Source organism: Rhodohalobacter sulfatireducens, assembly GCF_022012475.1.
Taxonomy (GTDB): domain Bacteria; phylum Bacteroidota; class Rhodothermia; order Balneolales; family Balneolaceae; genus Rhodohalobacter; species Rhodohalobacter sulfatireducens.
The window spans coordinates 1-57671 of record NZ_JAKLWS010000018.1; the positions used below are offsets into that span (position 1 = coordinate 1).

The following is a 57671-nucleotide window of genomic DNA, read 5'->3' on the forward strand; positions in this document are numbered from 1 at the left end:
TGGGACTCTAATTGCTCTGACGGGTCCAGGTTTCAAATTTGAACCAGTACGAGATCTACCCATAACTCGCGCAAGTTTGCAACTTGTGCGTTAAAGATCCAAGTGACAAACTTGAACTAATTTGGGAATTGTCCAGGTCATAAATGGTCCAAGTTACAAACTTGAACCAGTCTGGGGTTCACTCAAGAGATGGTGGTGGATTACCCATAACTCGCGCAAGTTTGCAACTTGTGCGTTAAAGATCCACACTGCAAACTGAACGAGCCTGAGACTCAGTCCATCCGTTAAAATGCTCAGAAAAAAATACTGCTTGTTTTGTAATATTTTATTGGTTAATTTTTTGACTGAACGTTAAGTCAATTGAAAATGAGTCCCAGAACAGCAGAACAGAACGAAGAGATCCGGCAGCAAACACAAAAGCAAATTGTGGATGCAGCTTTTGAGCTTTTTGCCAACGAAGGCTATTCAAAAACAAGTATCGCTGCAGTGGCAAAAAAAGCCGGAATATCAAAGGGATTGATCTATCACTATTTTGAAAGTAAAGAGGCAATACTCGAAGCAATTTTTGATCAATTAGTGGAAATTGGTGAACATGTAACGGATTTCCCCGAGGATTTTGGTCCGGCTGAAAAGATCAAGCAGACGCTGGAACAAACATTCGAATTTATCGAAAAAGAAACGGGCATGGGACGTTTGATGGTCTCTCTTGCCCTTCAACCGGGAGTGTTCGACAGCCTGAAGCCAAAACTGGATAAAGTGCAAGAGAGGCAGAGATTGATGTTCAAAGAGATTATGTGGGATTTGGGGTACTCTAAACCCGAACTGGAGGCATATCAATTGGGAGCTTTAATGGATGGTGTTTTGATGGGTTATATAACCATGGGTGAAGATTATCCTCTCGCAGAATTAAAAAAGAAAATAATGGAGGAATATGTACCTGATTAAAAGAGTAATATTTACTATTGGTTTTATTGGGTTGATGGCAATTTCAGCATCTGCCCAATCTGCTGAAGAGATTGTACGGCAGGCGTATGAAAAGATGGAAGGAGAAAGTTCCAGGGCCGAGATTACAATGAAAATTGTACGACCAAACTGGGATCGAAGTGTATCTATGAAAAGCTGGAGTTTGGGCGAGGATTATAGCCTGATTCTTATTACGGCACCGGCACGCGATGAGGGAACATCATTCCTTATGAGAAATAACGAGATCTGGAACTGGCTGCCGGATGTAAACCGGACAATCAAAATGCCGCCTTCGATGATGAGCCAATCCTGGATGGGTTCGGATTTTTCAAACAACGATTTGGTTCGGGAGTCCTCAGTCATCACAGATTATACATACAGCTTACTGGAAGATGAAACTGTGGATGGTTACGATTGCTACAAAATTGAGATGATTCCCAAACCGGATGCACCAATTGTTTGGGATAGGGTTGTAAGTTTTATCTCAAAAGACGAGTACCTGAACCTTCGGGTGGAATATTACGATGAGGATGATGAGATGGTGAGAGTAATGACGGGATCAGAAGTGGAGCAATTAGGCGGTCGATTACTCCCAACCAGGATGGAGATGATTCCTGTTGAAGATGAAGGAAACAGAACGATCATCACTTACCAGGATATTGAATTTGACATTGATATATCTGAACGGTTTTTCAGCATTCAAAATATGAAGAGGGTGCAGTAAGCATAGAAAATCAGCCGTCTGCCGCTCCAAGTGGTCTGTCGGCTTACATACTTTAACTTTAGCATCATAACTGTTAACTGAACCACTGAAATGCTTTACTTCAACTTAGCATGGCGAAATATCTGGAGAAATAAGCGTCGGACGATTATTACGATTCTCTCCATTGTTGTGGCGGTTTTCCTGGCCTCTGTTATGCGTTCTATGCAGGAGGGTCAATACACCGATATGATTGAAAACACTGTGGGGACATTCTCCGGCTACATCCAGATTCATGCTGATGATTACTGGGATGATAAAACACTCGACAACACGCTCGTTGCAACAGATTCCGTGTATTCAAAAATTCAAGCAGAGGAATCGGTCCGTGCAGTTGTTCCCCGGCTGGAGTCGTTTGCTTTGGCTGCGGGGCAAAACCAAAGCAGGCCTGCCATGGTGATGGGAGTTGATATTGAGGCTGAACGAAATCTAAGTGATCCCGAAAAACGGATTCAATCCGGATCATACTTTGGAAAAAATGACGAACGCTCCGTTATTATCGGAACAGAGTTGATGCAGCGGCTGGATGTTCAGCTTGGAGACAGCCTGGTGTTAATCGGGCAGGGATTCAGAGGAATGAGCGCGACGGGTCTGTATGAAGTCAAAGGAACTATTGCTTTCCCCAATCCACAACTCAATCGCAACCTGGTGATGATGCCAATCGAAACAGCTCAATATTTTCTTGCTGCAGAGGACCGGTTGACTGCCCTGTCAATCATCTTAGATGATACCGAGCAGGTGGATCGTACCGTAAGTAATCTTCAGTCAAAATTTTCTGATGACTATGAAGTGATGAGCTGGGAAACGATGATGCCAGAACTGACGCAAACAATTGAAGCAGATCGCGGCAGCGGGTTGATTATGATATTCATTCTCTACATAGTGGTTGGATTTGGAATCTTAGGAACCGTTTTAATGATGATTACCGAACGCACGTACGAGTTTGGCGTGATGATTTCGGTGGGTACGCCAAGACTTGCCATTACACTGATGCTTGGAATAGAGATTCTTTTGATGGCTTTGGTGGGTACGGCAGCCGGAATTGTGGTATCTATTCCCATCGCCTGGTATTTCAATGTTAACCCGATTCAATTTTCGGGAGATATTGCGGCAGTCTATCAATCCTATGGATTGGAAGCCGTATTACAGTTTTCAATGGAACCTGTTGTTTTTTATTCACAAGCTATAACAGTGTTTATCATCACTCTTGTGTTTAGTCTTTTACCACTCATCAAAGCAAGCAGGTTGAACCCGGTAGAGGCAATGAGGTCTTAATATGTTTGTAAATATTCTTAAACTCGGTTGGAAAAATGTCTGGAGAAACCCGGCGCGAAGCGGTGTTGTGATTATTGCCGTACTACTTGGAACGTGGGCAGGGATATTTTCAGCGGGATTTTTCAACGGTATGTTGCAAGACTACCTGCACAAACAGATCGAGCTTTCCATAGGCCATATGCAGGTAGAGCACCCTCAGTTCGGTGATCTGTACAATCCCAAATACTCTGTTTCAAATTCTAATGAGATTGTAAGCTATCTTGAAGCTCAACCCTATACGCGAGAGATCTCTGCAAAAAGTATCGCAACCGGCCTTGCTCAAAGTCCTCACAGCAGTTTCGGGGTGACCATCAACGGAATTGATGTGGAAGCCGATACATCCCTGGCTATTGAGCAATATATCACTGAGGGAGAAATGATCGATACTACATCCAGAAATCCGATCCTGATTGGGATTGAACTCGCCGAACGGCTCGACCTGGAGTTAAGATCACGAATGGTGCTGAGCTTCCAGGATGTGACAGGCGAGATTACAGGTGGTGCATTCAGAGTAGCAGGTATTTTCGACAGTTTTATAGACCAGTTTGATGAGAGCACCGTATTTGTACTTCAAAGTGACCTGAACCGATTGCTTGGTAATATGGATGCGATCCACAACATCCGGGTTGATATGGATGATTTAGCCACGGCCGAGATGCATGCCGAAGAAATAGAGCAGGCATTTCCGGGGGTATTAGTAAAAACCTGGAGGGATATTGCCCCCGACCTCCGATATACATTTGATATGATGGACCTCACGCTCTACATCGTGATGATCATTATTATCATCGGGTTAGTTTTCAGTATCATCAATACCATGTTGATGGCCGTTCTTGAGAGAACCCGTGAACTTGGAATGTTGCGGGCAATTGGTATGAACAAATCCAGAACCTTTAGTATGGTGATGATAGAAACGGTGTTTCTGACGATGGTTGGAGCACCCGGCGGATTGCTTCTGAGCTGGCTTTGTATCACCTACTTCGGAAATGTAGGAATCGATCTGAGCGCATTTGCACAGGGACTAAACCAGTACGGTATTGGAACCGTCGTATACCCAAGTCTCACGTGGTCATACTATCTGAATATCATGCTGATGATCGCCTTAGCTGCTTTGTTGTCGGCGCTTTACCCGGCTTGGAGAACACTAAAGCTGAAGCCGGTTCAAGCGATACGAAAGTTTAATTAGGTGAGGAGGAATGAGGTATGCGCATCGTGCAGAATCTAATTATGAATACTCAAATTCTACTAAAGAGTCATCGGATGAGTGTTATGCAGCAGAAAGTATGATTCCGGGTGTAAATACTCATCCGATGACTCAGATTGAACCTGAAACCAGTAACCTGAAGAAAATGTCAATTATAACAACAACCGGATTAACCAAAGTTTATAATGCAGACCAGGTTCCCGTTCATGCACTTCGGGGCGTAGACCTGACCATTGATAAGGGAGAATTTACATCCATCGTGGGGCCATCCGGTTCAGGTAAAACCACTCTGCTGAATATCATTGGCGGATTGGATGAACCGACAGAGGGAAAAGCACTGATTGATAATACAGATCTGACGACGTTATCAGACCGAAAACTGATAAACTTCCGGCTCCATCATATCGGGTTTGTGTTCCAGGCATACAACCTGATTCCAGTCCTGACCGCTCTCGAAAATGTCTCTTTTATTATGCAGATGCAGGGCCGGTCATCCAGGGAGTGCAGGGAGAAAAGTATTGATCTGTTGAAAGAAGTTGGGCTGGAGGATAAAATCAACAAACGTCCATCCGAGCTTTCAGGCGGACAGCAGCAGCGAGTTGCCGTGGCACGGGCATTGGCATCGAAACCGGCATTTGTTTTAGCCGATGAGCCCACAGCCAATCTTGACTCAGTCTCAACTGCCGAACTTCTGGATATGATGCTGGAACTGAATGAACGCGAAGAGATGACGTTTGTATTTTCCACTCACGATCAACGTGTAATCGACCGCGCGAGACGTGTGGTAACTCTCGTGGACGGTAAAATTGATACAGATGAAAAGAGATGATTTCTACTCAAAAAAGAGAGAATATTGCAAGATGTACTAAGCAACCTCTCAGAGTCCGCAGGACCTGGAAGAGTTGTTTTTTTATATTCATGATCCTGAGTGTTCCATTTTCATCCCATGCTCAATTCAATGATATTCTGGAAATCAGCGGGTATGTAAAAGAGCTCGGTCAACTTTCCATCGATAATGGTTTTTCCACATTTCGGTACGATAACATTTTGCATCACAGGCTTGAAACGGAGTGGAGTTTTACATCAAACTTTGAACTTAATGCAGACATCCGAACGAGACTACTGACCGGATATACAGTTCGAAATTCACCCGGGCTGGATGGTTTATATGAAAACGATCCCGACCTTGTCGATCTTTGGTGGGTTTGGGCTGATTCGGATGAACTGCTGCTTCATTCCCAGATCGATCGAATGCATCTCAGTTACTTTAACGGGCCGTTGGAGATCTATGCCGGGCGACAGCGAATAAACTGGGGAAAAACCTATGTATGGAATCCCAACGACCTGTTCAATAATTATGCCTTCCTGGATTTCGATTACGAGGAGCGTCCCGGCGTGGATGCAGTGTCTATGATCTATAACCTGGATTTTGCTTCCAGTATTGAAACGGCCGTAAAACTGGGTGATTCCTTTGAAGAGATGGTTATTGCAGGAATGTATCGAACCAACTGGAAGCAATACGACCTTCAATTCATTGGCGGTCACTATTTTGATAAGCTGACTGTTGGGATTGGCTGGGCCGGTTACATTAAGGATGCCGGTTTCAAAGGTGAGGTCTCCTATTTTCACCCGGAGGATAATGGGTCGGAATCAAAAGGAAATATTACAACAACGGTAGGGTTGGATTACATGTTTTCGAATTCGCTCTATGCACAGGCTGAGTTGTTGTATAACGGTGGCAACAGGGGGAGAGGCAGCCCGGTTTTTGAACTATTGCAACCGCCAAGTGCAGATAATCTGTTTATCACAGAAACCGGGTATTTTTTGAATGCTTCCTATCCACTAACACCACTCACAAGTATCACAGGAGGAGTATTGGGCAGTTTTGATGAAGAATTTGTGATACTGATACCCCAAATCTCTCATTCACTCACCAATAACATCGACTTTTTAGTTCTGGCTCAACTTCTGAAAGGCTCATTTCTCACGGAATTTATCGATACACCGAATGTATTCTATTTTCGGCTGAAATGGAGTTACTAAGAACTTCTTCTGCCAATTGGCTTTAACGGCTGAAGAATAACACGAACTTATTCCAATTGGCAAAGAGTTACCAAAGATCAAATAGTCATTGCGAAGTATATGAGCGCCTGCGGCAATCTTAAGCCCGATTACACAAATTTCCAGAAGCAATGCGATGAGAAAAGTCAGCCTATTCCAGGATAATTATCAATGATAAGGTTCAAATAAAGAGGCTACAAAATAGTAAAGTGACAAATTGATGATTACTTTAAAGTGCAAAGCAATACCACAGCTTTTTGTAGATCATGAAAGATATTTAAACAGCGCTAATAAAATAAACCAACAAAAATGACAAGCATATCCGCCAAGATCCGGTTAACGGCTACGCTAATAGTTGCCACTATTTCTTTGTTTTCGGTCCTTCCAAGCAACGCCCAAACCAAACTCGCCAATATTTTCACCGATCACATGGTGTTACAAAGGGGTACCACCGTAAATATTTGGGGTACTGATGAAGCGGGGCAGTCTATTCAATTATCCGCTTCCTGGGAGGAAGAAAGTGCTACTATATCAGATGAAAATGGTGAATGGAACTTGAAACTCAACACCCCCAAAGCCGGTGGTCCTTTCACAATTACGGTAACCGGTAGTGAAACCATTCAACTGGAGGATATACTGATCGGCGAGGTGTGGTTTTGTTCCGGACAATCCAATATGGAAATGCCGATAAAGGGCTATATCAACCAGCCTGTATTCGGCAGCAATGAGGCCAAATTAAATGCCGGAAATGATCAGATACGCTTATTTCATGTCCCTCATAAAGCCAGCGTAGAACCTATGACTGATATCGAAGGGGAATGGCTGGTCGGAAGCCCGGACACCGTTGGAGATTTCAGCGCTACTGCCTACTTTTTTGCCAGAAAGTTACAACAAGCGTTAAATGTTCCCATCGGTTTGGTACATGCTTCCTGGGGCGGTTCATCGGCAGAAGCCTGGACCGATGCAGCGACCTTACGCCGGCTGCATCCTGAATTGGAAATTCCGACGGAAGTTCCGGAGGAACGCATCAATCAAGCTCCTTCTCTTTTATATAACGCCATGCTCCATCCATTAATCGGCTACACCATCAACGGAGCAATCTGGTATCAGGGAGAAAGTAATATAGGACGTTATGAAGATTACGGTGCTCTTGTAACGGGGATGGTCAATTCCTGGCGACAAAAATGGGGGCAAGGCCAATTCCCCTTTTATTATGTACAAATTGCTCCCTACCGCTATTCCCCGGATTCACCAGTCGCTTTGCAACGAGAAGCGCAATTGGCTACCCTCGATCTCTTAGAAAATTCCGGAATGGCGGTCACACTCGATATCGGTAATTGTACAAATATCCATCCAGGAGACAAGGAAACCGTGGGAAACCGACTTGCGTATATCGCCCTGGCCAAAACTTATGGTATGGAAGGGATTGCCTACAGCGGGCCAGTTTATGATGCAATGGAAATAACCGATGATGGAAAGATCAACCTTTCTTTTCGCATGGCAGAGCGCGGACTGTCCAGTTTTGGTAAACCGTTGAGCGGTTTTAAAATTGCAGGTGAGGATAAAGTCTTTAAAACAGCCAAAGCCCAGATTAATCGAAATAGGACTCTGAGCGTGTGGTCAGAAGAGGTGCCGGATCCGGTGGCCGTTCGTTATGCATTCGATAATTGCCCGGAAGCTACGCTTTATAATACGTCCCATTTGCCTGCTTCCTCATTTCGGACGGATGATTGGTAATGAATTGGTTTAGTTTGATGAGTTTTGTCTTATAACGAAAATAACCAACTTCACTTACACAGCCGTTTCTATGGTCCTTTTTTTTACGCCTTTTTCTTTTATGTCCTCCCCGTTCTCTTCACTTCGTACCAGTGCGGCAACATGGGTATCTGGATTTTTCTTGAGAAGATGATCAATAGTCATAGATCTCAAATGTCTGTTTGCACCTGTTACTAAAATCATATTTCTAAATTTTTAATCGATTCAAAATCAACTCTTTTAAAATTGCGAAATCAATTTATTTTGGTTGAAACCAAATCAAACAATGCATCCATAACTATGAAATATTTATCTGCACTTTTTCTTCTGATTCTTTCTGTCTCCATCCAGGTAGAAGTACTGGCTCAATCTTTGGAAAGACCCATTCATGTAGTAAAGAAAACAGGTGATTTTGAACTGAATGGGGATGGCTCAGCCGAAGAATGGAATCAAACCGAGTGGATTGATCTCACCCAAAGAAATTTGATGGAAAACACCACGGAAAGAAACACTAAAATGAAACTCCTTTACTCAGAAACGGGGTTGTACGTGTTGTTTCAAAACGAAGACAGCCTGGTAACCACACCATTTACTGAGGATTTTGAGAATCTTTGGCTGGGTGATGTCGTTGAGGTTTTCCTGTGGACCAACCAGTCGGCACCGGACTATTTTGAGTACGAAGTTACACCGCTGAACTATGAGCTTCCGTTGATCGTATCGAACAAAGATGGGGAGCTTCTGAGTTGGATTCCATTTGACGATACCTACCGGGAAGGCCGAAAAGTCCGACACAAAACGAGCGTCACAGGCGGAGAAAAGGAGAACGGTGCCGCTATTGAATCATGGACAGCCGAGATGCTTATTCCGTACAAACTGCTGCACCCGTTAAAAAATATTGATCCCAAACCAGGCACCACCTGGCGGGCCAACTTCTATCGGGTTGATTATGATGATGACGGTGCCTACTGGTCATGGAGTATATTTGAGGGGAGTTTCCACGATTACCAAAACTTTGGTGTGTTGATCTTTGAGTGATGAACCCGCTGTTGTTTTTTGAATTTAGTGTGTTACAGATTTCAAAATCATCGGATGAGTTTTAAAAAGTAGAATCAGATAACGGTAAATCGACTCATCCGATGAATTATCAGAAGTTATTTAACTACACCATTCCTCGACTGCCACTGAATTAATTTCCGGAGTTGTCAGGCCGTTTCCATCGGACCGGATCTTCTGGTGTTGGAACAATCGGGTTTGGATGATTCTCCAGTAATCTCAGGGCTTCATTTACTGCAGCTTCCAGTTGCGGATCGTGTCCCTCAATTACTTCTTTTGGCGTTTGCATCACGTCGATGTCCGGCTCAATACCTTCACCTTCTACCGCCCACTCGCCGTCGAGGTTGTAAAATCCACCACGCGGGGCAACAAAGTATCCGCCGTCAATAAACGGAGGGGTATCCCAGGTTCCAACCAAACCACCCCAGGTTTTTGACCCCACCAGCGGACCGATCTCCATCTTTCGGAACAGGTATGGAAGCAGGTCGCCACCGGAACCGGCGCGTTCATTAATCACCATAACTTTGGGCCCCCAGATTCCCGCGCCCGGTGTGGTAAACGGTTTTCGGTCGCCGGCTTTACTGTTGAAGAACCCGTGGAGGTCACGTGCCATGATATCAACCATATAATCAGCAGCCGAACCACCGCCGTTATTGCGTTCGTCGATAACAGCACCGCGTTTATCCTGCTGTGCAAAATAGTAGCGATTGAAGTATTCATAGCCGCTGGTGCTTGTGTTTGGAACCCAAACGTAAGCCAGTTGCCCGTCAGACATTTCACTTACTCTTTGCCGGTTATTTTCCACCCAATCCCTCGTCCTCAAATCATACTCGCTGGAAACGGGTACAACGGTTACCAAACGGGCACCTTCTTCGCTGGGATTGTCATTCACTAAGAGCTGAACCTGGCGGTTTACAGTCCCTTCAAAGTACTTGTAGAAACTTTGTTCTGGGGAAATCTCAGTTCCGTTGACGGCTAAAATATAGTCCCCTTCATTTACATCTATTCCCGGCCCGGAAAGAGGCGCATTCAGGTCAGGGTTCCAGCTTTCGCCGGTGTAGATCTTATCAATACGATAAGCTCCATTCTCAAGTGAAATATCGGCTCCTAATAAACCGGCCTGAACATCTTCCAGGTCGGGAAAATCGCCACCGCCTACATAGGAGTGTCCCACAGCAACTTCTCCGCTCATAATATCCAATACATAATTCAGGTCCGTTCGGTGTTTGGCGTGATCAACCCATGGGGAGTACCAATCGTAGACATCCTGCCAGGGGGCTCCGTGCATATTGTCTACATATAGGAAGTCTCTCATAAATCGCCATCCGTCAGCAAAAATTTGATGAAACTCCTCCTGTGGATACACCTTCACTTGAATTCCCGAAATATCGATGCTTCCGTCGCCCGGATTTTTCTCCCCGTTTTCAGTACCTGTAATTCCCCAGGTACCACCGCTTCTGTAGAGCAGATTTTTTCGGTCATGAGATACAACGCCATCATTAAAGCTGCTCATAAAGAGGTTTCCTTCTCGATTTTCCAGGCTATATTTGTGAAGCCTTGTGCCTTCATTTTCAACGGATTCAGCATAAAAAACATCCCCGCCTGGACCGGGCAGCAAACCGGTATAATTTCTTTCGGGTATGTCAACTGCAAGTGTTCGTTCGGCAATTCTATCCAAATCGATAACAACCTCTGTTGCTGATTCATCATCAGCTGCCTCTTCGCTGTTATCTTCTGAGGACACTTCATCATCACTTTTAGGAAGCAGCGGTGAGGGATCTTCATCATTCAAAACGATCATGTAAAGCGCCCGGGTAACCGGCATATTGTATGAACTCATATCCAGCCATCCTGTATTCAGCCCAAAATCTGTACTTGCGAGAAAATAGAGATATTTCCCATCTTCACTCCAAACCGGGGTAATGGCATCAGACATACCGTCTGTAAGTTGGTGTGTTTCTCCCGATTCTACATTGTGAACATGCACGGCCTTAAACTGATTTTCGAGTATTTTCACATATGCAATCCACTTGCTGTCGGGCGACCAAACTGGGTTCATGGTTCTGTTGGGATGAGCATATCCGTCGGTATCCACTTTTTTGGCTTCACCCGATTCAACATCTACATACCATAGATTATAATCCGTATCGGTGTAAGCGATGTATTTACCATCTGGTGACCAATCGGGACGGAAATAAAATGTAGGATTCGGAAGTTCGATAATTGTTGGCTCTTCAAGTCCAAACTGATCACCAATCATTAAGGTATATTCTCCGCTTTTATCAGAAAACCAGGCAACTTTACTGCCATCCGGCGACCAAACCGGGTATCGGTCTGCATTGTCGGAGGAGTTTGTAAGGTTGCGCCATGTTCCATTTTCTTTGGGAACTGTAATAATCTCACCCCGAAACTGGAATACTGCTCTTTTACCGGTAGGCGAGATGGCGGGATTATCTAAATTGAAAGCTGTTGGTTCTTCCCAACGTGGCCGGCCCCAATTCATATCGCCTGCAACGTGAATTTCGAGCTGTTCGGTATTTCCGGTTTCCGGATCAAGAAGATGCAGATAACCGCCCTGTTCATAGACAATCATTCCAAAACCGGCGTCCAGGCTTTTTGCGTCAAAATCGGAATGGAAAGTCCACTGTTTTTCCTCCCGGGTCTCGGGATTGAATGACCAGATGTTATTAGCAAAATCTCGTTCAGATAAGTAAAACACGGTTCCGTCCAGCCACACCGGATCCGTGTGACGCTCATTGTCGGTTCTGGGAGTTTGAATCAGTTCGTGATTGTCCAGGTTTACAATCCAGATCGGCTGCGCCTGACCGCCCCGGTAGTTTCTCCATTCCGGATCCCAAAACGTGATAGGGTTATATGCCAGGTATTTGCCATCTTCAGACATTTCACCACGAGCGGCACGTTTCACTGCTAAAGGTTCAGGCATTCCACCGTCTGTATCGACTTTCCAAATTCTGTTTGTTTTTGTTGGATGAGCCGTACGTGTCGACCGAAAGAGAATTTCACCTTGAGGAGTCCAGCCGGTTACTTCATCAGTTGAGGGGTGCCAGGTTAACCGTTGAGGCGATCCGCCTTCGGCCGGAATCAGATAAACATCAGTATTTCCTTCAAATTGGCCTGTGAAAGCAATCATGCTACCATCCGGTGAAAAATGAGGATTCGATTCTCCCCCGATGTTGCTGGTTAAGCGAATGGCATCACCACCATTTCGATCCACTTTCCAAAGGTCGTTTGCGTGAACAAAAACAATATGCGACTCAGAAATGGTTGGTTCCCGAAGAAGCTGGGTTCCCTGGCCGTTGGCAAAATTACTGAAGGCTGAAATTAAAAAAATGAATAGTGCAGCGAATAAATATCTGTACATTTTCATAGTAAGTGGACTTATTTTAACAGGTGGTATTGACAAGTAATATTGAATATTGTGTATGATTGGTTACTCCCTCTGATATTTATAAAGATACGATCTTGTATGAGTATCAGTTTATCATATATCAATAGTAAAAAATAACAGAAAACTAATTTAAAAGAACACTGTTTTGTTAGAGAAGTAACTGATCACCTACCCTCCTCTTCGAATCACCCCAGCCGGACGACTCTCGTTCCTTTCACCATCTTCGATAACCGCTTGCCCATTCACAAACACCCAGTCAAACCCTTCTGCGTATTGGTGAGGATTTTCAAAATCCGAAACGTCCCGAATGTTAACCGGATCAAAAATCAAAAGATCAGCAGCAAAGCCTTCTCGAATGAGTCCTCGTGGAGTTTCAACATGATTGGAGTCGGATAAACCGAGTGTTTCAGCTGGAAGTCCGGTCATTTTGTGGATTGCCTCTTCGAGAGTCAGAATAGGTTCTTCATTCACGTAGTTGTCAATAATTTTAGCGAAACTGCCGTATCCTCGAGGGTGGCGCATGGTAGGGCTGCCGTCGGAGCTGACCATCACATGCGGATCTTGCAGAAATCGTTTCATCACCTCTTCATTCATCACAAAATAGGCGGCGCTGGCTCCGCTTGGCCCGATGTCATCAATCAAGACGTCCTCAAATGGTTTGTTGAGGGAGTCGGCAACCTCGGCCAGGGTCATGCCCGCCCATGGTGCCGTTCCGAAAAGAGTGGCTTCGGGTCCGTTTCGTTTTTCAATACGATTACGGAGATATTCTTCAAGTTCATTGCGCCGAGTTTCTTTAATCTCCTCAAAATTTCCGGGTGTGACCCAATTCGGAAAAACAATACCAATTCCTGTAAAGCTGGCCGCATAAGGATAGACATCAGCTGTAATTTGAACTCCGTTTTGCCTCGCCTCATCCATTAAAGCCAATAATTCACCAGCTCGCTCCGGGTCATTTGCATATACAATCTTGATGTGTGAAACATGGACTTTTGCCCCGGAATCTCTTCCCTGGTTGATCAGTTCCCGAACGGAATCCTCAATTTCGCTGTCATCTTCACTGCGCAGGTGACTCATCACCAGTCCATTGTGATTTGCAATGGGCTGCGCCAAAGCAACCAATTCAGGCATCGTTGCGTACCGCCCGGATTCATATTCCAGGCCGGTTGTCAATCCAAACGATCCGGCATCCATTGCATCATTCAACAGGCCAACCATCGATTCTACATTTGCATCTGCAAGCATTGGTTGTTGTGGAGTGTTGGTTAATCGGCGGAGAGTGCCATGTCCCATAAAGTGTAGGATATTCGGACCGGTGCCGACAGAATCAACCCGAGCCATCCAGCCGGAAAGGTCGGTCGTTGAGGGACTTCCTCCATCCTGACCCAGGCTAATCGTTGTTACTCCCATTGAGAGAAAGTTGTCGAATCGAGGTGTTTCAAGCGGATTGCCGTGCGAATGTGTATCAATAAAACCGGGTGAAACGGTTCGTCCTGTCGCATCAATGGTTTGAGCCACTTGAATGGTATCAGTTGCAAAATCTCCGACATTTTGAATGATTCCGTCATCAACTAAGACATGGCCTTGAAAAGCCTCAGTTCCTGTACCATCAACGATTTGGGCATTTGTGATGAGAAGATCGTATTCGGTTTGGGGTTGAGTGGAGATGTTACAGGAGATCAGAAATGCAAGAATTAGAAATAAATATGTCGAAATTAATCTCATAATCAATCAAAGTAATTACTGGTTCACGCAGAGTCGAGCTGAGTTTTCCGCAGAGTTTCGCTGATCTTCTCTGCGTAACTCGGCGGTACATCTGCGAAAATCAGCGAGAAAAAAAAGGGTAAAATTGAGTTACCGTACCGTATCCGGCACTTCCAGATCCCAGAATTCCGGGAGATGTTTAAGTATATCATCCGTCATTTTTTCGAGATTATACCCCGGTTTCCATTTCCAATCCTCGCGGGCTTTGCTATCGTCAATGCTGTCAGGCCAGGAGGCTGCGATATCCTGCCGGTGGTCGGGTTTGTACTGAATCTCAAACCGGGAAATTTTTCGCTTGATGGACTCAGCAATTTCCTCGGGCGAAAAGCTGATGGCTGAGATATTATAACTCGTACGGATCGAGATCTTATCAGGCGGAGCGTTCATAAGGGTGATCGTAGCTTTTACGGCATCTCTCATATACATCATCGGGAGTTTGGTGTCTTTTTCGAGAAAGCACTCAAAAGTTTCCTCCTTGATAGCTTTGTGATAGATATCCACAGCATAATCCGTGGTGCCGCCGCCGGGCATCGCTTTATAACCAATCAAACCGGGATATCGAAGGCTTCTCACATCCACTCCAAATTTCCGATGATAATATGCGCACCACTGCTCACCTGCCAGCTTACTGATTCCATAGACGGTTGTGGGATTGCAGGCACTGTTTTGAGGTGTATTGATTTTCTTGGCATCAGGACCAAAAACAGCAATTGAACTCGGCCAAAAAACCTTTTCAAGTGATTTCTCCTTCGCAACCTCCAACACATTCAGAAGTCCGTTTACATTCAATTTCCACCCGAGATATATATTTTTTTCCGCTTTGGCAGATAAAAGTGCGGCAAGATGGTAGATAATTTTGATATCGTATTGATCGACAATCTTTTTGATACTGGATTCATCCGTAACGTCGAGATACTCAAAGGGTCCCTCGCCAAGTCGTTCATTCGGTTCGGAGATGTCGGACGCAACGACCTGGTGATTTCCATGAATTCGCCGAAGTTCGGAGGTAAGTTCACTCCCGAGTTGTCCGCAAGCGCCGGTAATTAGGATTTTAGTCATTCGTGGTTTTTGTAAATTTATAATCGTTTTGAGTCTATTCCGTGTTCATCAGAAGTTGACAGTAGGTAATTGGCAGTTGACAAATTAAAGCTAAGAACTGGATTTTCTTCTGTACTTTTTGGGGTATTGCATCATGTGATTTAACAATCTTCCCACCTCTTCTGATTTTTCTTGAAGTTCCATATTCAATTCGGGCTCAATATATCCGCAAGATTCAGCGAAATCGAGTGATATTTGGGTTTCAGTATTTTCCATGTCAGCATCACTGATTTTATTGACAAAATATTTTGGATACTGTCTTTTTCGATATCCTTCACCAATTGCTCGGCAAACAGATCTTGAAGATCTTCGAACCTGATCAGTCAACGCGTATGTTTCTTCTTTCGGGAATGAATTTGAAACTTCGAACACTTTCATAGATAAAGAGTATGCCTTTTTATAAACCGTCAGATCTCTAAAGTTAGAAGCCATAATTATTCGGTTATCATTCGGGAATTTGTCAATTGCCTATTGTCAACTGTTAATTTACCATTCGGATCTACCCGAATATTCGATGACATAACATAATATCATTTTAAACCTTTCCTACTGCCTACTGCCTACTGCCTACTGCCTACTGTTAACTGATGACTGATAATTCCTTGCCTATTTCTGAAAACGCCTCCACAGCCTGATCCAAATGCTCTTTCTCGTGAGCCGCGGAAAGCTGAACACGAATTCTGGCTTCGCCCTTCGGAACAACGGGATAGAAAAACCCGATCACATAGATTCCTTTTTCGAGGAGTTTTTCAGCGAAATCCTGGGCCAGTTTAGCTTCGTAGAGCATCACCGGTACAATGGGGTGTGAACCCGGTTTGATGTCGAAACCGGCATCAGTCATTTGTTCCCTGAAATAAGTGGTGTTGGATTCGAGCTTGTCGCGTAACTCGGTTGTCTCACTCAAAAGATTCAACACTTCAATTGATGCCCCGGTTATGGCCGGTGCGAGTGTATTTGAAAAGAGGTACGGACGTGATCGTTGTCTCAACATCTCCACGATTTCTTTGTGTGAGGCTGTAAATCCACCTGAAGCTCCACCAAGGGCTTTACCCAGCGTGCCGGTAATGATATCGATTCGTCCCATCACATCGTGATACTCGTGAACGCCGCGTCCTGTTTTACCCACAAATCCTGTTGAGTGACATTCGTCGGACATCACCAGGGCATCATATTTATCAGCCAGGTCACAGATCTTATCAAGCTGGGCAATGGTGCCGTCCATAGAGAAAACACCATCGGTGGCAATCACTTTGGTTCGGGCATCCGAGGCTTCCTTCAGTTTCTCTTCGAGCTCGTTCATGTCATTGTGTTTATACACATATCGCTGAGCTTTACACAAGCGAACACCGTCAATGATAGAGGCGTGGTTCAACTGATCAGAAATAATCGCATCCTCTTTCCCTAAAAGCGGTTCAAAAACACCACCGTTTGCATCAAACGCGGCAGCGTACAGAATGGCATCTTCCATTCCCAGGAATTCGGCAATTTTTTCTTCGAGCTCTTTGTGGATGGTTTGTGTTCCGCAGATAAAGCGCACGGATGACATCCCATATCCATACTCATCAACTGTTTTTTTTGCTGCTTCTATGACACGGGGATGAGATGAAAGTCCGAGATAATTATTCGCACAAAAATTAATGACCTCTTTGCCCTGAGTGGTATTAATGACCGCACCCTGCGGGGTCGTAATCACTCGTTCCTCCTTATAAAGTCCGTCTTTCTTGATCTGATTCAATTCTTTGCGCAAATTGTCTTTCAGAGATGTGTACATGATGTCCGTTTATATTTTCTTATTTGATGGGAATACAGCCCTTTTTTGGTTCCACTAAAAGTAAGAAAAAAAAGTACGCCGGACAGTTTAGTCAACGAAGTTTTAACGTAGTTGAGCTTGTCCGGCTTAGAAATATTGTTCAGTTAAAGTCCAAGAGCTTAGCTATTGAACTGAAGTCAAATATCCTCTTCCAAATGAATTGTTTGTTTTGAATTGATCAGTAACGGGCAGTGCCTGTCCCGAACACTTTCGGGGCTGCCCGTTGTACGCCGGAGAAGCTTCTCTGGCCCTGAACTATTGTTCGGTTGGAACCAATGATTTAAGACTTTGAACGGCAGTCAGGTATCCTCTTTCTATACGCGTCGGTTGTTCTGAATTGATCAGTAACGGGCAAGCTGCCCGTTGTACAGTTATCCTTTTTGAAGTACCCGGCTCAGATAATCCCAGTGTTCTTGAGTCATGCTGTGATCGGGAAAAATGCAGATGCCATTTGCGCCGTTTTCCATTGCAAATTCATAAGCTTGAGATACTTCGATGGGCGTCATTTCCGGGACATAAAGTCCGCTAAACATCTCTGTGGTGGCAGGTAGTTCTCTTCTTGCTTCGGCGGCGGCCTGTCCGATCCAGCTCACCGGTTTGTGGTAAAAGTGGTTGTACTGCATCGGGAAAACGGCATCGAGATTCCAAACGGGCCAGTTTTGGCGTACGAGAGATCTCGCGATGTCCGGTGTAGGGAAAACGGCGGCGGTCAGTTTTATACCGTTATCGTGAACTTTCATCGCGACTTGATTCACCAGGTGCGTGACTTGGTTGTACCGAAACTGGCTGAACGTATCATCTTCAGTTGGATTTTCAAGATCCATCGGGTCTTTATCGTACAAATTTTCATATTTATTTCGGCACGCATCACAGAAACAGTAGTCATACTGGGGATACTCTTTATCCTGAACAATCCCATATCCCGGCTGGAGTTGAATCGGAAGAATTACATCGGGATAGCGGATATAATCCAAATGAACACTTTTGATTTCGGAGAGCTTCAGAATCTCATCTACTTTGTTGAGTATATATTCTTGAGCTTCCGGCCGGGTCGGGCAGAGCCATTTGTAGTAATCTACATAAGCAGGATCGGTTACAGATGATTCTCCATTTCGGTTCACCATAAACCACTCGGGGTGATTTTCGATCAGCCAGTCATCACCGCCCCGTTGAAGAGTAACGAACCAGGCATGGACATCGAGTTCAAATTCCTCAGCCAGCTGAATCCATTTCTCATAATTGCCGGAGGGCAGAATTCCGTCCAAACCCGCATTTTTCATCAGTTCAAGACGAGCCCGGAGTTCATCATCGGTTCCATTGTGATTGGAGATCCATGCATAATTTCGTGAATCCCATGTTCGCCCCTGGAACGCGTTTGTCACCTGAAATGGCATTGATTGTAGAGCAGTGAGCCCAACGGTTCCGGTTCCGATTTTCTTGAGAAATGATTTTCTGTTCATGGTGATTAGTTTTTGCTTCTAAATGATGTATAAGTTGATATGAAAAGTGTTAATGAATATCTGTTTTTAGCTAACGGAATGCGGGATGCGGTATGTGGATTGGGGAAGATCGGTTCAAAAAACACATTCCTCAATCCCCATTCCGCAATCCACCAACCGATTTCACCTCCTTCCAGGCCCGGCTGTCCTCGCGAATGTAAAATGTGTGATCCAACTCCTCGGTTGTGAGACTCATCAAATAAGAATCCCCTAAAACTTTAATCTGAACTTCTGGCTGTATATCATGGTCGTTAAAAAGTGTTTGGGCTTCGAGCTTATTCAAGTCATTAGAAAATCTCCCATTCTCTCGTAGATAATTTCCTTGCCGGTAGTACAGTTGCCTTAAAACCCACTCATATTTCAAGTCGTCTGAATGTGAGAAGGAAACGTCGCTTCCGGGGGCTTCAGTAGAAAATTGAATAATCCCCCATCGCTCAGGCAGGTGCATATCAATCACTCCCTGGGGCGACCATACCCAGTTGTCTTCCGGGAAAGGCCTGCCCGTTTCCGGATTTGTTTGCTTTATATATGCCCCGTTCTCTACGTCTGTTTTCCATTCAACACGAGAGAAATTAAGTTTCCATTGGGAGCCGTCTTCAGGCTGACCCCGGCCTATGGTTTGATTCAAAACATAAAAAGGGATCGCTACCTCAAGTGTCCAGCCATCGTCTACATCCGACGGATTATTCAATGTGCCTCTAAGATCAACTCCAATTTCCAACCCTTTAATATCCCAGGCGTTCAGTGGTCGGCCGCCGGTTCGATAGGGTTGGGTGAGCATCAAATCCCAAAAAGTTTTTAAGGCATTGATTTCAAGCTCATAATAGTTATGTGTGTCCCCGTCCGGATCAATAAAAATTTCAAAGTTATTTTCCTGGAAAATCACGGCATCCCTTTCTTCAATGGTCGCCCACAGATGCGGCTCTACCATCTCGGCAGCGATGTACAGAAACTGATCATCCCAAAGTATTTTAGCCCTGGTTTCAAATCGAGGGATCGGGAGGTGTTCTCCCCGGATATCTAAAAAAGAGTCCGTCCAGCGAGATTGCTGCCAGGCGGGTTCATCCAATTTTCCGTCGATGATAAGCGAATCAGAAATTTTGTGAGTGATATAAGTTTTTGGAGAAAATTGATAGGGAACCTTCGTTTTTTGAATAGCGAAAAGTTTTTCTTCACTCATTGAAAGAAAGAGAAATGCAGAAACAAGTAGTGTAACGAGGGATATTTTCTCAGTCATAGCTCAAATCAAATCGTAATGTAATGAGTTTTTACCAGGGTACTCAACATTTGTATCAGTTATCCTATATACAACCTCTGGCCGATAATTGTGAACAGTAGTGAATTTTTGGAACCGGTACCAAATTGTATCTGACCGCTAAATTGGTATAATTAGTGAACTACTAAATTGTAAGTTAACATAAAGTCAGTCAGTTCGGGTACAAGCAGGACTAAAAAGACAGGCTTTCCTTTACAATTCAAAAAGAACCTATAAGTAGCAAATACCCGCTTACAGGTATAATTAATAACAATAATTAAACGGTAAATATATGCACAGTCCGTACAATAACTTCCTTAGAAGGTTGACCAAAGCAATAGGACTGCTTAGTCTCGTGTTTTGTTTGGCTTTTAGTGTATCAAATCCCGTAATGGCTCAGGGATTTGAGGTAACCGGCCAGGTGGTGGACGGTGAAACAGATGAGCCGATACCCGGTGTCAACATCGTAGAAGTTGGTACACAAACGGGTACGGTAACAGATGTAGATGGTGAATTCACACTCACTGTTTCAGGACCCAACGTTCAGCTAACATTTAGCTTTGTTGGTTATGAAGCACAAACCATTGCCCTTAGTGGCAGAGAAGATATAACAGTTGAGTTAGGGCAATCACTCGCTCAGCTCGATGATCTCGTAGTCACGGCATTTGGGATGGAACGAGAACGAAAATCTCTTGGATATTCAGTAACACAGGTTGATGGAGCTGAACTTGCTCAAGCTCGTGAAGTAAACCTTGGAGACGCCCTTCAGGGACGCGTAGCCGGGGTAAACGTCAGTAATATTGGTTCCGGTGTAGCAGGATCCAGTCGTGTTGTAATTCGTGGTAATGTTTCTCTTAGTGGAAATAATGAACCTCTCTATGTAATTGATGGTATCCCGATGGATAACTCACAGCTTGGTTCTGCCGGTATGTGGGGTGGTTCCGACTGGGGTGATGGTCTTACAAGTATCAACCCGGATGACATTGAAGATATCAGTGTTTTGAAAGGTGCTACAGCCGCAGCATTGTGGGGCTCAAGAGCTTCTAACGGTGTTGTTATGATTACAACTAAATCCGGTGAAGGAGCCCGGGGACAGGATGGAATTGGTGTTGAACTCAATTCAAACTTTACTGCTGAACAACACATCAATACGTACGATTTTCAGAACCAATATGGTCATGGAAACCGAGGCAGAAAGCCAGAAACAGCAGCGCAAGGTGCGGAATTTGGTGCCAGTGCGTGGGGTGCAAGACTTGATGGATCCAACGTGTACCAATTTGATGGAGAACAGCGTCCTTATGTAGCTAATGAAGATAATTTATCCAATTTCTACAGAACAGGTTATACCAACACAAATACCATTGCTTTGACAGGTGGTACAACAAATCAAACATTCCGATTGTCAATGTCTGATTTGAGAAATGAATCGATTGTACCAAATTCCGGTATGAACCGGCAAACAGTTGTGTTAAGTTCAGCCGGTGAATGGGCTGACAGGCTTTCCGTGGATACAAAACTCCAGTATACACGTGAAGATGTTACAAACAGGGCTCGACTTTCTGATGCACCCGGTAATGCCAACTACACTTTATCAGTATTGCCGCCCAGTATTGATGTTCGGGACTTAAAAGGCCCAACAGATAAATTAGGTGCTCAGGCTGATGGTTCTGAATTGTTGTATTCAAACAACATTTTTAGTCAGAACCCTTATTGGGCAACCCACCAGTTTGTGAATGATAACCTCAGAGACCGTTTTATGGGTTCAGGTACATTCAGATTTGATGTCATGGAATGGCTTTATGTTCGTGGCCGGATTGGTATGGACTGGTACACAAACCGTCGAACCAACCTTGAACCATATGGAACGGGTTACAGACCTCAAGGTGCTATGAACGAAATTGAACAGCGTGTTCGGGAAACCAATCTTGAATACATGGTTGGTTTTAACCAGGATTTCAGCGATTTCGGTATTAGTGGTCTTTTTGGTGGTAACTGGATGAGAAGGAGTTTTGAAACCCTGAACGGTAGAGCAGAAAACTTCAACATCCCATTCCTTCATACTCTCGGAAATGGTGCAAACCAGAGTGTTGGTTATGGAATTAGCGAGTCAGGAATTAACTCATTGTTTGGTTCTGCTGAACTTTCATGGAGAGATCTTATCTACCTGAATGCTACAGCAAGAAATGACTGGTTCTCAACTCTTCCAACGGCTTCGAATAGTATTCTTTATCCAAGTATTGGGGGTAGTTTTGTCTTTTCCGATGCTTTTGAACTTCCTGATGTTATCACATTTGGTCGATTGAGAGCCTCTTGGGCACAAGTTGGTGGCGGTACCGATCCCTATCAGCTTGCTTTGAATTACACCATTGTTGGTCAAGGTCACATGGGTGCCGCACTGGGAAGAATTTCTCAGGGTAGTGTACCGAATAACCAATTGGAACCATTGACGCTTGAGGAGTATGAAATTGGCTTTGATCTTCGACTGTTTAATAACCGAGTTGGACTCGATTATGCCTATTACAGTAAAAAGACAACCGATGACATTCTGAGGGCGGCTATTTCTAATACATCCGGTTTTGGAAGTGCCACTGTAAATGTTGGTGAAGTTTCCAATACAGGGCATGAGTTCCTGGTGACACTTGCTCCCATGCAAAATATCAACTTTAACTGGGATGTTACTTTAAACCTGTCTTACAACGAGAACGATGTTGAGCAGTTGTACCAGGATTCAAAAGTACTGAATGTACAGGAAGCCAGAAGTAGAAATGCTTATTCTCAACACCGAATTGCCTTTACAGATGAAGATGGTGAGTTCTTCGAAGGCGGTTACAGTATGATTGTTGGACGTGAGCATATGAGAATCAACGGCCAGAAAGTGTACGATGCAGACGGACTTCCGGTTTGGGACCCTAAACAGCGTGTACTTGGCAGCGGTATTCATCCGTGGGCCGGTGGAGTTCAAAATAACTTCCAGTACAAAAATTTGAATTTTGGTTTCTTGGTTGACTTCAAATTGGGCGGTGATCTTTACACCGGTACAAATGCTTCAACCTATGGCAGTGGAATGCATAAAGCTACCCTTGAAGGCCGTGAAGATGGCTTAACCATCAACGGTGTTGATGAGGAAGGAAATCAGCAAACATGGAATATCCTCCCAAATACACCTGAAAACGAAGGTGAAGTTACTGTACAGGATTACTACGGCAGACTTGGGTCCATAACAGAATACTTTGTACAAGACGCCAGTTTTGTGAAACTGAGAAGTCTGACCGTGGGTTACCAATTGCCAGCAAGATTTACAGAAGGTTTACCATTTAGTGGTGCATCTGTTTCAGTTGTAGGGCGTAACCTCTGGTTGATCTACAGCGAAGTTGATAATGTTGATCCTGAATCAACATACAACACAAGCAACGGTCAGGGACTGGAATGGTTTGGTGTTCCCCAAACCCGAAGTTTTGGTTTGAATGTGAACCTCAAATTTTAAGAACATGAACAAGATGAAATATCTCAATTATTTAACAGCCCTTGTTGTTGCAGCTCTGCTGATACCACTCAATGGCTGTAACACAGACAGTTTAAGTGAACTGAATGAGAACCCGACGGTTGCAGAAGAGATTGATCCTGGATTTATCCTGGCTTATACACAACTGCAAACATCCGGGGAACGGTATGAAAACTGGCGTACCCAGCTGATCTATCAATCAACCATGATGCAGCAATTTGCAACTTTGCCTACATACTGGGCAGGTGACAAGTATCTGTACATTGGCAGTTATTCTGCCGCGTTGTGGGATCGAGCTTTTACCGGGTACATCAAAGACCTGACAAACCTTGTTGAGATTACTGATCCAACAGTTGATGGGCAAGAAGATCTCGTGAATTATAATTCAATTGCACGAATCTGGAAGGTCGTAGCTTTTCAGCGTATCACCGATATCTATGGTGATGTTCCCTATTTTGGTGCTGGTAAAGGATTCAGTGAACGGGATTTCTTCCCCACATATGATCCTCAGTCAGAAATCTATGCAGATATGCTCAATGAGCTTGAAGTGGCTGCAGGTCAGCTCTCTGCAAGCGCAAGCACGCCCGGGACTCAAGACCTGATTTACGGTGGCGACGTTGAGAAGTGGAGAAAATACGCATATTCAATGATGCTGCGTCTTGGACTCCGTATGGTAAAAGTTGACCAGGCTGCAGCCCAGGAATGGGTGCAGAAAGCCATTGCGGGTGGAGTGATGGATAGCAACGACGATATCAGTTACATTCAGCATACCGACGGGCCCGGTGGTATCAACCGAAACGGTATGGGCGAAGTATTTAACTGGAATGGAGAGAGATACACGACAGATGATTCTCCAAGACTCAGTACAACGTTTGTTGGATGGATGCAGGAACACAACGATCCAAGACTCGAGCGTTTAAGCTGGGTAGTAACCGGCGGACCTGCACAAGGTATGCCAAATGGTTACGATGCGAGTACAATCACACAGTATGATCCTACATATGAGGAGCATAATGGTGATGCATACAGCCGTATCAACCCAATGTTCGTACTGAAGGAATCTCCAATGGTATTCCAAACCTATGCCGAAGTTGAATTTATGATTGCAGAAGCGATCGAAAGAGGCTGGGCTACAGGAAACGCGGCCGACCATTATAATGCAGGTGTACGAGCAGCTATGCAGATGTACTCCATTTATGATGCTTCGGTAGAAGTTCCATCTGCTGAAATTGATGCTTACCTTGCTGCAAATCCATACGATTCTGCAAATTGGGCGCAACAGATTGGCGAGCAGTACTGGGCGGCAACATTCCTGAACTTCTATGAAGTTTATGCCAACTGGAGACGAACCGGGTATCCTCAATTGACACCTGTTGATTATCCCGGAAATCAATCAAATGGTACGATTCCAAGAAGATTGATCTATCCTACAAGTGAAGCAAGCAACAACCCTGAAGGATACAATTCTGCAATAAATCGTCAGGGACCTGATGAGTTTACAACACGATTCTGGTGGGATGTAGCCCAATAGAATAAACGTGTTATAACCGTAGCTTAAAAACCCGGCCTGTGTGCCGGGTTTTTTTATATCTGAAAATGACTCATATTTAATAGAAGAAGATTAAAATGGTGAATAATCATTTTCATAAATTATGAGTAGTAAACCTTAGTAAGTGATATAAGACATGCTCTATTTGTTCGCATTTCTTCTTTTTTTAACAATTCAAACATCTCAAGAAACGGACCCGTTATTCCGGGAGCTGCCTACAAATTATACGGGGATTGATTTCCAAAATACGTTGGTAGAAGGTGTTGGGAATAACATCCTTGAATCTGAATTTTTCTATAATGGAGGTGGAGTTGCGATTGGGGATCTGAATGAAGACGGACTTCCTGATATCTATTTTACAGCAAATCAGGTTGATAATGCCCTATACCTGAATGAAGGTAATTTCCAATTTCGAAATATTACAACTCGCGCCGGTGTAAATGATGCGGGTGGATGGTCGGCAGGTGTTATGATGGGAGATATCAATGCCGATGGCCTAATCGATATCTATATTTGTAAAACAGGAAAAGAACCCGAAAATGAACGTAGAAATAAACTTTTTATTAACCAGGGTACTGATGAGAATGGAATCCCCTCGTTTGAAGAGCAGTCAGAAATGTTTGGTTTGGATGATCCGGGTTATTGCACCCAATCAAACCAGTTAGATTACAATGGAGACGGGTTGTTGGACCTGTTTATTGTCAACTACAATACAAGGGAGTTCGCTCGATTCGATATGACAACCATTCGAAACCAGGGTGATAGATTTGCGGGAGATAAACTCTATCGAAATAATGGAGACGGAACTTTTACAGATGTGAGTGAAGAGGCGGGAATCTATCAAAATCCGATTGGATTTGGTTTGAGTGCCACGGTTTCTGATTTAAATAAAGATGGCTGGCCCGATATTTACGTGGCCAACGATTATATGGAGCGTGACTACATGTACATCAACCGGGGAGATGGTACCTTCTCAGACGAAGTTCTCAGCCGGACCAATGTAACCTCCTACTTCTCGATGGGCTCGGATATTTCAGACATAGACAATAATGGCTCACCCGATATTATGATCGTTGATATGCTGCCTCCGGAGTATGAACGACGAAGCGTGTTTAAAACACCCGATTACACTATTTACGACCGTCTTGTAGCGAATGGCTATCATCGGAAAAACATGCGGAATACCCTTCAGATTAACAATGGAGATGGATTTTTTACGGAGGTGGGTCAAATGGCCGGAGTTTCGGCATCTGACTGGAGCTGGGCAACGCTCTTGGCTGACTTTGATAATGACGGCCTTAAAGATCTGTACATCACGAATGGATTTCCGCGCTTCTACACCGATCTCGATTATTTAAATGAGATTCTCTGGGAGCAATTTCCGGATTCCGATCTACCGGATGACCCCGATTTGAAATATGAGCTTTCCCAACAAATGGAACCGGTAGAGATGCATAACTTTTCATTTAAAAATGAGGGGCACTATTCTTTTAAGGATGCAAGTCAGGATTGGGGATTAAATAAATATGCAGTCTCAAGTGGGGCGGCTTATGCAGATTTAGATAATGATGGGGACCTGGACCTGGTAGTTAATAACTGGAATGAATCGCCATCCATATATCAGAACAGTATATCTGATAACCGTAGTTCAAGCTACCTGAAAATCAAACTTCAGGGAGAGGGAAATAACCGAATGGGAATCGGTTCGAAAGTAAAGGTGACCGGTTCAGGTGGTGATATTTTCTATCAGGAAGCCTTTCAAACCAGGGGTTTTCAATCATCTGTTGACCTTGTCCTGCACTTTGGCCTTGGAGATTTGGATCGGGTAGAAGTTGAAGTCACATGGCCGGATCAAACCCGGCAAACCATTTCTGATGTTGAAGTTAATCAAACACTTGAGATAGACCAGGTGAATGCTCAGCAAACAATCGAGAAATCGGATTCAGAAACGTTTTTTGTACAACTCAATCCGGGCGCTCTCGGAATAGAAGAGGGGCACCAGCCGAATGTTTTTCGAGATAGAATTTTCAGCCCTCTAATGCCCTATACGCTCTCGAACCTGGGCCCTGCATCGGCTTCAGCCGATATTAACGGTGACGGTTTGCAGGATCTTTTTTTAGGAGGAAGCCAGGGGCAGACGTCAAGTATCTACCTTCAACAACCAGACGGAACATTTTCAAAAACTGAGCAGCGCTATTTGGAACTGCATAATAGTTACGATGATGTTGAAGCACTTTTCTTTGATGCTGATGGTAACGGTACGCCCGACCTGTACGTGGTTTCGGGAGGGAATTTCGATCAGATGAACAGCCATCAATATCGAGACAGGTTATATATGAATGATGGTTTTGGCAACTTTCGATATGCAGAAAACGCTCTGCCAAAGATGAACGCAAGTGGCGGGGCAGTGACTGTTTTAGATTTTGATGGAGATAACGACCCCGATCTTTTTGTTGGAGGCAGAGTTCTGACGGGACAGTATCCGCTTCCGCCCCGAAGTTATTTGCTGCGAAATGAGGGTGGCAGGTTTACAGAGGTAACCGAAAGTGTTGCACACGAATTGGAGCGACCCGGTATGGTTACCGATGCGGTTTGGTTTGATACGAATGCAGATGGTACGAATGAACTGATTATTGCCGGAGAGTGGATGCCCATTCGTGTGTTTGAAATTGAAGACGGATCTTTTCGTGAAATCACAAGCGAAACCGGTTTTGCAGATACTAAAGGACTTTGGAATACGCTACACGTGGCTGATATAAACGGTGACGGAGCTCCTGATTTATTAGCCGGGAATATTGGATTCAATCATTTTCTAAAAGCTTCAAAAGAAAACCCGGCGATCATTTACTACGGAGATTTTACCGACAACGGATTGAGTGATCCTATGCTCACTTATGATTATGATGGAAATCGAGTGCCTTACGCGGGCCGGGATCTTTTTATCAGACAAATATCCGGTTTTGAGGAAAAATTTCCAACCTATAAATCCTGGGCCGAATCGAGCATTGAAACAATACTGGGCGAGGGGTTTGAAAATGCCTATAAATATGAGGCACAAACGTTTGCTTCAAAACTTTTTTTGAATAACGGTTCAGGAGAGTTTACGGGAATTGACCTGCCACCGGAAGTGCAGATGGCACCTGTATACGACTTCTTTGTAGGAGATTTCTTTGCTGATCAAAACCCGGAAATTTTGGCTGCCGGGAATAACTATGGAACACGTCCGGAAATCGGCCCTCTAGCAAGTGAAGGTGCTTTTTTCAGGTTCAACAATAACGGGTTTGAGGCTATTTCATCAGCAGAATCCGGTTTTTATACGACAGGAGATGTTAGGAAGATTGAGTATCTGCCAACTACTCTTGGCCCTCTGTTTTTACTATCTGTTTATGGAGAATTGCCAAAACTATTTTTATACCAGCCGGCCGACTGAAATCAGCAAATAATGCCTTTTAAGGGTCTGAAGGCTGTTAATGTGAAAATTCTATTTTGGGGAGACAAAGCGGATGCAGTAATATTCGAGTCATAAATCATAAGGGTGTGACAAAAAATATTTCTTAATACCGCTCATTTTATTTTTTTGTTTGGTTTGTACTTTTAATTCCAGAATCTTGACCCCCTTTAATTTTTTTTAAAAGAGATTTGGGATTAATATTTGCCGACGATTCTCTCAAATTGAGATACATAATGCCCGCCAAAGAGATTTACATGAACAAGAAGTGGATACAAATTATAGATCGGTACACGGTTTGAGAAATCGTCTTCCAATGGGGTTACGGATTTGTATCCTTCATAAAATGAGGTTGAAAATCCGCCAAACATCTTCGTAAATGCAAGATCCATTTCCGGGTGCCCGTAATAGACGGCAGGATCGATTAAAATACCGGTTCCATTCTCATCAAAAAGATAGTTTCCGCCCCATAGATCACCATGAATCAAACAAGGTTTTGTTGGAGGAAGAAGGTCTTCCAGTTTTTTGCTGAGCCGGTTCCAATTTCCAAAAAAGTTTTGAGAAATCTTTCCGGAATCAATAGCCATTTTAAGTTGAGGGTTGATACGCTTTTCAACAAAAAATGGAATCCAGTTGTCGAATTGGTCATTCTGTTGCGGCAGGCTACCAATAAAATTATCATAGGCAAGGCCGAAATGATCACCCGTAGTATTGTGAAGTTTCGCCAATTCAGCCCCGAAATTATATGAGTCGGATGAACTACCCGAACCTTCTCTGATATACTCTATCAGCAAGAAACCGGGAGTATCAGGTGAAGGAGGTTGAGTAACCAAAACAGAGGGTACTCGTATATCTGCATCCACGGAGGCGAGCAGCTTTAACCCTCTAGCCTCAACATCAAAAAAATGATCCGGTGCAGATCGATTCCATTTCAGAAAGAGTGCTCCCTGATCGGTTTGCAGTTTATGGGCACGATTTATACTCCCGCCGGAGACTGTTTGCTCACTCTCAATCTTAATATCAAATTGATTTTCTAAAACATTTCTTATCGATTTTGGGATCATAGCTGTGCTCTTTTAGCGCATCAATAATTTTACGTTGAACGCGTAGTACAGGCAATTCATGAATTGCCCCTACGTGTCACCTGAATCCTCAATTTGCTCGGCCAGCTCATTCAGCAACGCTTCACTGCTGCGTTTGATCACATCAAAAACATTCTGGAATCCCTGCATGCCACCATAATATGGATCGGGTACAGCTTTATCGTCCGGTTGAGGGTCAAACTCCCGAAGTAATTTTATTTTATCAGAATACACCGGATTGCCGTTTAAATACTTGATATTCTTCAAATTCTCATGGTCCATTGCCAGGATGAGGTCGAACTCCTCAAGGTCGGCTTTTTCAAACCGCCGGGCTTTCGAGTGAAGTTTCACTCCTTCCTGGTTGGCCACCCACTGGCTTTTACTGTTGGCCGGCTCACCTATGTGATAGGCAGAGGTACCGGCCGAGTCAATATAAAAGTACGATTTAAGATCGCGCTCATTTACAAGATGCTGGAAAACTCCTTCGGCTGTTGGACTTCTGCATATATTGCCAAGGCAAACAAAACAGATTTTGTACGGATTGTCTTTTGTAATTTTTTGATTCATTGCTATAGTTTTGTCCTTCAAAATTGTGTTTAAAATACAATGGATAGTGCAAGTTATTCAACTACTTAACATTCTGATCGTTCCCCGGAATATGAAACGAAATCCGGTATCCTTTAATTTTAATCTGATTTTCTACCGGAATGATTCTATCTTCATTGCTTTTATAGATCGGAGTAAAAAACTGTAAACCATAAAGTATTTTGATTGTATAGCTTTTCTTATATTGTAGGCTTACATCAAATTTTTAGAAGATGAACGATAACGTTCACTATGGCTAAAAAATTCAGCGAAGTTAAACAACTTGCCTACCCAAAGGCAGAAGTTGAAATTTTAAATTGGTGGAAAGAACATCAAATCTTTAAGAAGAGTTTGGATACCCGCGATGACGGGATTCCATTTACCTTCTTTGAGGGTCCTCCAACGGCAAACGGCAAACCGGGCATTCATCATGTGATGTCTCGGACCGTTAAAGATCTGTTTTGCCGGTACAAAACGCTTAAAGGGTTCCGTGTGGAACGAAAAGGCGGCTGGGATACCCACGGCTTGCCGGTAGAGATCGAAGTAGAAAAAGAGCTTGGATTGGAAGGACGCTCGCAGGTTGAAGAGTACGGTATGGCTAAGTACAACGCCAGGTGCCGGGAAAGTGTGCTCAAATATAAAGACATTTGGGATGAGCTTACCGCTCGAATCGGGTATTGGGTAGATCTGGATGATCCGTACGTCACTTTCGAGAATGACTACATAGAATCTGTTTGGTGGGCATTTAAACAGCTTTATGATAAGGGGCTTGTTTACAAGGGATATAAGATTCAGTGGTATTCTCCCGGCAGCGGGACAGTACTTTCATCACATGAAGTTAGTTTGGGATACGAGGAGACTCAGGACCCATCAATTTATGTGAAGTTTCCGCTGGAGGCCGATGAAAATGTCTATTTCCTAGCATGGACAACCACACCGTGGACGATTATTTCAAATATGGCGCTTGCCGTGAATCCAAACCTGGAATATGTGAAGGTTAAGGTTTCTGAAGAGAATCAAACCGAATATTATATCCTGGCGAAAGGGTGCCTGGATGATGCCATGAAGCATGATTACGAAATTGTTGATTCTTACAAAGGCTCCGAACTGGTTGGATGGGTGTACAATCCCATTTTTGACTATGCACTTGAAGAAGTCGACAAAAATGATGCATGGAGAGTTATAGAGGCCGATTATGTAACCACTGATGAAGGTACAGGGGTAGTTCATACAGCCCCGGCTTTTGGTGCGGATGACTATGAAACGTGCAAAAAAGAGGGAATCCCTCTCTACAATCCGATTGACGGAGACGGCCGGTTCACCGAAAAAGTACCTGATTTTGAGGGTGAATGGTTCAAAGATGCCGATAAAGAGATTGCACGTGCCATTAAAGACAAAAACAAGATGTACTGGCACGAAACCTACCTCCACAACTATCCATTTGATTGGAGAAAAGGAACCCCATTGATGTCGTACCCGGTTGAATCCTGGTTTATTCGTACTACCGAGATCAAGGATAAGATGGTGGAGTTCAACAATAAAATTAACTGGAAGCCGGAAAGTACCGGTACCGGCCGGTTTGGAACCTGGTTGGAAAATAATGTAGACTGGGCTGTTTCCCGTCAGCGATACTGGGGAACTCCGATCCCGATTTGGGTGAGTGATAAAGACCCGGAGTACGTGGAGTGCATTGGCAGTATTGAGGAGTTACGAAAGAAAGCGGGTATCGACGAAAATGAAGAGATTGATTTACACCGACCCCATATAGACAAATACACCTGGGAATGCCCGAAAGGCGGAACCATGAGGCGGATTCCTGACCTTCTTGATGTCTGGTTCGATTCCGGCTCTATGCCGTGGGCACAATGGCATTATCCTTTTGAACACAAGAAAAAGTTCAAGCAAAATTTCCCGGCCGATTTTATTGCTGAAGGAGTTGACCAGACTCGTGGCTGGTTTTATACCTTGCATGCTCTGGGAACGATGTTATTTGATAAGCCTGCTTATAAGAATGTTGTTTCCAATGGCCTTGTGCTTGATGCCAATGGCGAGAAGATGAGTAAATCTAAAGGAAACAGTGTTGATCCGGCCGATGTGATTCAGAAATTTGGTGCTGATACGGTTCGCTGGTATATGATGAGTAACTCATCGCCATGGGAGAATCTGAAGTTCAGTGAAGATGGACTGAGGGAGGTGCAGCGAAAATTCTTTAATACGATTGTTAATACGTACTCCTTTTTTGCAATGTACGCTAACATTGATGGATTTGCGTACTCAGGTGCATCTATTCCAAGTGCGGAGCGAACCGAGATGGACCGATGGATTATCTCCAGGTTAAACTCCACAGTGAAACTGGTGGATGAATATCTCGAAGAATATGAACCGACAAAAGCGGCACGCGCTGTAGAAAATTTTGTCGAGGAGCTGAGTAACTGGTATATCCGAAGGAATCGCAGACGATTTTGGAAAGAAGGTAAAAGCCTTGATAAAACAGCTGCCTATCAAACTCTTTTTGAATGTTTGTTGAGTCTCGCGAAAATGATGTCGCCCATTGCACCATTTATGGGTGAGTGGCTATTCCAGAGATTGAACGATGTGGCGAAGAAGGATGAAGAATCCGTTCACCTTTCGTTTTACCCTACGGTAGAAGAAACAGCAATTGATAAGCAGCTCGAACGCCGTATGGATGTGGCACGAATCATTAGTTCGGTAGTGCTTCGAATCCGGAATCAGATTGATATAAACGTTCGGCAGCCACTGGCTCGGATTATCTTACCGATCGACAAAGAAGAACAATCTGTCGTTGAATCGGTAAAAGATATTATATTGGATGAAGTTAACGTTAAAGAAATTGAATACGTTAAAGATGAGTCAGGAATCGTCAGTAAATCGGCGAAACCTAACTTTCCTGTTCTCGGGAAACGGCTTGGAAGTAAAATGAAAGCTGTCGCTGCAAAAATAAACGACCTTGGAAACGAAGAAATCACTACCTTTGAAAGAGAGGGAGTGATTGAGTTAAGCCTGGATGACGGCGAGACCGTTCGGATTTCATCCGATGAACTTGAGATCCAACGAACCGGTTTAAAAGGTTGGTCCGTTGAAACGGAAAAAGGCATAACCGTTGCTGTAGATACTGAGCTAACACCTGAATTGGTCCGGGAAGGTCTCACGCGTGAATTCGTAAATAGAATTCAAAATATGCGCAAAGAGGCCGATTTTGAGGTGACTGACAGAATCGTAGTTGGTTTTTCAGGATCTGAACAGTTGACTGAGGCGGTAGAGTCTTCTTTAGAAAGTATTAAAACAGAAATTTTAGCTGAAGAAATTAATACCAATTTATTAGAGGTGTCAGATTTTATAAAAACCTGGGAAATTGAGGGAAATGATACAGAAATATCAATACGCCGAACGATTAACAATTAATATTTAGTGCTATGGCTGCTTCAAAAGAATCACAAAACGAAGAAAGAGTTTCTCCTTATAGTGACGAAGAACTCGAGTATTTTAAGGAAATCATCATCAAAAAAAGAGATGAAGCCGAGCAAGAGTTAACGACTCTTCAAAATCTTCTTCGGGAAAGTATGGAAAATGCTTCAGACGAGTCTGCGTATTCATTTCATATGGCAGATGCCGGCACAGATGCCCAGGAACGGGAAAAGACCTATATGCTTTTCAATCGTACAAAGAAATTTATCCGTTACCTGGATGATGCTCTGAGACGGATTGAAAATAAAACCTATGGTGTATGCAAAGTTACCGGCAAAAAAATTGCAAAAGGACGACTTGAAGCTGTTCCACATACCCAGTTGAGCATAGAAGCAAAACTGAAACGACGATAATAGGCTTGATTTGTCTGAGACAGGAAAAAAATTAGCCATACTTTTTTCGCCGATTGTCCTTGTGTTGATACTCGACCAAGTTACGAAATACATGGTCAGAACAACTCCGGATCTTCAGCGGATGAGCGTCATTGACGGGTGGCTTGCATTTAATTTTACAAAAAATCCGGGCATGGCACTCGGTATGGACTGGCTTTCTACACCGGTTATTAGCTCAGTTGCTATAGTGGCAACTATTGGTATTCTTACCTATGTGCTCTTTAACCTCTCACAAGCCACATATGCATACCTGGTTTGTATGGGGTTGATTTTAGGTGGGGCACTTGGCAATATCATGGACCGAATTTTCATGGGGATTATTGGCGGATACGGCGGCGTATTAGACGGTCATGTTGTTGATTTTATTCACTTTAACCTTGAAATTGGTGAGACTCCAGTATTTCCCTACATATTTAATGTGGCGGATATTGCAATCAGTACGTCAATAATCATTCTTCTCTTGTTTCATAAAAAAATTATGCCTGTGGAAGATGAAGCTTCGATTTCAGAACAGGATCAAGGGGAGCAAATCTTTTATAGATCTGAAGAAGAGTTTATTGAGGCGAAATCAAACGAAGAGAAGAGTATCAGGGAGTCGGGCAGTGATTCACCCTCACTCTAACATCAGTTTTTTCAAAAATCCCTCTCTGGTTTGAGGTTTATCTAATTTCTCTTCCGAATCGTCAGGATCATGATGGATTGGAATTGGCACCTCTTCAATCATCTCAAGCCCGAAGCTTTTCAACCCCACTCTTTTTACGGGATTATTGGTAAGCAACTTCAATTTTCGAACACCGAGCGAGTGCAGAATTTGAGCTCCGACTCCATAATCCCGGTAGTCCATTCGAATTCCCAAATTCTTCTGGATCTGTTCTTTATTGAGACCATCTTCTTGTAGTTTAAGAGCTTTTATCTGTTCAACTATTCCATAGTCTCTATTCATCTGATCCATATACAAAACCACACCTTTGCCGGCTTTTTCAACCATTTTCATTGCTTGGTGAAGCAGTTCTGTTTTGTCACTTCGCTTGCTGCCAAAAATATCGGCAAGAGGTGTAGATGAATGAACCCGAACTAAAACAGGCTCAGATTCTTTCCAGGAACCTTTTACAAATGCCAGATGATGATCGTTGGTGAGTCTTTCAGAAAAAACATGGAGGTCAAAATCACCATAGATGGTTGGCATATCCACACTCAGATCTTCTTTTACCAGAGATTCATGCTCCATCCGGTAGGCTATTAAATCCTTTATGGTGATGATCTTCATGTCGAAATCTTTCGCCATCTTCATGAGGTCGGGGAGACGGGCCATATCACCGTCATCTTTCATGATTTCACAAATAATTCCGGCTGGTTGAAGACCTGCAAGCCGGGCAAGATCAGTGGCTGCCTCAGTATGTCCGGCACGTCTGAGCACACCTCCGTTAGCAGCTACAAGCGGAAAAATATGCCCCGGTTTTCGAAAATCATCTGGATTTGCCTCCGGGTTGATCAACTCCCGAATGGTATTAGCTCGATCGGGTGCAGAAATACCGGTTGTGGTTTTACTCTTGTGATCGACGGAAATGGTGAATGCCGCCTCATCCGGATCCGCCCCGTCGGTGACCATAAAATCGAGATCTAATTCGTGGGCTTTTTCCCGGGTAATTGGAGCACAAATTAAACCACGCCCATGTTTTGCCATAATATTTATAGCATCGGAAGTCACTTTGTCGGCAGCCATCAGAAAATCACCTTCATTTTCGCGATCTTCGTCATCCACCACAATGAGCATTTTTCCTTCACGAATATCCTCAATCGCTTCGGGAATTGTATGAAAAGTAAATTCAGACATAAAAATTAGCGTCTTCCGATCAAAATATTGATGGTGCAGTGCTTAAAGTGTCAATTTAAAAAATATCGGATGTTGAACCGGTTTATTTATTCTTGCCGGGATTTACATCCGTGATTGAACTTTTTTGGAAACGAGCCTTTACGCCACTGTCAATCTCCAAAAGAACAGTATCGTCATCAATAGAATTCACAATTCCAAACATACCACCGCCGGTTACTACTTTGTCTCCCTTTTTCATTTCGCTCACTTTCTTCTGGATCTCTTTTTGGCGTTTGGTTTGCGGGCGGATGATAAAGAAATAGAACACAAAGAAAATTGCACCCAGGAAAAGCAGGTTGATCATTGCCCCGCCACCGCCTTCACCGCCGGGAGGAGACATCATAAAATAGGTATATAGAAAAGTCATAAGTATATAATATGTTAAAAATTTTCAGACTTTAAAGATACCGTATTCTTAACCGTAGAGCAATTTATGTAGTTTGATTAATAATCAGCCTGTACTATTCCTGTTGCATATAAACACAAAAAATCTCAACAAAAAATTAATTGAGATGCTACTTGGTTTCTTTTTTGGTTGAAAGTCCTACCGGAAGATAGAGTGGACATGTTCCAATTAAACTGGTTAAAAGAAATACTGCCGCTAGTACGCCCAGGACAATGGCAACAGTGCCACTTATAGCGCCTGTGAAGTAAAGTATTGCTACAACTATTGCAATAACTGTTCTGATGGTTCTGTCGATTGACCCCATGTTCTTTTTCATAATAATCCTCATTAGTTCAAGTGAATTGTTGGATCAACAAACCAATAAGAGCAGCGATGACCAGGCAAATAGTACATACGAGAATCAACTTCACCCATGTTGGTTTGTCTTTAATCATTTTGATTTTGTTGGGTTATTTTTTCTGAACTGAAAACAGGTATAAACTCTTTTAAGGGCATTCCACTACTTCTTTCGCCCGGAGTTCTTTCCAACGTTAGTTCATAGACCACTTTATCATTTCTGTAATATCTTTTTTGATAGTACAGTGGTTTGTCCCCTATAGTATAAGATAGCCGATCAATCAAAAAAAGCGGAGAGTTTTCTTTAATTTTTAAGACATCAGCTAAATTCTGATTAGCTATTTCAGCTGATAGTTTATAGCATCCGCGAATTACCGGGATATCATAATTTTCTTCCAAAACCCTGTAAATAGTTGATTTTGTTAAAGTTTTTACGTCCAATAATTGTCCATATAAAATGGGCAGCCATGTACTGTCGAAGGCGATCGGTTCACCGTCACCAAGTCGTAACCGGTCTATCTGAAGCACTTTACTTCCTTTATCAATGTTTAATAGCGGCGGAAGCCATTCTGGGGCATCTACAGTATCAAACTTTTGCACGATAGATGCTGGTTCAAGGCCGGCTTTGGCCATATCTTCATTAAAGTCGGTAAGTTTTACAAGGTCGTGGGTGGCTCGTTCATCGCTTACAAAAGATCCCAGTCCCTGGCACCGATAAATGATTGAATCACTTTCTAAGGATTGAAGAGCCCGTCGAATGGTAACTCGACTTACATCAAACTTTTTGGCAAGATCATTTTCAGACGGGAGTTTTTCATCGGCTTCATATACTCCCTTTTCTATTTGATTTCGCAGCCACTGCGTTATCTGTGCGTGTCGCGGTATTCCTTTCTTTAGCTCCATTTGTTTAATCGTTTTATTGAAATGTAATCAATCAGGAATTAAACATCAATACCTGTATTAACATGTCTAGGTTTCTACTGTAAAAGCCGGAAATTTGAGATCAAACAGTGCAATTTATTTCAAATAAGGATCATTTAAAGTATTTATGAAATATTCAAACAACTTGTATTGACAAGTACATACAATTGTCTTATTTTGGGTGAAACAAATGAAAACAAAACATAAAAACTCATGGATTTTTTAACTGAACCGTGGCCTTGGTACATAGCCGGACCCCTGATTGGTTTGACAGTACCGGGCTTATTAATAATGGGGGGCAAAAAATTCGGTATTTCATCGAATTTCCGGCATGCTTGTGCTGCCTGTTTTCCGGGTGATGTAGATTTCTTTCATTATGACTGGAAGAAAGAAGGCACTTGGAATATGATATTCTTAACAGGAATTGTCCTGGGTGGATTTCTTGCCGGATATGTCTGGGCAAATCCTGACCCGGTAGCTATTTCTGCTCAAACAGTTGCAGATTTGCAAGCATTAGGAATCAACTCTTTTGAAGGCCTTGTGCCCGCCGACCTGTTTAGCTGGGCAAGCCTTGGAACATTTGAAGGAATCATGATTCTTGCTCTCGGTGGATTCCTGGTCGGCTTTGGAACCAGGTATGGCGGGGGTTGTACTTCTGGTCATGCAATAACCGGTATTTCCGACCTGCAAATTGCAAGTGTAGTTGCAACCATCTCATTCTTTGTGGGTGGATTGATTATGACTCATATCATCTTACCCCTCATTTTATCATAAGTAATAAACTATGTTAAGTAATTTAAGATATTTAGTAGGCGGTCTATATTTCGGATTTATCCTTGTAAAGTCAGAGGTAGTGTCATGGTTCAGAATCCAGGAGATGTTCCGATTCCAGGATTTCCATATGTTTGGAATTATCGGTTCTGCAATCATTGTGGGAATTATCTCTATTCAGATTATTAAAAGAATGAATATTCCGGATATTGAGGGTAACCCGATATCGATTCCTCCTAAGGATTCTTCTCAATGGAAACGGTATATTATAGGAGGATCGATGTTTGGCCTTGGATGGGCGTTGTTAGGTGCATGCCCGGGGCCAATATTTGCACTTTTAGGTACGGGTTTAACGATCATGATTATTCCGATAGTAACAGCAACTTTTGGCACCTGGCTGTACGGGGCTGTTCGACATAAATTACCGCATTAACGAATTTCAAAACATAGAGAAAAGGAGAAAAAACTATGTATTTCAAACAATTCTTTGATAACAAATTAGCACAATATTCATATCTCGTGGGTTGTCAGGCCAATGGTACGGCCTTGGTCATTGATCCTATGAGGGATATCGATCAGTATATTGATGCAGCAGCCGATGAAAATTTAACCATCGTGGCTGCAGCCGACACTCATATCCATGCAGACTATATTTCCGGGTTGCGTGAATTTGCCGAACGAGATGTAAAAGTATACGCTTCTGACGAAGGTGATAAAGACTGGAAATATGAATGGCTCATGGACAGTGATTATGATTTTGAGCTTCTCAACGACGGTGACACATTCCAGCTTGGAAACATCACATTTAAAGCATGGCATACACCGGGACATACTCCTGAGCATTTAAGCTATTTTATCACAGACGGTGCTGCGGCTGATGAGCCGATGGGTATTGCTACCGGTGATTTTGTGTTCGTGGGAGATGTTGGGCGTCCGGATCTTTTAGAATCGGCTGCCGGCCAAAAGGATGTGATGGAACCTTCAGCCCGAACACTTTACAAATCTGTAGAGGAGTTCAAATCTGTACCGGAATATCTGCAGGTTTGGCCGGGGCACGGGGCAGGAAGTGCATGCGGGAAAGCATTGGGTGCAATTCCGGAGTCAACCGTTGGATATGAACTGAGATACAACAACTCCCTCAAATCTGCTACATCTGAAGATAATTTTGTGAAATTTATCCTTGAGGGTCAGCCGGAACCTCCACTCTATTTTGCACGGATGAAACGTGATAACAAGGTTGGCCCGGCTATTACCGGTGGTTTACCACAGCCGAAAAGATTAACTCTTAAAGAGTTGAAGAAAGTAACACAACAAGAGGGTGCAGTTCTGTTGGATACCAGGAACCGAGAGGATTTTGCGTTCGGATACATTCCCGGATCACTTCTGTCTCCGCTGAATAAGCAGTTCAATACTGTAGCTGGTTCTTACATCACTGAGGATGAAGAGATCTACCTGGTGGTTGAAGAACACCTGGCTGAAGAGGCCGTACGTGATCTGTACAGGATTGGATACGACAAAATCCGAGGATTTGTAACTCCAAAAGATCTGGTCATGTACTCCGAACAAAATATCGGAACACTCGAAAAAGTGGATGTGAGAACCTTTGAGGGGATTGATGAAGCAGATGCTAATTCACTCGTCCTGGATGTTCGAAAAGCGTCAGAATATCAAGAGGGACACATCGATGGAGCTCTGAATATTGCTCACACAAGATTACTTCCAAGAATGGATGAAGTTCCTGTTAAGAGAAAAATTTACGTTCATTGCCAGGCTGGTGGACGTTCTGCGGTAGCAGCGGCACTTTTAGAAAGAGAGGGGTATGATGTTGTTCTTATTGACGACAACTTCGAGAACTATCAAAAGCCGCAAACAGCGTAATCGTACAAAGGCGGCCTGGTATGATTGATATATCAGCCGCCAACTTATTATGAGATCAATCATAAAATATATCGGAGAAATTCTCCCGGTTGTGGAGACTGTGCGTAGTTACGACGGTTCGACATTTAAGGGAGATTTGAATGCAGGCATTACGGTTGGTATTATGCTCATTCCGCAAGGCATGGCATACGCTATACTTGCCGGATTACCTCCCGTTTATGGATTATATGCATCCCTTGTACCACTACTCATATATGCGCTATTTGGTACTTCGCGTCAGCTTGCAGTAGGTCCCGTGGCTATGGTTTCTCTACTTGTGATAGCCGGTGTAGGTGAGATAGCGGAAGTAGGTAGTGATCGGTTCATCCAGCTTGCAGTACTTACTGCCCTTGGAGTTGGCCTTGTACAATTCCTGATGGGACTTTTCAGAATGGGATTCCTGGTAAATTTTTTATCACATCCTGTTTTAAGTGGTTTCACTTCTGCTGCTGCAATCATCATCGGAGCCAGTCAGATTAAGAATCTTCTCGGAGTAGATCTGCCGAGAACAAACTATGTGCACGAAATTCTTATCGGCCTGGCGGGAAAACTATCCCAGATTGATCTGATGACAGCTGTGATTGGAATCGGGTCAATCTTTACTATAATGATGATAAGAAAGTGGAAAAAAACATTTCCCTCTGCATTGGTCGTTGTAATTCTTGGAACACTATTTACATATCTGTTTGGCCTGAATCAAGCAGGAGTAAGCATCGTTGGAGAAATACCGGAAGGCCTGCCGTCGTTTGATGCAGGATTTGTGAATTTCTCAGACATGCAACTTCTGATTCCAATTGTCTTGGTGATTTCATTGGTTAGTTATATGGAATCTATTGCTGTTGCAAAAGCAATTGCCAATAAACATGGCTACAAAGTAGATGCAAACAAGGAGCTTGTGGGTTTAGGCCTTGCCAATATTGGGGGTTCATTTTTCCAGTCCTTCCCAACAACGGGCGGGTTTTCAAGAACGGCAGTAAATGATCAATCCGGGGCAAAAACGACATTGGCCGCTGTAGTCAGTGCGGGAATAATCGGTTTGACGGTGCTGTTTTTAACACCTCTCTTTTATTATTTGCCAAGTGCAGTTTTGGCTGCAATAATTATGGTGGCCGTTGCCGGTTTGTTCGACTATCAAGAGATGCTGAATCTCTTTAAAACAGATAAAAAAGATCTGGCAATGCTGTTGATCACCTTTGTTGCCACTTTGGCCCTCGGAATTGAAGAGGGTATCGGAATAGGCGTTTTAATCTCACTTGCTTTGGTAATTTACAGCAGCTCAAAACCTCATAATGCAGAATTGGGCAGGTTGGGAGACAGTAAAACATTTCGGAATATAAATCGATACGAAGAAGCGAATATAACAGAAGATGTGATGATTTATCGGTTTGATGCACCTATATACTTCGCAAATGTGGAGCATTTCAGGGAGTCGATAAACCATCGAATAGCTGACCATAGCGATGACCTGGAGCTTGTAATCCTGGATGCATCCGCAATCAATAATATCGATTCAACAGGCGTACATATGCTCACAGAGTTGATACAGGAATTAAATCAAAAAGGAGTGCGGTTTTACATTGCCGGTGCCATTGGTCCCGTTAGGGATAAACTTATGAAAAGCGGTGTTGTAGAATTGATGGGCAGAGATACCTACTTCTTTGATGTGGATGAAGCGCTGGAGTATTACAGGAAGAGTGAAGATGTGAGAGAAGAACGTGAATTCTCACCTCTTCAGACAAATGTCTGAGACAAATAATGAAAGAAGAAAACTATATAGAAATGTGTATTTAAGTGAAACTCATCTTATTTTATCAAAACGATGCTTCTAAATAAAATCAAACAATTTTTTAACAGAATTACCCAGGAAGTAAATATGAGTCAGGATATTGATATCAGCCCCGAAGAATTTAAAAATAAAATGGAAGAAGACCGGGGAGTAATCATTGATGTACGCTCGCACGGTGAGTATAAAGAAGGTCACCTGAAGGAAACAGATCTTCAACACGACTACAACAGTGGTGAATTTCAGCAACAGCTTGGATCTTTAGATAAGGAAAAGAGCTATTATCTCTATTGCCGGACCGGAAATCGAAGTGGAAGAGCCGCTCGTATTATGAAAATGCAAGGGTTTGAAAAGGCATACAATATTGGTGGGTTTAAAAATCTCGCACATGCCGGTTTTGAAACGGAAAGGGGATAAAAGATCAAAGATAACTCTATGGCGACAAACATGAATTTGTCAGTTTGAAAAGAGTGAAGTGATCTCAATACTCGGTATGATTGGGATCGCAGAAGTCTCAAAACCTACTTTGCAATAGATTAATGAAAGAATAGATCTATGAACATTCCAGAAGACAAATATAGAGAAATTGAAGAACTGATCAGCAGTGATGAAAGTGTAGTTGGAATTGACGCCAAGAAAACGCACATACTTATCCTCCATATGCTGCAACAAATCCAAGATCGCTTAGATAGTGTAGAAAGCAGGCTTGAAGTTATTGAAGATCAAGTTGACGCTTAAGATGTCATCCCACCGTCAATCACATAGGTGCTGCCGGTAATAAATTTGCTTTCATCGGAAGCCAGGAACAGTACCAATTCTGCAATTTCATCATTTTCTGCATAGCGTCCCAAAGGAATCATCTTTTCAAAGTTCTGCTTAGCATCTCCGCCTGCACCCGGCGAAAATCCCTCCTCCAGCGATCTCATCATTCGGTTATCCACAGGTGATGGATGAATCGTATTTACCCGGATATTATGGGGAGCACCTTCAAGTGCAGCAACCCGCATTGAACCAATAACAGCATGTTTGCTGGTTACATAGGCCATCACTTCCGGAGTTCCCTGCAGTCCGGCTACAGAGGAGTTAATAATAATGCTGCCTCCGTGTTTTTTCATATGCGGAAATGCATATTTCATACCAAGCCAAACACTTTTGGCATTTACAGCCATTACCTTATCATAGATATCTTCGGGATATTCCGACAATGGTTTTACGACCCCCTCAATTCCGGCATTTAGGAAGAAGATGTCAATCCTCCCAAATTCCCTTATCGCTTTTTCGATATATTTTTCTGTATCCCGGGCTTTGGATACATCAGCGGTAAATGTTTTGATACGATCTGATTCAAGGCTTTTCACTACATTCTTCAGTGCACTTGCATCTTGATCTACGAGAAGAATACCTTCGGCACCTTCATTCAAAAACCGTTTTGCAGTTGCTCTTCCGATAGAACCGGATCCACCGGTAATAATTGCAGTTTGATTTTTCAATCTCATCATATCCTCCCTCTTTTCATTCACTTTGTACAAAATTAGGAAATCTCTGTGATTAGAGTATGAAAAGAGTATTGGTACTGCACAGAAATCCGCGAAGTTTTAAACAGTTTGCGGATTTAAATAAAGTCTATTCTTTTGGATGAAAAAGAGATTGACTGGATTTCATCTCTAATAACAGGTCAGCCGGTTTAAAACGATCTCCATTACTGCTATGCAATGTGTTCATGCTTTCGAGGAAGCTTTCTAGCCCAATTCGATCGATATAGCGAAAGGGGCCTCCCAGGAACGGAGGAAATCCAAGACCGAGAATGGCACCAAGATCTCCATCTGTGGGATTCTTCAAAATCTCTTCCTGGAGGCATAAAACAGCCTCATTAATCATCATGGTTGAGAGCCTGTATTGGATCTCCCTTTGATCGAATGAAAGTCGGTCGGTTCCTCCAAAATATTTGTAGATCTTTTCATTCACCTCTTTTTTCTTCTTCGACCCCTTTTCATACTTGTAGAATCCTCTCTTGTTCTTTCGTCCAAGATAGTCCTCGTCCATCAATTCTTTTGATTTCTTACTTGTTTTGGCGCCACGAGCTTCAAACTTATCGCTGAGAGTATCTGCAACGTGAGCGCCTACATCTATTCCAACTTCATCCAAAAGTGCAACCGGGCCGACCGGGAATCCGAACTGTTTCATGGCACTGTCCAAGTCCTCAATTTTTGCACCTTCTTCGAGAAGCAGAAGAGCCTCATTGATATATGGAGCGAGGATGCGGGTTGTATAAAATCCGGGTCCATCATTTACAACGATCACATTCTTGCCCTGTCTGAGCCCCACATCAAAAGCTGTTGCAACAACCCAGTCTGCTGTTTGATCCGTTTTGACAATCTCCAGCAGCGGCATTTTTTGTACGGGCGAAAAGTAATGCATCCCCACAATGTTCTCCGGCCGTTTTGCATTTTTGGCAATGTCAGAAATTGGCAGGGATGAAGTATTGGATGCGAAGATCGTATTATCAGGGCAAACATCTTCAATCTCCTTCACAATGTTTCTCTTCAGATCCAAATCTTCGAAAACAGCCTCAATAACAAGGTCAATATCTTCAAACCCGTCGTATGTTTCAGTAGGATGTACAGAACTCATCGTTTCATCTCGTTCAAACTCCGAGATGATATGTTTGCCGACTTTTTTGTCAAGATTTTCACGGATTGAGCTCTCGCCCTTCATGGCATTTTCCAGCTTTTGATCCTTTAGCCACACATGAAATTCATCTTCAATACTAACCTCCGTAATTCCGCTTCCCATCAAACCGGCGCCAAGCACACCTATTTTTTTAATCTCTCTTTTCTTCTCTAGTGGATTCTTTTTCGAAGCGTTCATCGCAAAGAATAACTGAACAAGTGCTCTCGATTCGGGCGTTACCGCCAATTCACCAAACAGCCTGGATTCGTTTTCTAAGCCTTTCTCGAAACCATGTTTATAACCATACTCCACACTGTCGATAATTTTTGGAGGAGCCGGGTAATTTCCCTTTGTTTCACTTTGAGTTCGCTTTCGGGCCTGGCTGAAAATGATATTGCGCCCCAAAGCATTGCTCTCAGATACTTTTTCCAGTGCCGACCGCTTATCCGGATGGCTCACCTTTTCATTCTTCAGTTTCTTGACAGCTTTAATTCCCGCCTCTTTCACGGCGTACTGGTGAACAACCTCATCAGCAAAACCGGTTTTTCCTGCCTGGTAGCTGTACATATTTTTACCGGTCAGCAGATAGGGAAGGGCCTTCTGAATGCCAATAAGCCTCGGTAATCGCTGCGTTCCACCCATTCCGGGAAGCAGTCCAAGTTTTACTTCCGGCAGACCGATTTTGGTTGATTTATGATCAGAAACGATCCGATAATGACTGGCAAGTGCAAGTTCTGTACCGCCTCCCATGCACGATCCATGAATTCCCACTACAATAGGTTTGTCGAAATTCTCAACTCTCAAAAGAATTTCGTGCCCGGTCCAGCTCAGTTCGGAGAGCTCTTCGGCCGTTTCTCTTGTCTTGAACATCTCAATATCAGCACCCGCAATAAAATTGTTCTCTTTTCCGCTTATAAGCAGTGCTCCCTCAAGGGTATCATCGGATCCGAGCTTATCTAACAAATCAGAAAACTCATCAATCAGTTGCTCGTTTAGCTTGTTAACCTTTTCACCGGGCGTATCCAGCGTGATGATGGCGACATTCTCGACGGTTTCGGTTTGTAGTATTTTTTTCTTCTTGTTCATGGGTTTAATCTTTTAGGCCTAAGGAAAAATTAAACAAATTTAATGCGTCACCCTGAGCTTGACTCAGGGTCTCCAAATTCTACAACAGCAGGAGATTCTGAGTCAAGCTCAGAATGACACATTCATGCTCCCCACTTTTCACGTTTGCCATTTCACTTTTCACTCATTAAATCGTTCAAGTATCATCGCATGCCCCTGACCTCCGGCGGCACACGCTGCAATCAATGCATATCGCCCATCTTGTTTGATGAGGCGATTCGCTGCTGTTGTTACTAATCGAATCCCTGTTGCTGCGAATGGGTGTCCGAGTGACAACGATCCACCCCAGTGATTCAGTTTATCCCAGGGGACTTTGCCAACCTTCTTTTTTCGTTTCAGCCGATCTTTAGCAAATTCATTACTGTCAAGTGCTTTAAGAACGGTTAACATCTGGCCGGCAAACGCTTCGTGAAATTCGAATACATCAATGTCATCGAGAGTCAATTTCATATCATCCAGAACTTTAGGAACGGCAAATGCCGGGCCAATCAACAGTTCATCACCCGGTCGTTGAGCTACATAGGTGTAGCTTCGAATTAATGCTTTTGGTTTATAACCATTGTTCAGAGCAAATCCCTTGTCCATCACCAAACCGGCAGATGCCCCATCTGTCAAAAATGATGAATTTCCGGCTGTAACTGTTCCGTGAGGTTTGATGAATGCCGGGCTCAGTTTTGCAAGCTTATCCATATCCGTATCAGGACGAACCCCATTATCTTTCTCTACGATCGAGTTACCGTTGTTTACGCTCACAGGAAAAATTTCATTTTCCAAAAATCCCTCTTCAGTCGCTTTGAAAGCAAGCTGATGTGACCGCAGCGCATAGGCATCTTGTTCCTCCCGCTTCACTCCATATTTAGCCGCCATCTTATCGCAACTCTCTCCCATGGTCTCACCGGTAGAAAATTCTGAGATCGAAGGAATTTCGGGCAAAAGGTCGGATGGGCTCAGGCCTTTAAAAAATTTCAGCCAGTCGGTCGGAGATTTATATTTTTGGGTTTGGAGTAATTTTTGCCTGAAGATTTTCCTGAAGCGGATGGGAATATCACTCATAATTTCCACACCTCCCACAATAGCTGCGTTAATTTGGCCATGGTTGATGGCGTCTGTGGCTGTGGTCAGAGCAATGTTCGAGGAGATACAAGCCATGGAGAGTGTGGTTGCGGGAATCGAGTCAGGCAACCCTGCTGCCATTGATGATTCCCGTGCAACGTTACTTGTATTAATATCCTGGATCACATTTCCATAATAAACATGATCAATATGGCTTCCATCCAGTTTAGTTTTCTTGATTAGCCCGGCAATTGCCAAACGTCCAAGATCGTAGGCGGAAAATTTTTTGAAATCTGTTTGTGCGCGCAAGAAAGGAGTGCGCCCGCCATTCACAAATACAATCTCCTTTTTCTTTTTGGATTCACTCATGACTGATGGAACTGGTTAAATGAAATAGAAGCAGATTAACGGTGTTAACCTTACCCTTATAGATAACCAAAAATTTATTGAGGATAAACTGTTTTATCGAATTGATGAAGTTCTTATATTTAGGGTCTGAATGAATTTGAGTGGTTAACTCAGTTGGTTTTCCCAAAGGAATGCCTTCGGCAAGAGCATCCCGATGCAGTTCAATCGGGAGGGTCATAGGTTCGAATACTGAGTTAGTTAAAGAAAGTTTTTGATTTATTGATATGATGGGTGATTAGCTCAGTTGGTTTAGAGCACCTGCCTTACAAGCAGGGGGTCGTAGGTTCGAATCCTACATCACCCACTCTCTCTTGATAAAAAATAAAAGGACAGCTCTGGATAAGGGTTGTCCTTTTTTTATTGGTTTATATTTGATATTCCAATCTTTTGTAAATCCAGTCACAACTAAAATTATCAATTAATTGGGGCACTTATTGCTAAAATTTGTACTATTAAAATGAATTTAAAATTTTGCTAAAGAATTGATTCATGAGGATTTAACATGAAACGTAATTACTACCTGGTAGTACTCATCCTGGTCACATTTTTTGTGATCTCTTTTCTGACTAATATCATTGGTCCCCTCATACCTGAAATTATTGAGGATTTTAATTTAAGTCTTACACTTGTTGCCCTCCTGCCATTTGCGTTCTTCATTGCTTACGGTGTGATGTCCATCCCTTCCGGTCTGCTCATAGAAAAATACAGTGACAAAAAAGTGATGATCGCTGCCTTCCTGGTATCGTTCGTGGGAGCTCTCTTTTTTGCACTTTATCCAAACTATTTGGTTGCTGTTATCTCATTATTCCTGATCGGCACCGGAATGGCGATGCTCCAGGTAGCCATCAACCCGCTGCTTCGTGAGGCCGGTGGGGAAGAACATTTTGCGTTTAATTCCGTGTTGGGTCAACTTTTCTTTGGAGCTGCTTCTTTTTTAAGCCCCCTCGCTTATTCCTACCTGGTATTGAATTTAGGGAGTGCAGATGTAGACAATTTTTTACTTAATACACTCGAAAAAGTTGTTCCGCCTGATTTGCCGTGGATTTCGTTGTATTGGTTGTTTGCAGTTTTATCACTGGTGATGGTAGCGGTGATAGCAGCTTCACCCTTTCCAACAGTTAAGCGGAAGGAAGATGAAAAAATCGGGGCCTGGGATACACATAAAGAGTTATTCAAAAACCCTAAGGTGTGGCTCTTTTTCCTGGGGATTTTTGCTTACGTAGGTTCCGAACAGGGAGTAGCGAACTGGATATCTGAATTTCTTTCGACGTATCACGGGTATGATCCGCAGACGACCGGTGCGAGCACGGTATCCTGGTTTTGGGGAATGCTGACAGCCGGAACCGTCCTGGGTTTGCTTCTGCTAAAAGTGATGGATAGTCGAAATGTATTGGTTTTCTTTACAATTGGAGCGATTGTCAGCCTTTCAGTGGCGCTGTTTGGAAGTGGTGAGACAGCATTACTTGCCTTTCCGGCTGTTGGGTTTTTCTCAGCCGTTTTGTGGTCGGTGATCTTTTCTCTTGCGCTTAATTCAGTTACTGAACATCATGGTACGTACTCAGGGATATTAGTATCAGGAATTGTTGGCGGTGCAATAGTTCCGTTGATCATTGGCTCTTTGGGAGATGTTTTTGGCTTGCGGGCCGGGATGTTTTTTCTCTACATCACATTCGGATACATTTTGAGTATTGGATTTTGGGCCAAGCCGCTGGTGAGTAATAAGACGATTGAGTTTGGGTAGATGTCAGTAAACAGTTGACAGTTAGCAGTATACAAGACATACCCGAGAGCAATATTCTATAACTTCCTTAGAAACCCTTCAATTTTGCTTCAAAATTTCAGGTTATATTCTAAGTGATATGAAACTACTGATTGTTGAAGACAATAAGGATCTACTCGAAAATATCCTGAAGTATTTGGAGAGAGAAGGGTACAGATGTGAAACGGCCATCGATTATGATGAGGCGTTTGACAAGATCATGTCGTACACCTACGATGTGGTTCTGATCGATATCATGATTCCAAAAGGTGATGGATTGCAGGTTTTGCGGGAATTGAAATCTGTGAACCCTGAAACCGGAACCATAATTATATCAGCTAAAAATTCCCTGGATGATAAGGTATCCGGCCTTGAACTTGGCGCAGACGATTACCTCACCAAACCATTTCAATTACCAGAATTATCAGCACGAATTAAAGCTGTCAACCGGCGTAATAATTTAGGCGGCAGTGAAATCGTCCGGGCGAATGAGATCTCTATCAATACAAAAACACGAGAGGTATCGGTAGATGAAGAACCGGTGGACGTAACCCCAAAAGAATACGACCTGCTTCTTTATTTTGCATCCAATAAAAACCGGGTACTTTCTAAACAGAACATTGCGGAGCATCTCTGGGGTGATTATGTGGATCACCTGGATAACCTGGATTTTGTCTATCAACACATTAAAAATTTACGAAAGAAACTGGTGGACGCAGGTGCCAACGATTATATAGAGAGTGTGTACAGCATCGGGTATAAATTTAAAGCGAACAGAGCCGGAACATGAAGCTTATTACCCGATTTATCTTAATCTACCTGACCATCACTGTAATCGTACTCGGGATTGGTGGAGTGTTCTCATACTTCATCATAAAAGGAGAAGTTGACAGGGAGCTAACCTTTGAGTTTATGGAGCGGATTGACCGGGTGACCTATCTCCTGGAACGCGGCCGGAGATTTCATCCCGGGAGAGATGTAGATGGCGACCGTAATTTAATTGTAAGAGAGCTGGATACTCCTGTGGAGGAGAGAGTGGAGGTCGGTGATACTCTTATCTACTCGGAAAGACTTGAACAAAATGAACAAAATGTAAAAGTCTCAGCTTATCGAAATATAAACGATCGTTCCTACTACATATCGACTTATGGGGCTATGATCGAACCGGATGACATTACGGAAGCTGTTATTAAAACATTACTGTGGATTTTGGGATTACAGATAATAGGTGCAATTGGTGTTGGCTTCATGGTTTCAGGCCGGCTCTTTAAACCCTTTCGAAAAACGCTGGAGAAAATTGGCAACTTCCAGCTCCATAAGAAAGAATATGTTCCGGCTGAAAAAACGGGGGTGAAAGAGTTCAACGACCTAAACAAATTTGTGGAACAGATGACCCGCAAGGCAGTGTCTGATTATAAAAACCTGAAGGAGTTTGCAGAGAATGCTTCTCATGAACTTCAAACACCACTGGCTATTGCCAAAGGCAAGCTGGAGCTGCTTTCAGAAACGGATCTAACCGAAGAACAGTACAAATATATTGAATCGCTTGAGAGATCAGTGAAGAAGCTTTCGAGATTGAGTGAATCACTGGCACTGTTAACTAAAATCGAAAATCATGAATTTCAAAATGACGAAAAGGTTGATCTGAGTGATGTAGTCAGGGAGAGCCTTGAAGCATTTAAAGAGTTTATCGCTCTTAATAATCTAACCGTTCAGACTAATATTCAGGATGATGTACAGATAAATATGCACCCGATTCTTGCGGATATACTATGGACCAATCTTTTCCAGAATGCGGTTCGTCACAATATCGAGAATGGAGAAATTAACATTGAATTGAACGGTGAGAAGCTTGTCATATCAAACACAGGTAAAGATCCGGAAGTTGACCCTGGTCAACTTTTTGAGCGGTTTAGAAAAGCTGAACAAAGTTCTGAGTCCATTGGGCTTGGGTTGTCAATCATCAAGCGAATCGTCGATCAAAACGATTTATCCATTCATTATTCCTATTCAGATAACTGGCACAGGATAGAGATCGATTTAAAATAAGTCACGATTCATATTTTGAACTCTATTCATAGATGTAAAGCAACGGGTGTCTAATCGGAAGTATCAGTAGAATTCCAGATGTCGTGAGTGGTTTTCCAGGTGCCGTCGGGTTGCCTTTGTAGAATGTTTAGATATTTCGAAGTGGATGAAGATGATTCTGTACCATTTTTGGGAATGAGTGTTACATTTGCCACCCCTCGTCCGTAGGCGAGATCTCCGTCTATTTTTATTTCTTCATAATAACTGTCGAGATCTGTTTCATACTCATCAAAAATAGATTGATAATAATCACGTACTGCCTCTCTTCCTTCCATTGCAGGTACGCCCGGTGCCATCAAAATTGCGTCTACAGTAAAGTGCTCGGCGATTCCGGCGGCGTCTGAATTGTTAAAAGCTTCAGCGCGTGCATCACTGACCGCTGTAATCACCTCTTTGTCTTTCTCATTGCTCTGTTCAGCAGGTGGGGCTTCATTTGTACAAGTGAGAAACAGTGTGAATATCAAAGACAAAAGAAAGATGTGAAAAAGTTTCATGTAGTCAGGATTAAGTTTCTGTTGAATGGAAGTCGATTTTAAACAATTGAAGAATAAGCAATCATTAAACGAATACTCGATCAAAGCAACAAGATAGAGATGTAGCTGCCCTGCACAAAAAATGGGATTCGTTCAGATTTATTAAGTGACTCGTTTTCTTTCCAATCTGTAAAAAAATGAAAAATAGGAACTTATCAATCTTTAATTCTGGTTTGATGGGGGAAATAGAAATGAATATAGAATCAATTTCTGCTTAATAATTCAAAAATCTCCATTTATGGAGCAATCTTTAAATTTACTTCAGGATTCGTTCAACATTCAGGCAGGTTCAGGTTTTAGTTTAAGAGAAATAAAGAACTACAAGATTGAAAACATGAAAAAATTAATTCTTCTTATAGCGACTCTAGTTTTGATCTGTGGAGCATTTTCAGGACCTGTTTATGCCCAAAACTCAAGTGATGAAAAAGCAGAAGTTATCGGTACAATACAGGATTCGGACGGAAGCCCTGTACCCAATGCAACGGTAGCAATTTATAATCAAGCTCAATCAGAAATTTTGACCGGTACTTCAAGCCTGGAGGACGGTAGCTTCTCTTTGAAGGTAGATCCCGGTTCATACGTACTGCAAGTCTCCTACATCTCTTACCGGACCTACCGAACAAATCTTGATCTTTCGGCAGGTGAAACCACAGATATTGAAAATGTTACCCTGCAAAACCAGGAAGCGATGCTAGACGAAGTGATTGTTGAGGGGGAACAGTCGTATATGCAGATGAATTTTGACAGTCGAAGTTTTAATGTTGGAAAAGATATTACAAGTCTGGGTGGTTCCGCTCTCGACGTTCTCGACAATGTACCTTCTATTACGGTGGATTATGAAGGAAATGTAGCGCTGAGGGGCAACAGTGGTGTGCAGGTTTTGATAAACGGACGGCCTTCCAGCCTGGTTCGAAATGGCACGGAGGCGTTAAACAGTATTCCCTCTAATGTTATTGAAGAGGTTGAGATTATTACGAATCCCTCCGCCCGCTATTCAGCTGAGGGAACCGGCGGAATCATAAACATTAAACTGGTAGATGACGTAACACTTGGATTCAATGGAAGTGTGCAGGCCAATACGGGTTACCCGCAAGATCATGCGTTAGGAGCGAATCTCAATTACCACAAAAATAATATTAACTGGTTTGGAAATTTTGAGATTGAATATGAAAATGATCCGGCTTCCGGAAGTACATTCCAAAGCTTTAACGGAGACACGACCTATGCGTACCGGGAAATCACTGAACAAGACGAAACGGAGCGTGAAGGCAGTGCATATGTTGGAGCGGATTTTTATCTGCCGGCGAACCAGATTCTTACATTCTCTACCAGAATTAGCCTGGAGAATGAAGAAGAGGATTCTGATGTAAGGTATACGGATTACAGTCCAGACGAGCCCGGTGTATACAGAAATGTATTTGAAAGCTGGGATATTCTGCAGCGAGTGAATAGAGACGATATCGAAGAGAATCGAGAAAATGATTTTGATGTCCGCCTTCAGTATGAAAATCGTTTTGACGGGTCGGACCACAGGCTCACAGCCGATGCAGATTTTGAATTCGGCACAGAAGATCAAAATTCGAATCTGATACAGTTGGTTCAAACCGGTGATGTGAATCCATTGAACCAGCGTACGTTTTCTGATGAAAGATACCGCGAGATGCGATTTGACACAGATTATGAGCGGCCGCTTGGCAGAAACGGAAGACTTGAAGCAGGAATGCGGCTAAATTTCGATTGGATGGATAACGATTATGTGATTGAGGAGCAACAAAATGGTTTTTGGGTGACACCCGATTCGAATTTAGGGATCAGTGATAACTTCACATATTATGAAAATGTTAATGCTGTCTATACCACAGTAGCAGGGGAAAACGGTAAATTTAGTTACCAGCTGGGTGTCCGTGCAGAGAATACCAGAATTCAGACAGAGTTAGACCGAACAGGTGAAGGAAGTGATCAAAACTACCTGGACCTTTTTCCAAGTGCTTTTCTCTCTTATACATTAGATGAAAGAAACTCGTTTCAAATAAGCTATAGTCGCAGAATTGACCGTCCATGGTCTCGAATGTTGTTGCCCTTTACTGAGATCGCAGATACGCGGAACCGGCGAGTTGGTAATCCCGGTTTACGGCCCGAGTTTGGAAACTCATTTGAAGCCGGATACTTACGCTACTGGGATACAGGCTCCTTGCTGAGCAGTGTCTATTACCGACATCGAACGGATGTGATAGAGCGGGTTTCAACAATCGACGGGCAGGGCATTACAACCCGCCGGCCAATTAACCTGGCAACAGAAGATTCATGGGGAGTAGAGTTCTCGGCAGACCAGGAGCTGTTTACCAATATGCAGCTTTCCGGAAGTCTGAATATTTTCCAGTCGGACCGGGAAGGTGAGTATCAGGATCAAATCTATTCAAGTTCCACCGGTCGCGTGACAGGGCGCCTGCGGGTTCGATATCAATTTTTGGATGGCTGGAATCTACAATCTTATCTCAATTACCGGAGTGCGCAGCAAACCACTCAGGGTCGTCGAGACGGAAGCTTCTTTATGGGTTCAGGGATATCTAAGGATCTGTTGAATCGCAGAGCATCCATCTCATTAAATGTGCGAGACCTGTTCAATTCAAGACAGTATGAAGGAGAAATTATCAATCCTAATTCATACACAGACAGTAATTATCAATGGTCAACACGCTCATTCAGGTTAAATTTCCGGTATAATTTCGGGGGTGCCAATCGAGGTAGGAGATAGAAGAGGAGATTATCGAGGGAGATAGTTCCGGCAAAAAATTTATCGAACAGTTCTTATTGCATAATGGCCGACCGCGAAGAGATTCAGGGTCGGCTTTTTTAATTGTTGAATCGATTATAATTGATTGAAAGAGCCCTAGTTGATCCAATGTAGGGCAATTTGACCCCTTCCCGTCTGAGCTTTCGCATGTATGAATAGAAAATCATGTAATTTCAAAATCAGATTCAGACGACTATGAGAAACGCGGTACGATGTGCGTGGCTGGCTGCAATTTCTATTTTTGTAATGTTTTTAGGCTTGTCTTGTTCAAGTAATTCATCAACTACCTATTCCATCGAGGGATCCGTAACTCCAACTGAAGCCGGAAGTGTAACACCCGCCACCGGTGAATATGATGAGGGTGCAGATGTTGAGATCCAGGCCGAAGCCAATGAAACTTGGATGTTCTCATCGTGGGAAGGAGATGTTTCCGGTACAGAAAACCCGATTATTATAACGGTTGACGATGATATGGTGTTTACGGCGATCTTTGAAAAATTGCAGTATCCGCTGGATATAACCGCAGAAGGTGGCGGGTCTGTTGAAGAGAATATCGTAGAGTCGAAAATGAAGGATTATGAAATAGGAACACAAGTAGAACTCAATGCCGTTGCCGATAAAGGTTGGGTATTTGTTGAATGGCAGGGCGACCTTACCGGAAGTGAAAATCCCCAAACCCTCAATATGGACGATTCAAAGAGCGTAACAGCCGTCTTCGAGCGAAAGAATTATCCGCTCACAATTTCCACGGAAGGCGAGGGTAATGTTTCTGAAGAAGTGGTTGAAGAGCCCGCCAAGGATTACGCGTATGAAACTGTAGTTGAACTCACTGCAAATCCTTCAGAGGGATGGGAGTTTGCCCGGTGGGAAGGTGACCTCGAAGGCACAGACAATCCAGCAGAGATTACAATCGATACCGAGAAAGAAGTAACGGCCGTATTTGAACGTGAGGGATATGAGTTGACCGTTAATGTGACCGGGGAGGGAAGTGTAAATGAGGAGTTGATAGATGACGCCTCGAAGACATCCTATCCATTTGATTCTGTTGTTGAGTTAACCGCTGAACCGGCCGATGGTTGGACATTTGTTGAATGGCAGGGAGATTTAAGTGGTGATGAGAATCCTGAAGAAATTACTATGGATGAAAGCAAAGAGGTTACTGCAGTATTTGAGCGCAGGGACTATGCTTTGAATATAAATACTGACGGGGAGGGATCTGTAAATGAAGAAGTAGTTGAAGAACCTGCCAAGGATTATACTTATGAAACAGTCGTAGAATTGACTGCAAACCCGGCCGATGGCTGGAACTTTGCACGCTGGGAAGGAGATCTCGATGGAAGTGATAATCCTCAGCAGATTACAGTTGATGAAGAGAAAACAGTAACGGCTGTTTTTGAAAGAGAAACGTATGAATTGACCGTAGAAACAAATGGCCAGGGTAGTGTAAATGAAGAGAAGATAGACCAGGCAAAAACTTCATATGGATATAACAGCATTGTTGAACTGACAGCAGAGCCTGATGAAGGCTGGGAGTTCGATAAATGGCAGGGAGATCTATCAGGTAATGATAATCCCGAGCAGATAACTATTGATGAGGATAAAAACGTGACGGCCGTATTTGTTGAAGCAGAATACGAACTTGATTTATTAAAACAAGGTGACGGCGAAGGTGATATCGTTGTTGACCCGGATAAGGATTTCTATAACCATGGGGATGAGATTGAGTTAACCGCAAATCCGGATGGGACTTCTGAATTTGACGAATGGGATGGAGATATCTCAGGCACTGAAAATCCCAAGACAGTAACCGTAACCAGCGATCTTGAAATTATTGCCATATTTGGTGGGCCCCCTGAGATTGAAACTGCCGATTGGAGTGATATGCGCGTCACTTCCGTAACCAGTGGAGGTGAAGTAACGGATGACGGTGGTTTTGAAGTGACTGAACGGGGAGTGTGCTGGAGTCAAGACGAAAATCCTATCTTGTCAGATAGTTGCACAAATGACGGCAGTGGAACAGGTTCTTTTGAAAGTGATATCACGGGTCTTTCACAGGCTTTTACCTACTATGTAAGGGCATACGCTACAAATCAAGCTGGCACCTCATACGGTGACCAAATAGAATTGAAAGCCGGCTATATTTCTCACGGATTTATAAACGGTTTAACGCCAAGTAATGATTCCAAATTTGAGAATCGGTCTTATAAACTTGTGAAATCTGAATGGAAAGGCGGTGTAGATAAAATCTGGATTGAAAAAAATCTGGGAGCTTCAACTGCTGTCAAAAGTGCCACTGATAATAACCCTAATGGAGCTGGATGGTATTTTCAGTTCAATAGAAAACAGGGATATTATCACGATGGAAGCAATCTGGTACCGAATGGTGATTGGGAATCTGGTCAAAACCAGAAAACTGACTGGCAGATCGAGAATGATCCATGTAGAATAGCGTTTGGTGGAAACTGGCGGATTCCTACCCAACAGGAGTGGGCAGATTTTAGAAATGCACCTGCAAGCGATGATGGTATGAGCAGTGGCAACCTGTCTGATGCCTTCGATTCTTTACTGCGAATTCATGGAGCTGGAGTTATAACAGTAGGCGGTGATCTAAACGATCGTGGCAATACCGGTTTACTGTGGACCAGCGATACAGCTGATAGCAATGACGGTACATTTATATGGATTGCCGGATCTGGAAGTGTAATGGATGCCGGGCCAAAAGGTGGCGGAACTCCATTAAGATGCGTGAAAGACTAAAGGTAATTTCATCCTGAAAATCTCAAAAAGCACAGCTACCGAAAGGTGAAAGGTGGCTGTGCTTTTTCATCTATTTTTTGATCCGCTTTTCTTAATTCCCACCCAAAGCAAAGACCCGAGTCCGCCTGATGCAATTCCGGCAAGTAAAGCAATGAAAAGAGAGAGCTCAAAACGCGACTGTACATAGCTCGATATTAGGATGGAGCTTACAAAATGAATAACAACGGCAATAACGTATCCTATTGCAAAACATCCCACCATATCACGGATATTCAGATTTACAATAAAACGAACAATAAGAGAGGCGAATATTCCAATAGCAATCCAGATTATTAAAAATTCTGTCTCAGTGAAATCTATTTGCCGAGTTTTTGACGTCCAAAGGGGTATACCAGCACCAATCGAAGAAATTAAAATTGTAACTAATCTATAATTATGTCTTGTAGATTCAAGCATATATTAATTTTAAAATGAATGGATAAATACAATGT

General features: G+C 43.2%; 44 protein-coding genes and 1 tRNA gene. 26 read left to right on the forward strand and 19 right to left on the reverse strand.

What is annotated here, in order from left to right; all coding sequences use genetic code 11:
• The first annotated feature begins 366 nt into the window (after positions 1–366).
• The 7 genes from L6773_RS13350 to L6773_RS13380 all read left to right on the forward strand — a co-directional run bounded on the left by L6773_RS13350 (position 367) and on the right by L6773_RS13380 (position 8039).
• Complete coding sequence (locus L6773_RS13350) at positions 367–945, forward strand: TetR/AcrR family transcriptional regulator (protein ID WP_237854932.1); 579 nt, start codon at positions 367–369, stop codon at positions 943–945.
• On the forward strand, positions 932–1687 hold the full coding sequence (locus tag L6773_RS13355) for an outer membrane lipoprotein-sorting protein (RefSeq protein ID WP_237854933.1): 756 nt from the start codon (positions 932–934) through the stop codon (positions 1685–1687). Before L6773_RS13350 ends, L6773_RS13355 begins: the two co-directional genes overlap by 14 nt.
• A 90-nt stretch (positions 1688–1777) precedes the next feature.
• Positions 1778–2998 (forward strand): ABC transporter permease, encoded by a 1221-nt coding sequence (locus L6773_RS13360; RefSeq protein WP_237854934.1) that lies wholly within the window; start codon positions 1778–1780, stop codon positions 2996–2998.
• 1 nt (position 2999) lies between these two features.
• Complete coding sequence (locus tag L6773_RS13365; RefSeq protein WP_237854935.1) at positions 3000–4223, forward strand: ABC transporter permease; 1224 nt, start codon at positions 3000–3002, stop codon at positions 4221–4223.
• Between the two features lie 163 nt (positions 4224–4386).
• Entirely contained in the window at positions 4387–5070 is a 684-nt protein-coding gene (locus L6773_RS13370; protein ID WP_369431576.1) for an ABC transporter ATP-binding protein, read from the forward strand.
• An 89-nt stretch (positions 5071–5159) separates the two neighbouring features.
• Positions 5160–6284, forward strand: a complete 1125-nt coding sequence (locus tag L6773_RS13375) for a hypothetical protein (RefSeq protein WP_237854937.1) — start codon at positions 5160–5162, stop codon at positions 6282–6284.
• Positions 6285–6611: 327 nt separating this feature from the next.
• Entirely contained in the window at positions 6612–8039 is a 1428-nt protein-coding gene (locus L6773_RS13380; RefSeq protein WP_237854938.1) for a sialate O-acetylesterase, read from the forward strand.
• A gap of 54 nt (positions 8040–8093) precedes the next feature.
• Here the strand turns inward: L6773_RS13380 and L6773_RS13385 are convergent, their stop codons facing one another.
• The gene (locus L6773_RS13385; RefSeq protein ID WP_237854939.1) at positions 8094–8261 is read right to left on the reverse strand and encodes a hypothetical protein; all 168 of its coding nucleotides are present in this window, start codon (positions 8259–8261) and stop codon (positions 8094–8096) included.
• A gap of 96 nt (positions 8262–8357) precedes the next feature.
• Here L6773_RS13385 and L6773_RS13390 point away from each other — a divergent pair, with 96 nt between their 5' ends.
• Positions 8358–9092 (forward strand): carbohydrate-binding family 9-like protein, encoded by a 735-nt coding sequence (locus tag L6773_RS13390; protein ID WP_237854940.1) that lies wholly within the window; start codon positions 8358–8360, stop codon positions 9090–9092.
• 151 nt (positions 9093–9243) lie between these two features.
• On the opposite strand, the gene L6773_RS13395 is transcribed toward L6773_RS13390, so the two are convergent.
• The 7 genes from L6773_RS13395 to L6773_RS13425 all read right to left on the reverse strand — a co-directional run bounded on the left by L6773_RS13395 (position 9244) and on the right by L6773_RS13425 (position 19924).
• The gene (locus tag L6773_RS13395; protein ID WP_237854941.1) at positions 9244–12492 is read right to left on the reverse strand and encodes a S41 family peptidase; all 3249 of its coding nucleotides are present in this window, start codon (positions 12490–12492) and stop codon (positions 9244–9246) included.
• A 195-nt stretch (positions 12493–12687) separates the two neighbouring features.
• On the reverse strand, positions 12688–14241 hold the full coding sequence (locus L6773_RS13400) for an N-acyl-D-amino-acid deacylase family protein (protein WP_237854942.1): 1554 nt from the start codon (positions 14239–14241) through the stop codon (positions 12688–12690).
• Positions 14242–14370: 129 nt separating this feature from the next.
• Positions 14371–15339 (reverse strand): NAD-dependent epimerase/dehydratase family protein, encoded by a 969-nt coding sequence (locus L6773_RS13405; protein ID WP_237854943.1) that lies wholly within the window; start codon positions 15337–15339, stop codon positions 14371–14373.
• A gap of 90 nt (positions 15340–15429) precedes the next feature.
• Positions 15430–15810 carry a four helix bundle protein gene (locus tag L6773_RS13410; RefSeq protein WP_237854944.1) on the reverse strand — a complete coding sequence of 127 codons (381 nt, stop codon included), beginning with the start codon at positions 15808–15810 and terminating at the stop codon, positions 15430–15432.
• Between the two features lie 148 nt (positions 15811–15958).
• Positions 15959–17149, reverse strand: coding sequence for a glycine C-acetyltransferase (gene kbl / locus L6773_RS13415; RefSeq protein WP_237854945.1), 1191 nt, complete (start codon positions 17147–17149; stop codon positions 15959–15961).
• A 410-nt stretch (positions 17150–17559) separates the two neighbouring features.
• Positions 17560–18648 (reverse strand): family 10 glycosylhydrolase, encoded by a 1089-nt coding sequence (locus tag L6773_RS13420; RefSeq protein ID WP_237854946.1) that lies wholly within the window; start codon positions 18646–18648, stop codon positions 17560–17562.
• Positions 18649–18778: 130 nt separating this feature from the next.
• Positions 18779–19924 (reverse strand): carbohydrate-binding family 9-like protein, encoded by a 1146-nt coding sequence (locus tag L6773_RS13425; protein WP_237854947.1) that lies wholly within the window; start codon positions 19922–19924, stop codon positions 18779–18781.
• Between the two features lie 310 nt (positions 19925–20234).
• Here L6773_RS13425 and L6773_RS13430 point away from each other — a divergent pair, with 310 nt between their 5' ends.
• The 3 genes from L6773_RS13430 to L6773_RS13440 all read left to right on the forward strand — a co-directional run bounded on the left by L6773_RS13430 (position 20235) and on the right by L6773_RS13440 (position 28423).
• Positions 20235–23426, forward strand: coding sequence for a SusC/RagA family TonB-linked outer membrane protein (locus tag L6773_RS13430; protein ID WP_237854948.1), 3192 nt, complete (start codon positions 20235–20237; stop codon positions 23424–23426).
• 13 nt (positions 23427–23439) lie between these two features.
• Positions 23440–24975, forward strand: a complete 1536-nt coding sequence (locus tag L6773_RS13435) for a SusD/RagB family nutrient-binding outer membrane lipoprotein (RefSeq protein ID WP_237854949.1) — start codon at positions 23440–23442, stop codon at positions 24973–24975.
• 154 nt (positions 24976–25129) lie between these two features.
• Entirely contained in the window at positions 25130–28423 is a 3294-nt protein-coding gene (locus L6773_RS13440; protein WP_237854950.1) for a VCBS repeat-containing protein, read from the forward strand.
• 215 nt (positions 28424–28638) lie between these two features.
• On the opposite strand, the gene L6773_RS13445 is transcribed toward L6773_RS13440, so the two are convergent.
• Both L6773_RS13445 and L6773_RS13450 read right to left on the reverse strand, forming a co-directional pair.
• A complete protein-coding gene (locus L6773_RS13445) occupies positions 28639–29505 on the reverse strand; it encodes a fructosamine kinase family protein (RefSeq protein WP_237854951.1) in 867 nt (288 codons plus the stop codon).
• A 69-nt stretch (positions 29506–29574) separates the two neighbouring features.
• Complete coding sequence (locus tag L6773_RS13450) at positions 29575–30090, reverse strand: low molecular weight protein-tyrosine-phosphatase (RefSeq protein ID WP_237854952.1); 516 nt, start codon at positions 30088–30090, stop codon at positions 29575–29577.
• Between the two features lie 270 nt (positions 30091–30360).
• Here L6773_RS13450 and ileS point away from each other — a divergent pair, with 270 nt between their 5' ends.
• The 3 genes from ileS to L6773_RS13465 are packed head-to-tail and all read left to right on the forward strand — an operon-like array spanning position 30361 to position 34608.
• Positions 30361–33531, forward strand: coding sequence for an isoleucine--tRNA ligase (gene ileS / locus L6773_RS13455; protein WP_237854953.1), 3171 nt, complete (start codon positions 30361–30363; stop codon positions 33529–33531).
• An 11-nt stretch (positions 33532–33542) separates the two neighbouring features.
• Positions 33543–33947 carry a TraR/DksA family transcriptional regulator gene (locus L6773_RS13460; RefSeq protein WP_237854954.1) on the forward strand — a complete coding sequence of 135 codons (405 nt, stop codon included), beginning with the start codon at positions 33543–33545 and terminating at the stop codon, positions 33945–33947.
• Positions 33948–33957: 10 nt separating this feature from the next.
• Positions 33958–34608: a signal peptidase II gene (locus L6773_RS13465; RefSeq protein WP_237854955.1), complete on the forward strand. Its 651-nt coding sequence runs from the start codon at positions 33958–33960 to the stop codon at positions 34606–34608.
• Here L6773_RS13465 and ribB read toward each other — a convergent pair.
• The 4 genes from ribB to L6773_RS13485 form a co-directional block, all read right to left on the reverse strand.
• Positions 34600–35820 (reverse strand): 3,4-dihydroxy-2-butanone-4-phosphate synthase, encoded by a 1221-nt coding sequence (gene ribB / locus L6773_RS13470; protein ID WP_237854956.1) that lies wholly within the window; start codon positions 35818–35820, stop codon positions 34600–34602. The two genes, L6773_RS13465 and ribB, sit on opposite strands and share 9 nt — an antisense overlap.
• An 82-nt stretch (positions 35821–35902) precedes the next feature.
• On the reverse strand, positions 35903–36226 hold the full coding sequence (yajC, locus tag L6773_RS13475; RefSeq protein ID WP_237854957.1) for a preprotein translocase subunit YajC: 324 nt from the start codon (positions 36224–36226) through the stop codon (positions 35903–35905).
• 148 nt (positions 36227–36374) lie between these two features.
• Positions 36375–36581 (reverse strand): YgaP family membrane protein, encoded by a 207-nt coding sequence (locus L6773_RS13480; RefSeq protein WP_237854958.1) that lies wholly within the window; start codon positions 36579–36581, stop codon positions 36375–36377.
• Positions 36582–36691: 110 nt separating this feature from the next.
• Positions 36692–37504, reverse strand: a complete 813-nt coding sequence (locus L6773_RS13485; protein ID WP_237854959.1) for a GntR family transcriptional regulator — start codon at positions 37502–37504, stop codon at positions 36692–36694.
• Between the two features lie 231 nt (positions 37505–37735).
• On the opposite strand from L6773_RS13485, the gene L6773_RS13490 reads away from it, so the two are divergent.
• From L6773_RS13490 to L6773_RS13515, 6 genes are all read left to right on the forward strand, one after another.
• Positions 37736–38296, forward strand: coding sequence for a YeeE/YedE family protein (locus tag L6773_RS13490; RefSeq protein WP_237854960.1), 561 nt, complete (start codon positions 37736–37738; stop codon positions 38294–38296).
• Positions 38297–38306: 10 nt separating this feature from the next.
• Entirely contained in the window at positions 38307–38726 is a 420-nt protein-coding gene (locus tag L6773_RS13495; RefSeq protein ID WP_369431575.1) for a DUF6691 family protein, read from the forward strand.
• Positions 38727–38761: 35 nt separating this feature from the next.
• Entirely contained in the window at positions 38762–40171 is a 1410-nt protein-coding gene (locus tag L6773_RS13500) for an MBL fold metallo-hydrolase (RefSeq protein WP_237854962.1), read from the forward strand.
• Positions 40172–40220: 49 nt separating this feature from the next.
• Positions 40221–41957, forward strand: coding sequence for a SulP family inorganic anion transporter (locus tag L6773_RS13505; RefSeq protein ID WP_237854963.1), 1737 nt, complete (start codon positions 40221–40223; stop codon positions 41955–41957).
• Between the two features lie 72 nt (positions 41958–42029).
• Positions 42030–42410, forward strand: coding sequence for a rhodanese-like domain-containing protein (locus L6773_RS13510; protein ID WP_237854964.1), 381 nt, complete (start codon positions 42030–42032; stop codon positions 42408–42410).
• Between the two features lie 138 nt (positions 42411–42548).
• Positions 42549–42731, forward strand: a complete 183-nt coding sequence (locus L6773_RS13515) for a hypothetical protein (RefSeq protein ID WP_237854965.1) — start codon at positions 42549–42551, stop codon at positions 42729–42731.
• Here L6773_RS13515 and L6773_RS13520 read toward each other — a convergent pair.
• The 3 genes from L6773_RS13520 to L6773_RS13530 form a co-directional block, all read right to left on the reverse strand.
• Positions 42728–43492, reverse strand: a complete 765-nt coding sequence (locus L6773_RS13520) for an SDR family NAD(P)-dependent oxidoreductase (protein ID WP_237854966.1) — start codon at positions 43490–43492, stop codon at positions 42728–42730. The two genes, L6773_RS13515 and L6773_RS13520, sit on opposite strands and share 4 nt — an antisense overlap.
• Before the next feature lie 124 nt (positions 43493–43616).
• Positions 43617–45749 carry a 3-hydroxyacyl-CoA dehydrogenase NAD-binding domain-containing protein gene (locus L6773_RS13525; RefSeq protein WP_237854967.1) on the reverse strand — a complete coding sequence of 711 codons (2133 nt, stop codon included), beginning with the start codon at positions 45747–45749 and terminating at the stop codon, positions 43617–43619.
• 159 nt (positions 45750–45908) lie between these two features.
• Positions 45909–47210, reverse strand: coding sequence for a thiolase family protein (locus tag L6773_RS13530; protein WP_237854968.1), 1302 nt, complete (start codon positions 47208–47210; stop codon positions 45909–45911).
• Between the two features lie 268 nt (positions 47211–47478).
• Here L6773_RS13530 and L6773_RS13535 point away from each other — a divergent pair.
• From L6773_RS13535 to L6773_RS13550, 4 genes are all read left to right on the forward strand, one after another.
• Positions 47479–47553, forward strand: a tRNA-Val gene (locus tag L6773_RS13535).
• A 198-nt stretch (positions 47554–47751) separates the two neighbouring features.
• Positions 47752–48990, forward strand: coding sequence for a sugar MFS transporter (locus tag L6773_RS13540; RefSeq protein ID WP_237854969.1), 1239 nt, complete (start codon positions 47752–47754; stop codon positions 48988–48990).
• 118 nt (positions 48991–49108) lie between these two features.
• Positions 49109–49798 (forward strand): response regulator transcription factor, encoded by a 690-nt coding sequence (locus tag L6773_RS13545; RefSeq protein ID WP_237854970.1) that lies wholly within the window; start codon positions 49109–49111, stop codon positions 49796–49798.
• A complete protein-coding gene (locus L6773_RS13550) occupies positions 49795–51057 on the forward strand; it encodes a sensor histidine kinase (RefSeq protein WP_237854971.1) in 1263 nt (420 codons plus the stop codon). The genes L6773_RS13545 and L6773_RS13550 overlap by 4 nt, the downstream gene beginning before the upstream one ends.
• A 50-nt stretch (positions 51058–51107) precedes the next feature.
• Here L6773_RS13550 and L6773_RS13555 read toward each other — a convergent pair whose 3' ends face one another.
• Positions 51108–51590: a YybH family protein gene (locus L6773_RS13555; RefSeq protein ID WP_237854972.1), complete on the reverse strand. Its 483-nt coding sequence runs from the start codon at positions 51588–51590 to the stop codon at positions 51108–51110.
• Between the two features lie 277 nt (positions 51591–51867).
• Here L6773_RS13555 and L6773_RS13560 point away from each other — a divergent pair, with 277 nt between their 5' ends.
• Positions 51868–54384: a TonB-dependent receptor gene (locus L6773_RS13560; protein ID WP_237854973.1), complete on the forward strand. Its 2517-nt coding sequence runs from the start codon at positions 51868–51870 to the stop codon at positions 54382–54384.
• A gap of 234 nt (positions 54385–54618) precedes the next feature.
• Positions 54619–57180: an InlB B-repeat-containing protein gene (locus L6773_RS13565; RefSeq protein WP_237854974.1), complete on the forward strand. Its 2562-nt coding sequence runs from the start codon at positions 54619–54621 to the stop codon at positions 57178–57180.
• A 66-nt stretch (positions 57181–57246) separates the two neighbouring features.
• Here L6773_RS13565 and L6773_RS13570 read toward each other — a convergent pair whose 3' ends face one another.
• Positions 57247–57636, reverse strand: coding sequence for a hypothetical protein (locus tag L6773_RS13570; RefSeq protein ID WP_237854975.1), 390 nt, complete (start codon positions 57634–57636; stop codon positions 57247–57249).
• Positions 57637–57671 lie beyond the last annotated feature (35 nt).

Excerpts from the sequence above, each read along its gene's own strand:
- L6773_RS13430 (WP_237854948.1), top strand. The coding sequence starts at position 20,235 with ATGCACAGTCCGTACAATAACTTCCTTAGAAGGTTGACCAAAGCAATA.
- L6773_RS13420 (WP_237854946.1), bottom strand. The coding sequence starts at position 18,648 with ATGAACAGAAAATCATTTCTCAAGAAAATCGGAACCGGAACCGTTGGG.
- L6773_RS13410 (WP_237854944.1), bottom strand. The coding sequence starts at position 15,810 with ATGGCTTCTAACTTTAGAGATCTGACGGTTTATAAAAAGGCATACTCT.
- L6773_RS13460 (WP_237854954.1), top strand. The coding sequence starts at position 33,543 with ATGGCTGCTTCAAAAGAATCACAAAACGAAGAAAGAGTTTCTCCTTAT.
- L6773_RS13360 (WP_237854934.1), top strand. The coding sequence starts at position 1,778 with ATGCTTTACTTCAACTTAGCATGGCGAAATATCTGGAGAAATAAGCGT.
- L6773_RS13485 (WP_237854959.1), bottom strand. The coding sequence starts at position 37,504 with ATGGAGCTAAAGAAAGGAATACCGCGACACGCACAGATAACGCAGTGG.
- L6773_RS13505 (WP_237854963.1), top strand. The coding sequence starts at position 40,221 with ATGAGATCAATCATAAAATATATCGGAGAAATTCTCCCGGTTGTGGAG.
- L6773_RS13540 (WP_237854969.1), top strand. The coding sequence starts at position 47,752 with ATGAAACGTAATTACTACCTGGTAGTACTCATCCTGGTCACATTTTTT.
- L6773_RS13480 (WP_237854958.1), bottom strand. The coding sequence starts at position 36,581 with ATGAAAAAGAACATGGGGTCAATCGACAGAACCATCAGAACAGTTATT.
- L6773_RS13355 (WP_237854933.1), top strand. The coding sequence starts at position 932 with ATGTACCTGATTAAAAGAGTAATATTTACTATTGGTTTTATTGGGTTG.
- L6773_RS13490 (WP_237854960.1), top strand. The coding sequence starts at position 37,736 with ATGGATTTTTTAACTGAACCGTGGCCTTGGTACATAGCCGGACCCCTG.
- L6773_RS13550 (WP_237854971.1), top strand. The coding sequence starts at position 49,795 with ATGAAGCTTATTACCCGATTTATCTTAATCTACCTGACCATCACTGTA.
- L6773_RS13545 (WP_237854970.1), top strand. The coding sequence starts at position 49,109 with ATGAAACTACTGATTGTTGAAGACAATAAGGATCTACTCGAAAATATC.
- L6773_RS13435 (WP_237854949.1), top strand. The coding sequence starts at position 23,440 with ATGAAATATCTCAATTATTTAACAGCCCTTGTTGTTGCAGCTCTGCTG.
- L6773_RS13370 (WP_369431576.1), top strand. The coding sequence starts at position 4,387 with ATGTCAATTATAACAACAACCGGATTAACCAAAGTTTATAATGCAGAC.
- ribB (WP_237854956.1), bottom strand. The coding sequence starts at position 35,820 with ATGTCTGAATTTACTTTTCATACAATTCCCGAAGCGATTGAGGATATT.
- L6773_RS13525 (WP_237854967.1), bottom strand. The coding sequence starts at position 45,749 with ATGAACAAGAAGAAAAAAATACTACAAACCGAAACCGTCGAGAATGTC.
- L6773_RS13405 (WP_237854943.1), bottom strand. The coding sequence starts at position 15,339 with ATGACTAAAATCCTAATTACCGGCGCTTGCGGACAACTCGGGAGTGAA.
- L6773_RS13390 (WP_237854940.1), top strand. The coding sequence starts at position 8,358 with ATGAAATATTTATCTGCACTTTTTCTTCTGATTCTTTCTGTCTCCATC.
- L6773_RS13375 (WP_237854937.1), top strand. The coding sequence starts at position 5,160 with ATGATCCTGAGTGTTCCATTTTCATCCCATGCTCAATTCAATGATATT.
- L6773_RS13400 (WP_237854942.1), bottom strand. The coding sequence starts at position 14,241 with ATGAGATTAATTTCGACATATTTATTTCTAATTCTTGCATTTCTGATC.
- L6773_RS13565 (WP_237854974.1), top strand. The coding sequence starts at position 54,619 with ATGAGAAACGCGGTACGATGTGCGTGGCTGGCTGCAATTTCTATTTTT.
- L6773_RS13445 (WP_237854951.1), bottom strand. The coding sequence starts at position 29,505 with ATGATCCCAAAATCGATAAGAAATGTTTTAGAAAATCAATTTGATATT.
- L6773_RS13395 (WP_237854941.1), bottom strand. The coding sequence starts at position 12,492 with ATGTACAGATATTTATTCGCTGCACTATTCATTTTTTTAATTTCAGCC.
- ileS (WP_237854953.1), top strand. The coding sequence starts at position 30,361 with ATGGCTAAAAAATTCAGCGAAGTTAAACAACTTGCCTACCCAAAGGCA.
- L6773_RS13500 (WP_237854962.1), top strand. The coding sequence starts at position 38,762 with ATGTATTTCAAACAATTCTTTGATAACAAATTAGCACAATATTCATAT.
- L6773_RS13510 (WP_237854964.1), top strand. The coding sequence starts at position 42,030 with ATGCTTCTAAATAAAATCAAACAATTTTTTAACAGAATTACCCAGGAA.
- L6773_RS13515 (WP_237854965.1), top strand. The coding sequence starts at position 42,549 with ATGAACATTCCAGAAGACAAATATAGAGAAATTGAAGAACTGATCAGC.
- L6773_RS13350 (WP_237854932.1), top strand. The coding sequence starts at position 367 with ATGAGTCCCAGAACAGCAGAACAGAACGAAGAGATCCGGCAGCAAACA.
- L6773_RS13365 (WP_237854935.1), top strand. The coding sequence starts at position 3,000 with ATGTTTGTAAATATTCTTAAACTCGGTTGGAAAAATGTCTGGAGAAAC.
- L6773_RS13570 (WP_237854975.1), bottom strand. The coding sequence starts at position 57,636 with ATGCTTGAATCTACAAGACATAATTATAGATTAGTTACAATTTTAATT.
- L6773_RS13440 (WP_237854950.1), top strand. The coding sequence starts at position 25,130 with ATGCTCTATTTGTTCGCATTTCTTCTTTTTTTAACAATTCAAACATCT.
- L6773_RS13380 (WP_237854938.1), top strand. The coding sequence starts at position 6,612 with ATGACAAGCATATCCGCCAAGATCCGGTTAACGGCTACGCTAATAGTT.
- L6773_RS13425 (WP_237854947.1), bottom strand. The coding sequence starts at position 19,924 with ATGACTGAGAAAATATCCCTCGTTACACTACTTGTTTCTGCATTTCTC.
- kbl (WP_237854945.1), bottom strand. The coding sequence starts at position 17,149 with ATGTACACATCTCTGAAAGACAATTTGCGCAAAGAATTGAATCAGATC.
- yajC (WP_237854957.1), bottom strand. The coding sequence starts at position 36,226 with ATGACTTTTCTATATACCTATTTTATGATGTCTCCTCCCGGCGGTGAA.
- L6773_RS13560 (WP_237854973.1), top strand. The coding sequence starts at position 51,868 with ATGGAGCAATCTTTAAATTTACTTCAGGATTCGTTCAACATTCAGGCA.
- L6773_RS13385 (WP_237854939.1), bottom strand. The coding sequence starts at position 8,261 with ATGATTTTAGTAACAGGTGCAAACAGACATTTGAGATCTATGACTATT.
- L6773_RS13530 (WP_237854968.1), bottom strand. The coding sequence starts at position 47,210 with ATGAGTGAATCCAAAAAGAAAAAGGAGATTGTATTTGTGAATGGCGGG.
- L6773_RS13555 (WP_237854972.1), bottom strand. The coding sequence starts at position 51,590 with ATGAAACTTTTTCACATCTTTCTTTTGTCTTTGATATTCACACTGTTT.
- L6773_RS13450 (WP_237854952.1), bottom strand. The coding sequence starts at position 30,090 with ATGAATCAAAAAATTACAAAAGACAATCCGTACAAAATCTGTTTTGTT.
- L6773_RS13495 (WP_369431575.1), top strand. The coding sequence starts at position 38,307 with ATGTTAAGTAATTTAAGATATTTAGTAGGCGGTCTATATTTCGGATTT.
- L6773_RS13520 (WP_237854966.1), bottom strand. The coding sequence starts at position 43,492 with ATGATGAGATTGAAAAATCAAACTGCAATTATTACCGGTGGATCCGGT.